Here is a 57,671-nt window from a genome sequence, read left to right as displayed (position 1 = left end):
CCGGAAATTTGGAAGAGCCGTCATAGCGTCCGTTGAATTCCAGCAGGTATTTATCATTAAAGGAATAGGTTACCCGGTAAAACAAACCCAGGTATTTCCATTCGTTACCGCCCCCGGTAATGCCGTAATTCAGGCCATCCAGCAAATTAAAGTCGGGTTTATCGGGTACCAGAAGACCATCCCTCCTGGCATCCAGATTATCCAGTCGGTTCGACTCAATATTATAACCCAGCAGTACCCCCAGATTATGCTTCTCATTAAAAGTCTTCTTCAGATCCGCAGTGATATTGGAGCCCCAATAGGTCGTATTGTCCGTCAGGGCCCGGTACTGACTGTTTCCGAATCTTGATAGCTCGCCGGGTTTATTGGAATAATAGACGTAGTTATTAAATCTCTTGTCATTATTAAAGGTCTTGGCATAGGTGAAATTGGCTTTGAAAGTCAGTAATTCGCCGAACGGTTTGGCGGTCAAAGCCGGTGTTGTCCGAAAAAAGAACTTATCCTGATCAGACCGGCTGCTGCCTTCGATAAAGGAAGCCCCGGTATTGGCCCCCTGTTGGGTGAAAGTCCCGTCCGGATTAAACATGGTGGCCATCGGAAAGCCGCCGACCGCATAATAACGCCAGATACCGGCATCACCATTGGCTAACAAAGGATAAGCATACTTATAGGTACTCATATCCGTATTATTCTCAAATGTCAGCCATTTATTCAGGTTCACTTCTCCCTTGGCCCGGAGGTTCCATTTCTTGAATTTATCAGAAGAATACCGGAAGATACCATCCTGGTGATAATACAGTCCGGAGACGAAGTATTTGGCTTTATCGTTACCTCCGGAAACAGTTACAGAAGCTTCAGTCGCCGGCATATTGTCCTTATGCAGGAGATCGAACCAGTCTGTGCTGCCAAAATACTCAAACCGGCCCAGGGACTCATTATATACGGCGTCCCCCTGGGAGGGATCGTGATTTTTCAACCGCTCCAGGTACTCAAGCGAAAACGGGAAATTGGCATTTACGGTGATCGGATGGGTCTTGTAATCATACCAGGCGTAAAACGCATCATCAAAATTCTTCGCCCACTGGTAACCATCGGTTACCAGATTCGGTACCACGGTGCGCTTATTCATCGACTGACTGACCCTTACATCCAGGGTAGCTTTACCCTTCGCCGGGTCCTTGGTGGTGATCAGCACCACGCCGAAGGCTGCGCGGGAACCATATATGGCGGCGGAGGAGGCATCTTTCAGTACGGATACACTTTGCACATCAGCCGGGTTGATCAGGTTCGGATCCCCCTCTACGCCATCGATCAGTACCAGGGCACTTCCACCGGCACCAATTGAAGTAAGCCCCCGGACATTATAGGAAGCCCTTCTGGTGGGACTGCCATCGCTCATTTTCAAATTCAGATTGGGCAAGGTCCCCTGCAGCATCCGGGTCAGGTTGGGCGCCGGCCGGTTCTCCAGTACTTCAGAACTAATTTGTGAAACGGCACCTGTAAGATTCAGCTTTTTCTGGGTACCATAGCCTACGACAACAACCTCCTCCATTTCACTCATTTTTTCCAGCCGGATCAGTATCTCCCCGCCTGCATTGGTAACCAGATGGGTCTGGGTTTTATAACCTACATAGGACACGATCAGGACAGGCGCTTCCTGTTCGGTCTCCAGACTGAATTTACCCTGCTGATCGGTTGTCGTGGCCTCAGTGGTACCCTGAATCATCACCGTGGCATTAAAAATGGGATTTCCGGTTTCATCCACGACCGTCCCCCGCAGTTGGGCAGCCTGAATACTACGCATCGCGTATCCTTCAGGACCGAAACCTGAGGTATGCCCGGCAAAAGGTACTGACAAGATCATACCTGCCAATAGAATCATTGGTAGACTCCGCTTCATAAATTCTGAAAGTTTAGTTTATAATTAAAGTTTGCGAAAAAACACTTTGATTTAACGATTAAGCTAACCGTGCAACGGGAAAATGGGCTTGGTTTTTAATGCTGATAACTGTTTCATTGTCCATGCGCCAAAGTTGGGCCTCTAATATGACGTCTGTATGAACCCTATGTTATCAAATTATCAACCATTGGTCTTCCCAGGCAACGCCTGCTTACAACTTCGGTTTCGAGAACTATCGTCTAATGGTCCGGCTGTCAACGGTTTCAGGGCATCACATTACTGGCAAGACCGCTGCTATTTATCCGGCGCTTCAGCTCACAGGTTTCCTTTTGAACTGAATTCTATTGTAAATATAGAGATTTGGGTTTAAACGTTCAAATCGATTCGCCGTTTTTGATTTTTTTCCCGGGAAAGTCCGAATCGTAAAGTTTCTCGACGGTGGCTGGATGCGACCCGCACCGTCAGATTTTTCAGGTAAGGGTGCGAAGCACAAAGCCGCCCCCTGACTGGGGACGGCTTTTATTTACATTGCGGCAGTCTTATCGCCAGGCCTTATCGTAGGCTTCGCCGGTAATACCGATCGGGTCACCGATATCAGTCTTAATCGAATTCGTATGCCAGGCAATCTGGACATCATTCGGAAAATGTACGACCAGGGTAAAAATGCCGCGATCTACCGGGTCGAACCAGTACCCGTTCTTCCAGTAGTAGGAACCATGCGCACCGGCAATAATACCATCATAGCCCAGTAATTTCGTTTTCATGGTCGCCAGCATATCCGAAGAAACATATTTACCGGATTCCGCTGTCAGCAGCACCTGTGCCATTTCGGGTGCACTGAGGTACCATCCGCCGGCACCCGCATCCTTATAGGTGGTATATACCATAATCCCGGGAACCGCAGGTAGTGAATGGTTATAATACATGGTCATTTGCCGGTCGGGTGCTTCCGGGGTGATGGAGCCGTTTTCATTCCAGGGGCCAATATTTATTTTATTCCAGTCCGGAAGGCCGGCCACCTTGAAAATTTCTGTTCTCAGGTAGTCGCGAAAAAACTGGGACACCGCTTCATCGGCAGCTTCATCCGACAGGTCCGCATAAGTTTGCGGACCATTGATAATACAGGGCAGTAATACCCGGCATATCAGGAAATTTACATTATCATAGTTCCGATCCAGGTCATGGCCGTAGCCGGTCGTCGGTGTTTCCATGGTCTTACGTAATGCAGTATAATCGTTACCAAAATATTTGAGACCCGCTTTATGCGCCAGCATATGCGAAACCCTGATCTTACGATTCTCGGGCGCAATCGTCCAGGAGGAAGGCAGGATATCCGCTAAATATTGGTCCCAATCCCCCCCTTTTTTCTCCAGGGCGCCCAACACGGCCAGTGCAGATAAGGTTTTACTGCAACTGCCGGTCGCCTGACGGGTCATTACTGTATATGGAACTTCGTTGCCATTGGTAATCAGTCGGGCGTTACCATCGGCATCGTACTGGACGATCTTGCCCTGCGCCGCTATGGCGAAGGACCAGCCGACCGTGTTGCCCTCGAGGGCCGCCCGCATATTTTTGGCAAACAGGGCCGGGTCAAACCCCTTGTTAACGATGGGCAGCGATTTTTTACAGGCGTTCAGCAGTAACATCGCCGTAAGCAGGAGTAGCCATTTTTGTGTTTGTAACAGATGTTTCATTTGTTATGTGATTTAAAGGTTTTAAAAGACGAAGATGAACCCTCAGGAGGCTTTTCGAAATACCGGATTAACGAATCCCACAGCTGATTTAACAAAATGCCGGGCCTGTTGTACCGTGCACACAGGCAGCATCTGTTTTGAGTGCTACCGTCCTAAGCACCAGGGCGACTGTACACCCTTGTATGAGGATCATTGTCCCGGCGCCGCCTGGACAATGATCAATGATCTGATACCGGCCTGGCTCTTGTTTCTCTGTCAGGAGTAGGCCTGCCATGGCTGGCAGCAAAAAAGCCCCCGATGGGGGCTTAACTACTGAGAAGACCAATGCTTCAGGGAGACTATTTTTTGGATAAATTGATCGCGGAGTGCGTAACCTTTCCATTATTTTCTTCAGTCCAGAGTCCTTCCATTGAACCCTCATTTTCATCGATAATGGTGGTTAGGGTACCAGTCACCCCTTCCACAACAAACTTGGCTTTAAAATTATTCTCAGCCAGGGTCCAGGTACCATCCAGGGTAGTGGATTGTGAGGTGATTTTAATGGATTTATCCGCACTTACTTCCAATGCTATTTTGTATTCGGAATTGCTGATATTTACTATTCCGTCCCAGGATCCGACCACTTTCGCAGCGGGATCTTTTTTCTCCACTTTATCCTTTTTACAAGAGACAGTAAGTAGCGGCAGGGCCATCATTAATAACATGATTACATTCAATTTTAAGCTTTTCATAATTTTATTTTTTTGTTAGATAAATTTGATAACACAAAATTGCCCCCGCACAGCCTTGTTGAAAATAGCGGATTAACAAAACCGCCCTGTCGGTTAACCAATGACAAAAAAAACCGGATCGACGACCGGATTCAGCTTAGAAGACAGAAAAAAGTATTAGGAATTTAAATTAAAAGACAGGAACTTTGGACGGACGCGATCCTTTTCATAATCCTAAATCAAAGCTCGTTTACCTTTATGAATCGCACAAAGAAGCGTGCCCCTGACCTCCTGGATATCATCCGGCATCTGAAAAAAGAGAACAGCACGCTGAAAAAACGGTTGGCTAAACATCAAAATGCTGAAATCCCTGTCCGTGCGCCTGCGGCCGTTATGCCCGTATTTGAGGAAGCCCAGAAAGTAGTGCAACAATATTTCAACCAGATGGACATGGATCCGGGCCGTGGCACTATAGAAATTAACGGACAACGTTATATATTGGTCCGGGCTTCTGCATTCTCCAAGGATTTCCTGGAAACCATATTGAAACTCTATGAAGATAAAGGCCGGCTGAAAGCATTGGATATCGGCAAAAACTTTCTCTTCGATATCGCCCATGTAATCGGCATGAATGATGCCCGGGCTTTCCACCAGCAAATGCAACTGAAGGATCCGGTGGCCAAACTATCTGCCGGTCCGATTCATTTCGCCTATACCGGCTGGGCCTATGTAGACATTTCTGCCGAGAGCCGCCTGAGCCCCGACGAAAACTTTTTTCTCAAATACAGCCATCCCTATTCCTTTGAGGCAGATTCCTGGATCAGGGCCGACATCAAAACCGAAACGGCCATTTGCATTATGAATGCGGGATACTCCTCCGGCTGGTGTGAGGAAAGTTTCGGATTGCCGCTAACGGCAGTAGAAATCAGCTGTGTGGCGCGTGGCGACGAAGCCTGCTGCTTTATTATGTCTCCCCCGGAGAAGATCCAGGAACATCTGGATCGTCATAATAAAAGCAGCAGACAAAAGGCGGTAAAACATACCATACCGACTTTCTTTGAAAGAAAAAAAATAGAAGAGGAACTGGAGCGATCCCGGCAGCTGGCCCTGGAATCGGCAAGAGCGAAAACAGATTTCGTCGCCAATGTCAGCCATGAGCTCCGCACCCCCTTAAACGCCATCCTGGGATTCTCCGGCCTGCTGGAACAGACCCGGCTAACGCCAGCTCAAAAAGACTATGTGGCTGCGGTACGGCATTCCGGCGAAAACCTCCTATCCATTATCAATGACCTGCTGGATTTGTCCAAAATGGACAGTGGCGGATTTGTCATTGAAAGCCGGCCTTTTGAGCCTGGCAAGCTCATCCAATCGGCCATCCGGATGTTTGGGCCTGCGGCGGAAGAGAAGAAACTGGCTTTTATAAAGAACATCGCTATTGAGCCAGGATTACGTTTACAGGGCGATGGACTACGCCTTTCTCAGATTCTTGTCAACCTGATCGGCAATGCGCTCAAGTTTACTGAAAAAGGGAGCATTGCTTTTTGTGCGACTATCGCATCAACAGACCGCCATTCGGTCTGGTTGCATTTTGAAATAACGGATACCGGGATAGGCATTTCCGCTTCGCACCTGGAAACGATATTTGAGCGGTTTACCCAGATCGACGGCAAATTGACCCGTAAGCAAAAAGGAACCGGTCTGGGTCTGGCAATTACCCGGCGTCTGGTAGAACTACAGGGTGGCGAGATCACGGTAACCAGCAGGCGGGGAAAAGGCACGACATTCCGATGCCGGATCCCCTATAAAATCCCGACCACCACCGTCCGAAGACCGGCCCTGAAGCCTTCGGGCGGTATTCGCCAGCTAAAGGGTATCCGGGTATTGGTCGCCGAGGACAACCCGCTCAATCAGAAACTGCTCCGTATCATCCTTAAAAATCAAGAATGCCGGTTAAAAATCGCGCGCGACGGAAATGAAGCGATTCGGTTACTGTCACAACAACCCTTCGACATCGTCCTGATGGATCTGCAAATGCCGGGGATGGACGGGATCCAGGCGATTCGTCATATCCGTGAAATCCTCGGGCTGGAGATCCCGGTGATTGCCATGACGGCGAGCGCCCTTGCAGGTGAAGCAAGGAAATGTAAAAAAGCCGGCATGAATGACTATATCTCCAAACCATTTGAAGAAGCCCTGCTCCTGGAAAAAATGCAACAGCTGTTGCCCCTGTCGACGCCTTCACCGGCAAAGCCTACAGGCCGCCCGCAATCGCTGGACCTGTCACTGGTCATTCGCCAGACAAAAAACAACCCGCGGCTGATCCGGGATATGGTCAGCACCCTGAACCGCCAGCTGCCCGGCTACATGCGGCGTGTCGCTGCCGCCATGGAAGAAAAAAATACAGTTGAAATCTACAAAAGCATTCATCAACTCCGGGGCACCCTGGCCTTGTTTGGCGCTTCCGGGAAACTGAATCAGGCGCTGCTCCAGCTGGAAAAAAAGGCTTTAGGTTCGGCTAAACTGACGACCCTGACCGCCCTGTATGAAAAGATCCTTCCCGAACTGGAAGCTTTTCAGGAAGACAGCCGCCAATTGCTTGCCAGCCAATAAGCCCATCTTAAATTCCTTATCCTGGTCCGTTAATTCAAATACCCCATTGATTAATAGCAGCTGCCATCAGCAGCTCCCCTCCTATAAATTGCAGGCATATACTAACGGGAAACGGTGGAACGCCGCTTCCAAAAAAATCAATTGCAATGAAAAAAATAGGAATCATCGGAGCTGGCATCAGTGGGCTGGCGACCGCAAAAGCCTTCCTGGAAAGGGGCTTCCAGATAATGGTATTTGAAAAAAGCGCTGCCATCGGCGGCGTATGGGATAAAAGCAGGTTCTATATAGATCTGACTACCCAAACCACTAAAAATGAGTATGCGTATTCTGATTTCCCCATGCCCGACCATTTCGATGAATGGCCCACAGGTTACCAGATGAACGAATACCTGAATAATTACGCATCCCATTTTGGCCTGTCTCCTTTTATCCGTTGCGAGAGCACCGTTATGACCCTGGAGCGAACCGGCCCACAATGGACGGCCCGGGTGGCGGACCCGCAACATCCGGATGGCCGGGACTATGAATTTGACTTTGTAGCGGTTTGTTCCGGAACCTTTAACCAGCCTTATATGCCCGAATTCCCCGGTATGCAGGAATTCCGGGAGGCCGGAGGCAGCCTGCTGCATTCATCCGAAATAACCGATCGAAGCATGCTCGAAAACAAGAACACACTGGTACTGGGCTTTGCCAAATCTGCTACCGATATCGCTACCCGTGCGGCTGAGCTTTCCAAATCCAGTACCTTATTATATCGTCGCGCACAATGGAAAGTACCCCGGTTCTTTGCCAATTCCATCAATCTGAAATACCTCTTGTTTTCAAGGTTCTCCGAAGCCTTTTTTCTGCCTTATCGCAAGACGGTCTTTCAGAAATGGCTGCACAGCCTGGGCCGTCCGATGGTCTGGATGCAGTGGCGGATGATTGAAGGGCTGCTCAAAACACAGTTTGGACTGAAAAAATGCGGCTTGCTACCCCAACACCGAATTGAAGACCAGATCAGTTGCAGTCTGGGCATTGCGCCGGAGGGTTTCTACAAAAAAATACATCGGGGAGAAATCCGGGCCATTCAGGGAGAAATCGATCGGTTCTGTGGCCGAAGCGTCCTGTTGAAAGATGGTCAGCAATTAGCACCCGATATGGTCATTATGGGCACCGGGTTCCGGCAGACACTTCCCTTTTTATCTGAAGCCGATCAGCAAAAGATCCGCAATAACCGGGGGCAGTTCCAGCTTTACCGAAACATCCTCAATCCCGCGTTGCCGGGTATCGGTTTTGTCGGCTTCAATTCCAGCCTGTTCTCTACTTTGACCTCCGAGATCGCTGCCAACTGGCTGGCCACCTATGTGGAAGGCCGCATTCAATTACCATCAGCAAGCGAGATCAGGACGGAGCTGGATGTCATTGACAAATGGAAATCCGAAAAACGTCCGATTGCCACCGAATTCTCGGGACTCTGTATCGCCCCTTTTAATTTTCAGCACCTGGATCAGTTGATGCGGGACATGGGCCTGCCGGTAAGCAGTGGTCGCAATCCGTTGTACAATTTCTTCAAACCCATCAATCCTTCAGATTATAACAAACTACTGGCCGCCAACCGCTCCGGTCGGCAAAACGTTCCTTCGATAAAAACAGCGGGGAATACCCTTAGGGAAAAGGCAGCGGCATTGCCACTCTAGGATGGCTGCATCTTTAGATTTTACGAAAAGGGCTGGTAATTATACCAGCCTTTTTGACATCAGTTTCACAAAGGCCTCTTTTTTCTTTGGCGAAATAGCGACCATGGAATCGTCGCTCATCACCACATAACCGCCGTCTGTCTTTACCATCTTGCGGATCTCATTCAGGTGGATGATATGGGAATTATGTACCCGGAAAAACGGATGGTCGTTCAGCAGTAATTCATATTCCTTAAGATTCCGGCTCACCATGATTTTCTTCCTGTCCCTGATAAAAAAAGTGGTGTAAGGACCATTGGCTTCCAGACGGATGATCTGAGAAAGTTTGATGTATTCAATGCCTTCCGAAGTCGACAGGCCTATGGAAGTTTCCTCCTTATCTGTTTTCTGCATATTCTTCAGGAACATTTCCAATACCGCTTCCTGTTGTTTATTCTTTAATGCGAAGACGGCTTTATCAACGGCTTCACGTAGTTCGTCCAGGTCGACCGGTTTTAATAAATAATCAATGGCACTGAATTTTATCGCTTTGATGGCATAGTGATCGAAGGCGGTTGTAAAAATTACATGAAAATCCCGCCTGCGAACCTGTTGCAGCACATCGAAGCCTGTTCCGGTCTGCATTTCGATGTCCATAAATACGATATCCGGGGTTTCCTTATCGATCAACTGAACCGCTTCGGCTACATTGGAAGCAGTGCCGGTCAACTCCAGTTCCGTACAATATTCATTGACCAGCGTCATTAAAAACTGCCGGCTCATCATTTCATCTTCGACAATCAGCGTTTTGTATTTCATAATTTTGATTTAAGGGCAATAAGGTATTGTTTTTAGGGGTCCAGGAAAGGTTGTAAAGGCTGAGGTATCAGGAGATCAATCGTATGGTGCGCATCACCTGTTTGCTGGTGCACCGTGATTTGCTCCGTATGCTGTTCGTTATACAAGTCAATTCTTTGATAAAAGGTTTTTTCCGGATCGATCTCATTGACGGGCTTTCGCTGGGTTCGATGAGCGCTCGCGCTGTCGGGATATTGGCAGTTCATGGTGACCCGCAGCCAGCCGTCCTGTTGCCGCAACCGAATATCAAGTGTAGCCGCCGGGCCCGTTTGCTGATGCAGCAGGTCTTCGTAGAGCAGCTTTTCGATCAGGCAATGGGTCAGCAGCGGCAGGATCTTCAGGCCGGCTGCATCTTCCTCCATTTCGACCGTATAGTGAAACCGTCCCGGGAACCGGGTCTGCTCCAGCCAAAGGTATTCTTCCAGCAGTTCCGCTTCATGGGCCGCGGTTATCGCCAGTTCGTCGCCATAACGGATCAGTTTCCTCAGAAACTTAGAAAACCGGGAAATATATTTCAAAGACACCTGCTTGTCCTCCTGCAGGATAAAATATTGAATCGAACTCAGGGAATTAAACAGAAAATGCGGGTTCATGCGGGCCTGCAGTATTTTCAGCTGCAGGAGCCGGTTCATTTTCCCGATCTGCAGGTTCTGATCACTGATCAGCCTGTTCTGAAGGGTGAGTTGGCGGTTCAGTTTATGCTTCATCCGAAACCTTCCCCAGATCAGCAATACAAATATCGAAAGGCAGACCAGGGCCAGCAATACCATTTGTTGCAGTGACTGCTGTTGCTCCAACTCCGCAGCCTGTTTCATGAACCGCTGCGTCACAATTTCCCGTTCCTTGGTCAGCAGATCGATATCCTTACTCCGGTCGCTGGTGGCTGGCGCATCGGAAACTTCCAGGATAATGTCGGAGACTTCCTCGCCCAGGTATTTGCGGATCAGCCCCGCAATCAGTGTTTTACATTCAGGTGCATTAAAATACTGCTGGATGGGTTCATCCCAGTCACTGATCTTCGGGTAAATGGCAGCAAACCCTTCCCGTCGCACATCAAAAAGGCGCTGCCGTTTTACTTTAATGCCCCGCTGCAGGGCTACCACATAAATACTCAGCGGCACATAGGCAATAGAGAACTTATTTCGGGCAACCTGGTTCAATACCGAATAATCGTCCTGCTTATCATGGGTAATGGGTAAATCCGGATAATACTGCCGGCGAAGCGCTTCAAGGTCCTGTTGCATGGTCGTGCCCGGCTGGGTAAAACCCTGCATCGAAGCAGCCAGTTCTTTAAATTTCCCGGGGTTGGTAAACAGGGGCACATCATTATGGCTCACCAGTACATTCAGATCCGGCATATAGGGCGGAGAAAACTTGACTTCATTTTTTCGCGCTTCGGTAATCGAATAGTAGGAGACCGCAAAAATACCGGGTTGAAGGGCATCTCTTACCTCTGGATAAATCTGATCAAAGCGTTCAAATTCCTTCCAGTTTAGCTGCAGGTCTACGCCATACCTGGATTGTACAAAGTCCCTGAAGCCTTCCATTAACTCATATTCCACGCCAATGAGCTGCCCCTTTTCATTTCGATATATAAAAGGCTCTATTTCATTCCAATAGACGGTGATGGATCCGGATTTACGCGCCGACACCGATTTCCAGTCGTCGGCATATGGTTGTGACCGAACCGCCTGAAAATAGCAGTAAAAAAAGCACATGACCAACAGAAACAAACGGCGCAGTAAAGACATCTGGTCCATATTTCCGTAAAGATCAATCAAAATTGACAAAAACCAGCTATCAATTAACAAAACCGGTCTTTGGGTTAACGAATGCCCCCTGCCCAATTTCAGGGCGGCAGGTTTGGTGGCGAGGCCGGTGTTACGGAAACCTGTGGACGGCCTGTAAAATAGGCACAACCAGTCCGGTATTTACAATCCTGCGGTTTATAGGCCCTGACCCAACCGGCACTAGTCCGATACCAGTCGGCCTTTGATCATCCAGATTTCGGAAGCTCCCGCACTATAGGCATTGGTACTGGTGACCGCAATAATGGTATCGTCAGATAGAACCGCGAGGCTGTTCCAGAGCCCGGATTTACCGAAGGGAACCTGAAACGGGAGGGTGCGGCCGGCAAATCCCCTGGCCAGACTGTCTCCTATCATGACATTCATGACGGCATTTTTCAACTTGTTGCCGGGACGGCCTTCTGTCGACTGAAAGGACAAAATAGTTTCACCGGTAGAAAGCTGTCTCAGATAGGGCGCACCGGCATATACTGAATCTCCCAGCGGTTCAGACAAAGCATAATAACGGTTGGGGCTGTCTGCCCTTACTGTTTTCGCCCAGTTTTCATCCAGGGTATTGGTGATAATAAAGGGTTTGAAGTTCCCCAGCCCATTATCCTCAATGGCTACGGCGATCCGCCGATTGCCCCGTAGCAACAAAGGAACCGGCATCCCGTCCCTTTTACCAGACCGAAAGCTGATCATCCGGGGTGCAGCCGACCAGCTAGATCCATTGTCTGTTGAGCGAATCATGGAAATATCCTGCTCATCTGACGCCGTGTATATGCCTTCATTGGCAAAATACAGCTGGATGGAGCCGTCCGGCAATTGAATGGCTGCCGGTTCCCAGCAACCGTTTTCAAACTGATAACCGGCAGTATATACTTCCCTGAAGGATCCCCAGGTTTTTCCGCGGTCGTGGCTGATAGCGATTCGGATGCCAAATCTGCGGGCGCTGTCCATCTCATGGGGACGGGGATTGTACATGAGCAGCAGGTCCTGATTCGCCAGTTGGAGGATTTCGGGGACAGCCATATGGATCCCCTTTTCTTGTCCCGCAATGATTCTGGCATCAGCCCAGGATTTACCGCTGTCAGTACTTTTAACCTGCCAGATGCTCCCGGCAGCTTCATACACGCAGATCAATTCCCTGTTATCGAGCTCGATCAGACGGGCATACCCGGCGAAAGCATGTCTGGCCGGTGGCCCTGCAATTTTTACAAGGCTGCCTGTATCCCATCGTATAGTTTTACTTTTTGCAAGCGTCAAATCCCGGGAAGACGTCCGGACAGCATCTGCGTAATCAAGAGCCTGGCCGGCAGCCGATGTTAAAAAAACAAAAAATAGTCCTGCGCTTACTATTGTCTTTGCTAAATAATGGTCGATCAAGACCTTTGATATATGCATAGCCTGAAATGACATTTTCCCTGCAAGGCTACTAAAATTAAACGAACCCGAATATAACCGGAGAAATATCACCGATAATATGTTTGGAATGCAGCATGAGATTTGGTATTCCAATTGCAGGATCCACCGCTATGCAACAAAATAGCCTCTCTTTTTAAAATAAACTACAAATCCCTCTCTGCATAACATGCGGTAGGCCCGATTTAACGTATATGAACTAACATCTGCTCCTAACCGGGCGGTCGATGTGGGCAACTTTTCCCCGCTTTTGTACTCACCCTTCAAAATAGCCTGCAACATACCCTCTTTAATCTGTAGGTAAAGAAAGGAGCCGGCATTTTTTCTATTTTCAAATTTCAATTGCAATAATACAGTATTATTAAATTAGTACTTGACATATCTGGATGCATCAGGTCTACAATCCGATCCTTAGTCGGGCGACTGATTGGTTAATCCGGCCTTATCCTTTACGGTGCGCTCTAAGATGATATACATGGGATCAAAACCTGATAAATATCCTACTGAAATAGCAGGTAATCCCAGTGACTGCTCCCATGCCCTATCGATAAGGGGATGATGTAGCGGGATTAAGTGGATTCGGGCTTGTGACCAACAAAATCAGAATTAGCTCCAACAACGGCAACGATTCGGCTATGGTGTAATCAAACGCATATAATAGACAGGACTGCTGGCAGCACCTGCTTTTGCCTGAATCTTTATCCGAATCTGCTGCTTACCTTGCAGCATTGGACCCGGAATCTCGTATAGCTCCTCAAAAAACCGTGATTGATTCCACCTGTTCGTATTGTCAACCGAAACCAGTTTCTGATCATCAATATAAATATCAAAGACTCTTTTGTTCCATTCTGCGCCCCAATATCTCACCATAAGTCCCAGTTGGCTGCGATTTCCGGTTGAAACTAAGTAACTGAAAAACCCTCCATCAGATGCTTCCCGAAATGCCTGATTCTGCAAATTGCCTATCCTGGATTTCCCAGAAAGAATCAGATGATCCGCTTCCGGTTGTTGTTCTCCAGGAATAACAAAGTCAACTGTCCTATGCTCCAGATCGATTCGTTCTTTTTCTGCAGCTGCTATTGAATCTTTATAACTACCGTATTGGTCAGGAGTCAAGGCCATCCAGTACATCATATAACGGGCATCATGGATTCTGAAAAATGGTTCCAGAACCAGGTTCGAATCATTCATTATTTTCTGATCAGCAAACCTAAATTGCAATGGTTTGCCTTTTATCGGAACAAGATGACCGGCAATACTTTCAACTGAGTCGTCAATCAAAACAGGGGCTTGATCAATTGGCAGTTTATCACCTCCCGGGATATGACTCCATCTGCCATCATCAGCAATTAACCCTTTAAGATCCTGAATGCCGGTCTTCGCTCCCAACAGCACGGGGCCGTGCATAAAAGCAATATACGCTTCCACATGAGGCAGGTGCTCAATGGTCGTCCGCATGGGTAAATGAATTTCAATTTTATCTCCCTTGCTCCAGTTTCGTTCAATACCGATATAAGAAGATGGCTTTTGCTTATATACAACCGGCTTCCCATTCACTAAAATTTTAAGGGCGTCTTTCTTTACCCAACCGGGATATCGAACCATCAGGGTAAACCTGGCCCGTCCACCAGTAATAACAAGGGTTGTTCTGTCCTCGTTGGGAAAAGAAGTCCGCTGTTCCAGGCTAATACCTAACGCATTCCAGCGAAGTTGAGATGCAATAAATAGGTTTAGAAATAAGGAATCATTCCGATGAGAATAGATTTGCTCGGCATATTTGCCATGATTCTCCATACCACTGCCTACGCAACACCACATCGCCTTATTCACTGAAGAATATACCCGGTAATGTCGCGGACGGGCAGGCGTAAAATATACAAAGCCACCGTGTACGGGATGCTGCGTGGAAAGTATATGATTATAGAGCGCTCTTTCATAAAAATCCATATAGCGGGCATCGGGCTGCATTCGAAACAAATCCTGAGATAGTTTCAGCATATTGTACGTATTGCAGCTTTCGGGTCCTTCGACATCATTTATAAAGTCTGTATTGGCTGCCGCCGCCGGAAAAAATTCTCTCCTGCTATTACCTCCATGAGCCAGCGACCGATTACCCGTTACGGTTTCCCAAAAAAACACGCTGGCCGTTTTATATTTCGGATCACCAGCCATTTCCCCTATTCGGGCAAAGCCAATGACTTTCGGCACCTGCGTATTTGCATGCAGGTTGTCAAGTTTATCGATTCCCCCGGATAAGGGGTCCAATAATTCATGATGAGAAAAGCGTTTGGCAACATTAAGGTATTCCGTGTTACCGGTCATTTGAAAGGCATCGACAAATATCTCATTCATTCCACCATGTTCACTGGCCAACATTAACTGCATCTGTTGATTCGACAAGCCTCGGGTCAAATTAACTGCCCATTCACAGAACTTTAAAAACAGCTGCCTGGCCTGTTCTTCACCAGCATACAACCATGCATCCCTCAAACCAGCATACATTTTGTGTACATTGTACCAGGGTACCCAAAATTTCCAGATCACATCTATGTCTCCGGCTTTTACTTTTGGCCACAGCTGATACCCGGCCGGCACGGCTCCCAGATATCCATTTGCCCAATCGGGATACCTGCTGGCATTGGCATCCTGGCAATCCTTCAATTCAGCAAGCATGTATTGCATCCGTTGCTTACATGCCAGATTTCCGGTAGCTGTATAGTTTATCGCTAATGCAGATAAATAATGACCGGCTATATGACCATCCAAACCCGCCCAATTAGGATAGCTGCTGGCCTTGGGTGGCAATCCTGCCTGTTTCCGGTATCCGGCCAGTAAACGATCCACATCATATTGTAAAAGCACCTTGATATTCAAATCACGCGCCTGTTGAAAAGGACCATTCAGCAAGCTGACATCACCTAATGCAAACGCATTGACATAAAAATCCTCCTGCCCCCTGCTGTCTTTGACAAAAAAACTGATACAGATACCCAACACGACCATCTTTCGCATAAAGCGTCTATTCAATGATAATGACCCGGCAGCGCAATTGAATGATATACGAAGTTTATTTCTCACTAACGGTGAATTTAAAAAAATCTACGTCCACAAAACCGCCTAAAGATCGGGTGGCATAATTAAAAATGGCAAATCTTGTGCCCATAAAAAATTTACGATAATCAAAAATCATTTTATACTCCGGCCCGATTTTCGTCCACTGCTTTCCGTCTGTACTATAGTAGAAGTTCGCATAATCCTTACCCAGTGTAAAGTCACCGTCTATTCTCAGATACACCAGGTCCTGTTGCAAGGCAATACGCGCAAGCTGTTCAGACTGCACATGGGTCACATCCTTGTCCTTATCGGAAAGTTCCACAATATTGGATGACATGGTCAGGTATTTACGCCCGGCTTCCATAGAAACAGCTAATATACCTGAATGCCCATTGAAAGCACTAAAGCCGGACACATCCCCCTCTTTCATCCCTGAGACATCCAACAATATTGAGCCGCTACATTGGGGTCCCATCATACGTTGGGTTATAGTATTCGGCGCTAAATACAAGTTAGGAACGACCCGTGAGGTGCTTAATCTTAAAAAACCGGGACGTTCTGTCAGCGACCAGGAACGGTTGACAGGATTATGGTTCCATTGCCAGTTTATTGCTAATTTGCTTCCTGAAAAGTCATCACTTTTCACAACCCGACTTCCGATGTCATATGGCTGTAAGGAGGTCGATGCATTCAAAGGCACTTTACCTTCTGCCGTCCCCAGCATGGGCCACCCGTCTACCCAGCGTACCCGCATTAATAATGGCACCCTGCCGACGCCATTCCGGTCCTGGAAAATCAACCCATACCAGTTGCCATAGATGTCGTCAATAATACAACCCTGAGCTGCAAAAGAAAATCCGGCAAATTCATCTTCCAGGATTACTTTCTTTTCATAGGGGCCGGTAATATTATCAGCCCTATAGCAAAGTTGCCGGCGGGGTTTTCCTCTGGGCCAGGATATCATCAGCAGATAGTACCTGCCCTTATACTTGATTACCTGATTGCCTTCCAGCAGACCGGTTTCTTCCGCGTCCTTTTTAAATATATCCTGGTTGATACCTCCTGGCTGAATGCCGGTAAGATCTTTTTTAAGCTCAATTACCCTGGTACCGGTAAATACGAAAGGGCGGTCATCGTCATCAAAAAACAATGAGGCATCATGAAAATGTGGTGTACGGGAGACGAGTTGCCATTTCTCCGTTTCCGGATCCGCAGTGGTATAAATATAGGCGCGGAATGGTTGATCATTTGGAGAAAACAAAACATAGTACTTTCCCTTATGATAACGGATAGAAGAAGCCCATTGCCCCCGGCCATATACCGTACCATTCAACAGGTTATACTTGGAATTATCTGAAAGGCTGTCAAAAACATAACTCACCGTTTCCCAATGCACCAGGTCCTTTGACTTCATAACAGGGGCGCCGGGCATCAGGTGCATCGTCGTACTAATTAAATAATAATCATTCTCATTTCGCACAACCGATAAATCCGGCATATCCGCCCAGATAACCGGATTTTTAAAGGATGTTGTGTCCCCCGGCGGTGATGGGACAGCCGAAACGGTACGGGAGGGCCCATTACATGCCGTGACCAGGGTCATACCCAACAAAATATACAACAGTTTACACATTATAACTTGTATTAGAATTTAATCACCACTAAGGATGAATGTCATTGCCTGAAGTGGCATATAGGCCGATTAAGGCACCCGTAAAACCTCCGGCAACATTCGTCGATAAGATATCGCCCGAGACGGTGCCCCCGAGGTTCTTAAAATCCGAGCCGTTGAAGGAATAATTAAAACTGTACCCATCCTCCTGATCAGCGACTACCTGCAGCCGTATGGGTTGCTTCACATCAATTTTCACATATCCGATAATTGAGGTTTTGGGCGGTACGCCGGGACTCGGGGGACCCTGCCGCCGTTGCTTTTCAGTTCTGGCAAGGACCAGTATTGCATCATTGCCTTTCCTGGTAACACCAAACACGTAGTTAAAGGATTCGCTCTGGTAGCAGGTAATCCCGGCGAGATCATCGGCTGATCGGGGTTGGTAAGACATCGTAACACTGCTCTCGAAACCAGCATGTTGCTGTCTGTGGAACAAAGCCGCTATTGGAGCCAGCGCTTTGATATTCTCTGTGTAAGGTTTAATGGCAACGCCCCCCTTGACCGATTGCACAATAAAAGACTCACGCGGCCCCCGCATGGCAATCCATCTGTAATCTAAAGCAGGCGCAGTAAAATTATCGGCAAACTTAAAATTACCATTGGGGAAATAATCATCCTGTCCGGTAAGATTCTTAGTTCCTTCAGGTAATTTTAATTTAGGTTGCATCGGAACCAATCCATTTTCAAACACGGGATAGGTACCGCTCCAGTCCACTGGAAGTATAAAAGTTTCCCGGCCGGTATTAACGCGGTCTTTGGCATTTGGCCGAATGCCCAGAAAAACTGCATAGTATTTGCCATCTTTACCTTCTACAAGATCAGCATGCCCCGCCCAGTCGATTCGATTTTTTCTATCTTTCGGAAAATACCTTTGGGTCAGGATTGGGTTATTAGGTGCCGGTTGGAACGGACCTTTGGGGCTATCGCTCATAAAAATAACCTCGCTGTGCCAATCACCGGTACCCCCCTCTGCGCACATCAAATAGTATTTTCCATTCTTCTTATACATATGTGGCCCTTCAATCCATATTGGCTGCTGCCGGATATCCACACCCCCGTTTACCAGTATAACATCCGTTCCGGGAATAATTTCATCCTTCCGGGTATCGTATTCCCAGAGTTTGATCACCCGGTGCCCATTATAAAGTTCTTTGCCGGGATCAGGGGCATCATTATGAACCAGATAGGCTTTACCATCATCATCAAAAAACAGGCATGGATCGATTCCATTGAATTTCAATTTTTTAACTTCACCCCAACCAATAAATGGATCCTTGGTTTTTACTACCATATTTCCAATACCACTGGCTATCTGGGTCGTAATCATATAAAATGTCTGGTTCTGCTTATTGTATTTAATGGAAGGCGCATAAATTCCCGCGGAAACACCGGCATTTTGAACTTTTAACTGAGATGGTCTGTCAAGAACATGGCCTATCTGCTTCCAGTTCACCAAATCGGTAGAGTGGAAAATGGGGACACCCGGAAACATGGAAAAAGAAGAATTCACCAGGAAATAATCGTCACCCCGGCGTACAATACTTGGATCCGGATAGCAGCCCTGTAGAATCGGGTTATAGAATTCGTCTGCATCCAACGGATTGTTGTTATATACCGCATCATTCCCCTTATATTCATAGTTGGTGAACAGGGGTGCCCCTCCAATCGCGGTTGAACGCTTCCTATTCTGGGCTGATAAATTGCTTAATGAACCAATTACCACAGCGAGCAATAACAAGACCGATCGGTTTCGATTTACCTTCATAATTAACATTTTTCTATTTTGTAACTTTCTATACGCATTTCTAAATTATACAACTACAGTTTCCACCAGGCTTACTAAGGTTTGACCTCCGCCCGGAACAGAAGAACTCAGTGCTTTGATGCATTTGTCCTGAACAACATAGGTGCCAGTTGCGCCAGGCTTCTCCGCCAGGTTAAAAATTCATGCCCCGTACCTTCTGAAATATAGGAAACAACATTAAATCCGTCGGCTTTCAGGTTTCTGACCGCATTATTTAAACCTTCTACATTCTCTTTACTACCGCAGCTTAAAAACACCAGTTCCGGAGTTAATTTCGCTGATTTTAATTCCGCAGGTGTATATACACCGCCGCTCAATAACCCGTAATATGAAAAAATACCCGGGCTGGTCAGCGAAATCATTTTTGTTTCCATTCCGCCCATTGAGAGTCCCGCCAGCGCTCGGTTGGATGGATCTGCCAAAGTACGAAACCGGCCATCTACATAGGGAATTAATTCTTTTGTCAATACTGTTCTGAATGAATCTATCTTGAACTCACGAATGAAACCCCATTTGATCTCATTGGTCATGCCGTAAGTCATCACAACAATGAATGGCTTCACCTTTCCGGCAGCGATCAGGTTGTCCATAATTAAATTGACAAAGCCCTGATTGATCCAGGCGGTTTCATCTTCGCCCCAACCATGCTGCAAATATAATACTGGAAAACGCCGATTATTATCGTCTTCATATCCCGGGGGAGTATAGACATAGGCCCTGCGTGAAGTATATGTACTCGGTGAGGGAAACAGCACCTGCGTTACATGACCATGCGGAACGTCTTTCAAGCTGTAGAAATCCCGGTCAGAAGCGGGGATCTCAATTCCACTCTCCAATCGTGCGGAGCTAAAAAAGCTTCGCGCTCCGGGATCATTGAACCGACCACCATCTACTATTACATGATAATAATGGAATCCTTCGTCCAGCGGACCTGAGGTTGTGCCGGTAAAAAAACCTTCGGCGTCTTTTCTAAGAACAGTTCCACCGTGGCCGCCCAATCCCAAACTAACTTTGACACTATCCGCATTAGGGGCGAATATCCTAAATCTCGCATAACCCTGAGAATTAACCTGTGGAAATTGCGCGTGAGGCTGATTCAGTATGGAAGGTTCAAAGTCCTGTTTTATCCCCTGAGCCAGGGTCGCATAGGTAAACAAGATAGCGACCATCATAAAAGACTGATATCTGATATTCATAATTTGGCGTTGTATTAAAATAAACATTTACTTAAATAATTGTGTGGCGTATTCCCGCAGGCATCTGCGCCATGTAAGCCATTCATGTGAAGTGCCCTGAGATTCGAAGTAGGTATAACGGATATCCGCATTGTCCAGCATGGTCCTAAAAGCACCTATGGAAGCTGGAAAAGGATCTGGTTCTTTGGTGCCCGCCCCCAACCAGAAAAGCCGGATCTTACTATTGACCGCCTTCGCATCGGCAAAAGCGCCCTGCATAAATATATCCCGATCAATCGGAGTTGTATTCGGATAATTTGATGTTCCGCTAAAGGCGCCGATCCAGGAAAATGTATCAAGATGCTTCATGGCAATCTGTATGGTCTGGTTGGCCCCCATAGAAAGACCTGCAATCGCACGGCTATGACGGTTGTTAATCGTTCGAAACGAAGCATCCACCATTGGAATAACCTCGTTGATCAGCACTTTTTCAAAAGGAAACGGGCCTGTAGGTGCAGATGTCGCTCCAGAACCTGCCAGTTGCGCGTATCCATTCTCCATTACAATTATCATTGGGACCGCTTTGTCCATGGCAATAAGGTTGTCCAAGATAAGATTTACCTTTCCCTGAACTGACCATCCGGTCTCGTTCTCGCCACTGCCATGCAATAAATATAAAACCGGATACCGGGTGGCACTATTTTGGTCATAACCCGGCGGTGTATATACCATACGGCGGCGCCAGCTATCGGTAAGTCTGGAAAAGTATACCTGTTGCCGGATCTGACCATGGGCAATATTTTTGAGCGCATAAAAATCCCGATCTTTCGCAGGCACTTCAACACCGCTACCCCAGCGCCCGGCGCCGTAAAATATCAAACTACCCGGATCCGGCATTGGAACACCGTTCACCAGCAATTGATAATAATGAAATCCCTGGTCCTGTGGGTCGGATTCTCCTAACCAGAAACCTTTCTCATCTTTTACCATATCATATCTCTTTCCGCCGATATCCAGTTGCACCCGATCAGCCGCTGGTGCCTGTATTCCGGTGCGCACGCTGCCCTCGGCGCTGACCTGGGGAAACCGGCTGCCAGGCTGCGCGGTTGGAGATATATCAAAACCATCATCATTCCCGATTTGTGGATAACAGAGACCGCCGGTAAGTAAACAAAAAAACAGTATAAACGGCATCTTCAAACTGCTTCGCATCTTCCTATTCATAAAAAATATTTTACATGTTTAATTTTCATCACTCAGGCTGCTGACCTCCCGGCTTATTAATATTTACACGCGGCTTGACTGACATTTTCCGGTACGCAGCAAAACTGGAAGGGTCTACCTTCTTAAAAAGCAGTTGGGAATACATATACAGTCCATTCTTCCACACCTTAAAATCATGCCCTCCGGGTTCAATAAAATAAATATGAGGCACAGTTTTTTCCTTCAGATAGTCATGCGTACGCCGACTGAATGAAATCAGTCCATCACTGGCACCACAGGAAATAAACAGCAGTTTCAGATTTTCTCGTGCCTGGTCAGGATCGGGCAAAAGCTGCTGCGGAGGCCTGGTATTCGGCGCCGAGGAAAACCCGGCCACCCAGGCAAACAGATTTAAATTACCCAAACCAAAATTCAGGGACTGTCCTCCTCCCATGGAAAGTCCGGCTATCGCCCGAAAACGGCGATCCGATTTTACCGGATAAGTTTTCTCAATAAAAGGTATCAGGTCATCGATCAGGTCCCTTTCAAATTTCGAAAAAGCCTGCACCTTTTCCGGAGCCATGATATTGCCGACCGCTCTGTCATCTTTCATTGCGCGCCCATTTGGCATAACGATGATCATGGGCTCCGCTTTGGCGTCAGCATACAAATTATCCATTATGATTTGAGGGGTCCCTCCGTTGAGCCATTCCTTCTCATCACCACCTATACCATGCAGCAGATAAAGTACCGGATAAGTTTTGGTTTTCGAGAACCCGGGGGGTGTATAAACCGTGGCCTGTCTATCGTTACCTACGGTTTCGGACCAATACCGGATCGTCTCAATTTTTCCGTGTTTTATACCGCTGCGTAACTGATCAAAGCCTTCAGCTGCGGGCTGTATTACCTTTTGAGCTGCCAAGGGGAAAAAGGCCAGGGTTGCACAAACTAAAGTCAAGACATGTTTCATATTAACTTGATTTCTGAGTTTTACTTATATATAGCCGAAGGCTATCTTTTCGCCAACCTGCAGACTTATAGCAAGCCGGTATTCAACTTTTCAAAACAGAACGGGTTCCTGGCATCATGAGAACTGCTCATAAGCAGCCATCCAGTAATCAAAATGCAAAATATCTGCTGCAGCTTTGCCGCGGAAAACAAAACAAATATCCCTGATACCGGTAAGTGCCCGCACCGGCATACTACAGATAGCCCAATGGTCGGAGCCGCCGGTATTAGGTACTGACACAGTGCCGATCAGGGGACCGTCCACACTGTTTAAACGCATTTCGATTTCGACATGGCTATTATGGCTGGTTGCCGCACGTAACTTAATTACAGATGCGCCCGTCTTGCCAAAATCGACAGATCGTACTTTGGTATAAGCCCCGTCCCCGACCGCAGTTATAAAAACCCCTGCTTCCTGACTAAATGCGGTTATCACATGCTCGGAAAATGAAATGGTCTCCGCCTCAGTTTTCTGATACGGGTTCAACGGGACCAAAGCCGCGGCTATCCCCGGCTTCATTTTCATCGGTATAATCGCACCGTCCTTATTAAATTTCATTTCCTGTACACAAATAGACCTGGTAAAACCGCTGCCACCGGGTAGCGCTCCATTATGATAGAATAAATACGATTTTCCGTTAAAGTCAATCAATCCGGGATGATTAGTAAAACTTCGGCCCTCCGGTGGCATGATCATTCCGCCATACTTCCAGGGTCCTGCCGGGCTGCTGCTTGTCGAATAACCCAAATGCTCCGGGATGGGCCCTCCAGCCCAGAGCAAATAGTATAAATCCTTTCTCTTGTACAGCCAGGGCCCTTCTTCATATAGGGTGGGACGTTCGTTAATGTTGCCCGCTCTGCTGCCAAATGCGGTAGCTTGCATGGGTAAACGAACGACTTCGCCTGAATAACTGATCATATCCTCATTCAGTTTTACAAATTTACAATCCGGGTTACCCCAATAGAGATAGGCCGCTCCGTTGGCATCCACGAATGCCGTCGGATCTATATCGCCCCGTTCTGTTTGTACCAGCGGCTTTCCCAGGGGATCATAAAACGGACCAAAGGGAGAGGTAGCGACAGCAACGCCAATAGCGGGCCGATTATTAAACCTTGAAGTCAAAGTCACATAAAAGTAAAACTTACCATTGCGTTCTATGCATTGAGCAGCCCATGCATCACCCTTTGCCCAACCAAACATTTTGTAATCCAAAACAGCACCATGGTCTGTCCAGTTAACCATATCCGCGGTACTGTACAAACGCCATTTATTCATCGTAAACCAGGTTGAGTTATCCTCATCCTGCCCGGTATAGAGATAAACCCGCTGCCCGTAAACCAGGGGCGCAGGATCAGCAGTATATGAAGTCTGTATGATAGGATTCTGTCCCACAGCGGTGTGAAATAAGAACAACAACCCAAAAATCAATGTACTAACGGGGTTCTTCATAACCAAATCATTTTTTTGTTACCCAATGGAAGCTTATTAATGATTAAATTGCCACCAGTCGAAGTTAGACAGCCTTCGAATTGCCGTAAGATTATTGGCATTAAAATAGAATACCAGATCCTGCACACCTTGTACAGGCTGCAATAAATCCAATGTGAAAGTTTTCCATTGATCCCATCCGCCGGTAGCCTTTAATTCAATGGTCGCCAGTTTCCTGCCTCCAATACTATCTATATAGACCTCAAGGAAACCACCATTGATCGCTGAAGCGAGGCTGGCAGAAAAAGTCCGGGGAGGAGTATCCCCAAAATCCACCCGACGGACTTTGATGGAGGATTTAACATGTGTATCTGTTACATAAACATTCCCCAATCGGTCCTGTTCAGTTTTACATTTGGTGGCCCAGGCAATAGTTTCTGCCTGTGTCCGGTTATAGGGATCCAGGGTTCCAATAGGCGCAACACCCTCCTTGGTCATACTTATGCGGGGAATTGTCCCATCTTCATTGTAAGAAAAACGCTCAATGGCTGTAGCTCTTCCATAACTGCCACCTCCTGGTAACAAACCGGTATGGTAAAACAAGTAGGATTGTCCGTGGAAGTCCACAACGCCGGCGTGATGCGTAAAGCTATTGGTGGCCTGGTCGACCATGATCCGGCCTTTGTACTTCCAGGGCCCTACCGGCGATTTACTCATCGAATAGGAAAGGCATTCGCCCCCCTTTTCAAAACCAGCAAATAAGAGATAATAATTGTCCTTTCGCTTATACAGCCAGGGGCCTTCAACATATACATCTTTGGGAGCGATGGTGCTGTCTGGCTCGCCCGCCGGTGCATTCCTGGGCCGTCTAACGCCTCCAAAAGCTTCGGCAGTTTGCGGTATTTCCACGATATCACCGGAATAGGAAATCATATCCTGATTGAGCTTTACATAAAATAGCGATCCATTTCCCCAGTACAAATAGGCCTGGCCGTCATCATCAATATACGGGCTGGGATCTATGTTGGACCAACTGCCATTGGCAATCAATGGCTTACCCAACGCATCTTTAAAAGGCCCGGTAGGCATGTCCGCTACTGCTACTCCGATAGCCATCCCGTTATGAAGCGTCTGAAGACAGACGTACCAATAAAACTTTCCGCCCCTTTCTATACATTGCGAAGCCCATGCACGGTCTACAGCCCAGGAAAAAGTTTCAATTGAAATGGGCACGCCATGATCGGTCCAGTTGATCATATCCTGTGACGAAAAAGTCCGCCACCGAGTCATGCTGTAAAAACCGAGGCCTGGCACATCATCACCCGTATAGACATAAATCCGATCTTTATACACCATTGGAGCAGGATCCGGCGTATAACTGGTCTGAATGATGGGATTTTGTGCATGGCCGGCAAATAGAAAATATCCGAGCACAGAAAATAATACCAAAAACTTCTTCATAATTATAATCTTAAAAAATACTTGTTGATACCCGACTTTTACAGACGCATACCATTTATTCGCTAACCGAAGCGCAATTGTATGGTACGATCCCACCCTACTGACGCTGATTCACTCAACCGACATTTATGGCAGCCGGCGATAAGGCCCCTGCTTACCGTCATTTGCCCGCCTTATTTAAAAGGGCCCCGGCCGCCGCTTTATACGCTGACTTTCTGACAAAATTCTCAGTCCAAAGTCCCACAGGTTCACCTGCACGCCAACCAGATTCAGCGGGACTATCGGTGGGGCTCCATATAGTTATGCCATAACGTTGTTCGGACGGTATCAAATCAAAGTACTGTTCAATTACGTACTTATACATCTCCGCCTGGGCTTCATACTGAGCTGGCGTTGCGTCCGCTGTCTTTGTACCGTTACCCAGTCCAATATCCAGTTCAGAAACTTTGATAAGTTTGCCCGTAGCGGCTAGCAATTTAAAATGAGCTGCAATATTCTCTTTGTTTGTATTTATATCAATATGCATTTGCGTACCGATACCATCCACCTGAACGCCCTTAGTTTCTATATAGTCGACATAGGCTATAATACCTTTGCACTTCTCTAAATTGTACTCAAGATTATAATCATTAATAAACAAAGTATCCTTGGGATTACCATATTTTCTGGCAAACCGGATTGCCTTCACTGCATAATCTTTACCCAGATAATCCTGCCAGTAAAATTCATCCGAATTCATAGCTGCTTTCCCAATACCGGTTTTCAGTTCAAATGGTCTGCCATCATCCATGGGCTCATTTACTATATCCCAGGCAGTGACATGCCCTTTAGCTACTTCCATCATGCCCTTGATCCAATCCTCCATAGCAGCGGTGATTATAGAATCCTTTTGTTGGGGAGTTTTCTCAATGATCTGATCTTTTGCACCACCGTAACCTTCTCCCTCAGCTGACAAAAACCGCGTCGAATTATTCCCCCATCCGGTCCAGCTGTTCATTCCGGTTTCGAAATCTCCACCTGGAATTACACTGGCATTACTTCCTGCAGGCGTCAGGGTGACATTATCTATATACACCGTACCTTCAAAATCTCCAAAACTAATAACCAATCTGTTTCGGTCCGCCTTATTGGTTGTGGCCTTCAATTCATATTCCTGCCAGGCAGGACTAACTGCAAAAGTCCCAAAACTGTTAGAAGAATAATCCGACGAGGACTGCATTTCTGCTCTTATGGTTCCGGCAATATTTGCTTTGGCTGCAAACTTCAACACATACTCCTGGTTATTCTGTAACGCCGGTACATCATAGGCAACCTGTGCTTCCCAAAAATTAACAGCCGAAGGATTTGAAAAACCATAGGCATAGCCAGCATTCCCGCTTCCCTTTTCGTTATACTTCTTCAGTGATATATTGTCAAAATAATAGCTGGTGGCAGTTTTTCCAAGATTAAAAGCTATGGCACCAGCGGAGGCCATATCCGAAGTAATGGTAATCTGTTTTTTGTAGGTTGACCAGGTCACTGAGGATGCAATAGATCCGAAAAAGTCCCAATATTTATAAGAATAGGGCACGACATGCGCCTGCGTGCTAAATGTCGCCGGTGCATCTGACCGGACATCAACACTGAATTCGTATTGTTCTCCGATTTGTACCGCCGGTGAAAACTTTATAAAAAACTGAGCATCCCAATCATTTTCACGGACTTCCGCATTGGTTATTTTCAAAGCCCGTCCGGAGCCTCCGGCACCCTGTCCCGATGGCGTAAATGAAATTACGGCATTGGCATTTGATTCAAAATTGGCGGCAGCATCCGTTTCAAAATCAGCCTGAGTCACGATATCCCAGGTAGGCAAACTGGTCCCGGGTATTATTATGGGATCAATTAGTTTGTTGAGATAGGATGCATTCTGATTGGCATGCCAGCAGAGCGTATGACCATAAACACGCATCCCTGCCGTCTGCGCCAAATCCAACAAACTTTTAACACCCTCAAGGTTCAGACGCCCATCTCCCTGCACCACAGCCCCGTGTTTCATTTCATAGCCTAATACAATTTCATCAAAATTCCTGTTCGCCAATCTGAAAATAACATCCTTATTCACATAGGGTGTCAGGGAAAGCGCCACCCCTAATTTGAAATAAGGATTAGTGGAACGGTTGATGAAACTTTTCAAAGGGGCATAGGAATCAATATCTTCTTGAACCAGGAGGCTTTCCGGCTTATTTACAGCAAACTGGCTTGCTTCAAATTTGGCACAAGATCCGATTCCTACCAAAAGACAGAGTGCGCCAACAAATATTTTACAGTTTCTCATAATTCTCAATTCTAAGCGTTAATAATTATTTGTCCACAGGCGTAAAAGTCTCCATTGTGACCGTACGGTCACGCATTACCAGTGTATCACTGGTTATGACATGAAACGAAGCAGCGTCGATTTCATAGGACAGATACAAGGCATCCCTGTCTTTACTCCCCCAGCTATTCTTTTCACCTCGTTTTATAAAACTGCCTGTCCCTTGCGCTGTAACATCGCTCGTACCGGAGCTAACGGTGCAATTTCCATTCGCGTCAAATTTCAAAATCAACCTGATATAAACATTATTCCCGTCTTTGTCCCTGACAACTACGGGAAAGGCCAATTCCGACATGGATACCGTAGTAAGTAAATTCACTTCATCCTTTTCCACGTATTGTGCGTGACGGGTAACGGTGGTCTGGTAAGGTGTGGCAACATTCTTTATCGTAAGCATATCTTTCCCCCGGCGCAGGTAATTACCATGCCAGGGATTAATATACTTTAAGCCATATAATATATAGTCCTTTCCGGCAAGTATACTGTCTGCATGCAATACCCCAGTCATCCGCAACGGAATGACATAGGTATTCTTGATAGAATTAGGATCTGCGAAGAACGCGTCAGTAAGTTGGACTTCAACGCCCCCTGAAACAGTACCTGCGGGAATCTTAATTATATTGGTCTGGAGCGAATAGTAGTTGGCAGGCATCGGAATGATATCCCCCTTTCCCGCACCGAAAAGCTTGCCTGTCGTCAGGGAATTATCCACTTCAACTGAAATCATCACATCTTCGGGGCTGGAATAGACCCCACCCGTCGCTGCATAAATCTCACATTTATGCGCATTGTCAAGATCCGTATTTACATTCTGATCTTCACCTAATGTAATGGTGCGCACCGGACCCTGATAAGCAAAATACACAGTTTGGTATTTGAAGTTGGGAAACGACCTGTCTTTATTGGTACAAGCCAGCCCCAGGCAAGCCAGCAATACATAACAAATGGATATTCTCATTTTAAATAATTTCATGTAAACTTTATTTTTCAGACACCATATACATTTACCAGCCCTTATTCTGTTGCAGTGCCGGAAACTTTAGTATTTCGGAATACGGTATAGGTCCATAGATCATATAGCTTTGATACAGCCGATCCTCTACAGTGATTTTGGAATAGCTATTGTTCTGTATGCTTATACCATGAACAGGATCATTTAATTTTGCGTCCCAGCGCCGTAAATCCCAGAACCGATGTCCTTCAAAACATAATTCCAGCCGGCGTTCATTTCTAATCAGCGACCGCATTGCCTGCTGATCACCTTTGATGGATTCCAGATAAGCATCTCCGTTATCCACTCCAATACCTGCCCTTTTCCGGATGAGCCTGATCACATCATAGGCGGAATAAGCGTTTCCGCCATTACCCAGGGGGCCCCATGCCTCGTTGGCTGCTTCAGCATATGCCAGGAAAATCTCTGTGTACCGGATATGAGGTTTGTAGTGACGCTGTCCACTGGGGGACGTGGGATTCAGGTTCACATCCTGGCGCAGCAGTTTGCGCAGATAATATCCGGTTCTGGTCGAAGTTTCCACTTTATTCAATCCGTCATTGGTTGAAGCATCAGCAGCCGAGTTAATAACCGTATTATTTACACCCGCCGTGCTTCCGTTTATCAACACAAATAGTTTCAGACGGGGATCCCGGTTCGCATACGGATCATTTTCACTATATCCGCTGGAAGCTTCCCCGATAGGAAATCCGTTGTTCATCGGAAAAGCATCTACCAGATCCTGTGTGGGATTTATTCGTCCGTCTCCAAAAAGTGTAGGAGGAAAATTCGAAGCCTCCAGGCTATTGCTGTTATCCGAATAATTATTCCTCCATAAAATTTCCGGAGGATTGGTTCCATCTTTTAAATTAGCAATTTCAGCACTATTAGAATACCAGGTAAGTCCGTTGGCCGCCAGACTACCGATCCCTCCTTTCAAATCAATTACATCCGCAGCATAGTTGGCAGCATCCGCCCAGGTAACGCCACTTTCGGAACTAAATGCAGGGCTCGCGGCCATCAGTGCGGCCCTGGCCTTTATGCCCCTGACAATGCGCTCCGTCATGAGCCCTCCAAATGCCGCCCCGAATACCCTGTTGTATTGAACCGTCGAAATATTTCCAAACTTCGGCGGCACCGAACTCCCATCGGCCAGGTCGACATAATCCAAAGGAAGCAGCAACATGGCCGAATCAAGGTCCTTATACATTTGGTCGATACATTGTTTGAAAGTGGCCCGAGGCTGATTAAAGTCGGACTGTGGTGTTTGTGAGGATAAAAAAATGGGGACGCCCAAAAACGAACCCTGCTCCGATATGCCGCCATGTGCCTGCAGCAGATGATACATAAAAAGCCCTCTCAGTGCATAAGCTTCTCCGCGTATGCGCTGCGCAAACAAATGACTGGCTGTCTCATCATTTACCCATTTCACTTTATTGACCTCTTCCAGCATAATATTGATATACTGTATGGCAGCAAAACTGTTCTGCCATTGATTAATCATATTATTATTAGCAGCCGTCCATTGGCCCGTAGCCAATTTTAAATAGCCATTATTCCTGTCATTGGTTACAGCGTCATCGGTAGCTACATCATTAAAAGACCAACCGTTGGTCGGAATACGATTGTAGCCGTTCAGCAGGATCCCGAAGGGGAATCGGGCATCACCCGGGATATAGGCATTGGGATCCAACTGGCGGTTATTTTCTATCTCTGGTTCCAGAAGATCTTTCCCACAGGAGCTAAGTGCTACAATTATAAATGCCAGAATGATCAGTATATTCTTATTCATAATCTCTTGATTTACTAAAACTTAAGACGTCTGTTTAAAAAGAAGCTTTAATGCCAATACTATAGAATCTGGTTTGTGGAGCACTGCCAATACTCAATTCCAAAATATCCCTGTTGGGTCCCAGTGTCACAAGATTTGATCCGTTAATATATACCCCAAGCCCACGCAGGAAGCTTCCGGATTGTAGTAATTGATTGAAATCATAAGACAGCTGTATTCTTGCCAAATCGAATCTTTTGGTACTGTACATCCAGAAATCCGAAGCACGAAAATTATTATCCGCACTGGTTGTAGTGAGTCTTGGATAAGTGGCTGTTGCTTTTGTAGTTTCAGTCCAACGGTTTCTAACGATTTCTGAATATTTGTCCTCACCATCCACCCAGAAAAAGCTGTTGTTTTTCATACCATATGCACCGGACCTGAGAACACCCATCATAAAAAAGCTGAAACGCTTCCAGGTAGCCGTTAGATGCGCTCCTGTGGTAAATGGGGCGCCGAACCAGCCGCCCTTTCCCAGATAGATTTCATCGCGCTGATCAATGATCCCGTCTGCGTTCTGATCCTTATACCTGATATCGCCGGGCTTGACCTGACCAAAGGTCTGCCTGGGAGCGTTCTCAATTTCAGCCAGGTCTTTAAAAAATCCCAGATTCTCCAGTCCCCAGATACCATCCAAAACCTTGTCTTTCCGATACTGATAGTCGTCTTCGTATACTTCAGCACGCCTGGTAGCTTTTGTCGTATAGTAAGTTCCGTTTATCCCCAACTGCCAATCTACCTGCCCGGTACGTTTCTTAAGTACTATTCCAAACTCTCCGCCGGTTCTTTTGTCATTATTATAGTTGACAAAGGGTATAAAGGAGGATTCGGGCCAGCCTGTGCTGAAGTAGGATGGGTATAATACGGAGGATTGCACAATATTACCAGTAATCTTATCGGTAAAGAAACCAGCATTGAGGGTTAACAGATGATTGAAGAAAGATCCCTCGAAACCAAAGCTTATTTCTTCCCGTTTCGGAAACTTCATATTTGGATTATTGCCTCTTCTGGATTCCGTCGCCTGAATACCCGTACCATCCTTCCACCCGTACCAGGCGCCGGTAGTCGTATAATATCCCTGGTACATATAGTATTCCGGAATATCAAGATCCGTATGTAGAATTCCGGCCGATGCAAACAGTTTTAAGTCATCAATGAAGGAGCTATTTTCCAGAAACCTTTCTTTGCTAATCCGCCAGCCAATGGAAACAGTAGGTGAAAGGGCATTGCGGTTTCCTTCCGGCAATCTGGCAGAATGCACCATCGCCCCCGTAAAATCGATGTAATATTTCTGTAAGTAGTCATAACCCAGCTGTAACCCCAAATTGGCGTTACCCACTTTATGATACAGCTGTGCTTCTGAGCGTAAAAAACCATTCGCCAGTAATAAACCGCTCACATGGTGTTTACTGTTAAACGTATTATCATAGCTGAAAAACCCCGAAAGTGCAATCGTTTGCCGGTACCAGTTGCCACTTATACTTTGCGTCCCGGATGTGGCATCCTGACCATATTTTGTTAAACTGCTGATCAGGTCTTTACCAGAATAACTATTCCAAACAGGCGCGTAGGTAGCAAAAGTATTATTATAAGATAAACTGTAGGCAGTAGCATAATCTACCGCAAAGTTTGTTTGGAATTTCAGCCCCTTCAACACATTACGTAAATCTGCCCCCATACCGGTATTAAACTGAAACTGCCGGCTTACGTACTGATTATAGCCACCGGCATAAACGGCTGCAATCGCATTAGTAGGGTCCAACTGACTGCCCCCAAGAAGATACTTACCCTCAATGATATGATTACTATTGCTAAGCAATAGTTGCGATGCATCATCATCGGGCTCTATCATAGAAAGCGGTAACAGCGGAGTAAACCGATGCGGTCTCATAGTGGCCGCTGCACCCCAATAATCTGTATTTACGCCTTTTCCCGTGTAAAAGGTTGCAGATGCGTCAACAGAACTTGTGATATAGCGCCCCAGGTTTATATCAATATTACCCCTGACACTAAATCTGCCGTTCCGGTCATTATTCTTTGCCTGTCCGAAATCAAGGAAGGAGCCTCCGGTATAATAATTAATATTTGTATAGTAGCGGGCTTTGTCATTCCCGCCTGAAATTTCGGCTGTGGCATCAAATCGGGTAAATGCCTTTTTTAAATAGGTTTCTGAATAGTAATCCACATTCGGATAACGATACGGATTGGTACCCGCGGCATGCAGATAGATTGTTTCTTCAGAATACAAATCCGTAAGGCCATCGTTCCGACGCGCTTCATTGTAAAGGGTCATATACTCTGCCGAACCCAAATACCGGGGAAACGATTTTGCGGCATGGATCCCGGAGTTTACCTGAATATCGACCTGGTGCTTACCTGCCCTGCCCCTTTTTGTAATAATATTGATCACACCTTTTGCTGCACGGCTACCATAAAGTGCAATGGCGGACGCACTTTTCAAAAAGGAAATTTCCTCAATTTCGGTCGGCATTACATTATTAGCGTCCCGGGGTACGCCGTCAACCATAGTAAGTGCCTCGCCCATGGCCCAGTTGGTGCCATTATATCCGGGAACAAAAATTTCCATATTATCGAGACTGTACTGTGAATAATTTTTATGTATAATATCCGACACCCTGACTGATGACACCCCACCCAGTAGATCTTCCATAGCAACAGATCGGAATGCCACCTGGACTGCTTCGTTTCCATTAGGCTGCAAAATAATTTCAGTAATGGACGAGGATACATTCAGGTAGGTCGTTTTATAGTTATCCGCACTAATGATCAGCTCCGAATCTGTATCGGCTTCCAGTTCAAACCAACCTTCTTTATCGGATACTGTACTGCTGCCTTGCTCGCCCAAATGCTGTACCAGGACACCTGCAATCGGCAACCCCTTATCATCTTTTATCTGCGCCCGGATATTTACAACAGTATGTTGCGCCATCAGCCAGGCCGGGGAAAAAATAAATACGACACATAGTATCCATACTATATTTTTATACTTCATTAGTTTCAAGTTTTTTGTTACTCGATCTTTATAGATTGGTGGATTTTTTACCATCCCGGGTTTTGTTTAAATTCTGGATACATGTTGGTTTCTTTGGTTTTAAGCGGAAGCCAGTAATGTTTCTCAGTAAAATTCCTTTTTAACAGTACCTTTTCGCGTAAATTCAGTACACGGTTTTCCTTAGGATCGGCAGCAAAATTTAAAGATGCCGCCCGGTCGAAAAACAGTCCGGTTTTTAATGTATAAGGGGACTCAGTCAGCAAAAGCCAGCGACGTAAATCATTGAAACGGTGGCCCTCGAAGGCAAGCTCTACGGCTCTTTCCCTTCTCAATTCACTTCTAAATCCGACAGCGGTAAGAAAGGCTGCATCCACATGACCTACGCCGGCGCGGTCTCTTACAAAATTTACGGCATCTACTGCGGTTTTGTCGTAAGAAGCTGCCTTTCCGGATGGGGCACCATATCCTTCTGAGGCGGCTTCGGCGTACATCAGATATATGTCGGCCAAACGCATATAGGGAAGATGTATATTAAGCGCACGGTCATAACTATAGCCCTGATCATATTTATTGGCGGTTCTGGGAATAAATTTATACAGCAGATAGCCGGTTCGGCTCCCTGTGGCAATGTTGCGGTAACTGCCTATGCCTGGTGAGGCCGGACCCGGACTGCCATTACTGCCATCATGGTATAAATTGGCATAACGATTAACTTCTTCATTCGCAGGCATGGTACCTGCAATACATTTAACACCATCGAAAACGATATCATTATAAAAACGCGGATCGCGACCTTTCCAGGGATACTGAGGGTCATAACCTGAATGCGGATCAGCTATAGCTGCATCCCCGGCCGCATTGATTGGCAAGCCATTTGCCATCCCATATAAATCAACGTAATTGGCAGTTGGCACAAACTTAACATCGCCGCCTTCAATGATCGCCGGCTGATACTGTTTACTGGTCCCCCAGTTGGAACCATTCGCACCGTAATAAGGGCCGCGAAATATCGCCTCCGTACTTCCCGGAATCGCCCAATTCTGTCCCATGGTATAAAAATTCGTATAATACTGCTCAAAGGGGACCAGTGTATAGGGTGCTTCACCGGATTCGCAGTACCTGAGCAGTTCCGCAAATGCATCTGCAGCCTTCTTGCAATACTCCGTATTATAGGTCTTGGTTCCCCCAGACTCATAATTCATTAGCGGGCTGCCGGCCCATAAATAATTCTTCCCCAGGTAGCCCAGGGCCATAATTTTATTTATTCTTAATTGATTTTTCCCCAGGGTTCTTTTTCCGGCAGTCGTATTGTCCCAATTTATTGGCAACAGATCAGCAGCTTGTCTGAAATCACTGGCCGCTTTATCAGCGCACTCCTGATATTTTAATCTGGGTAATGTTAGTTTTTCATCGCTGGGTAACACATAATCAATATAAGGCAACCCTCCAAAATACTGAATGAACATAAAATGAAACCATCCCCTGAAAAACAACAGTTGTCCCTTAATAAGGTCTTTTTCTTCCTGGGTAGCATCCTGCATCTTATCCAGGTTTTCCAACCCCATATTGCATTTGCGTATACCATACCAGCCCAGCCCCCACAAAGATTTTGAAAACCGATCATCGTTGGTACTGTTATTGTTTCTATCCATCCAGCCCGCCTGCCAGCCATCAAACTCCCGTTGCCAGCCCCAAAAATTTCCGTTATCGATTTTTACTACAAAATGAAAGTCAAGGGCTGCTGATTGGATTTCGTCCTCGCCCCAATTCCAGGAATTGGTCCAGTATCCGTTTGAAAAATCCGGAATACAATGGTATAGTTCCTCGGTATATCCCTGAAAATTTATAAAATTCTTAAACGCTTCTTCCTGCGATACAATTGAATCCGGCTCCCGATCCAGGTATTTGGAACATCCTGACGAAATTATTAATCCTGTAAATGTCAGAACTGCAAGCATCCTATTTATATTCCTCATCATGATAATATTATTTAGAAAGTAATGTTAGCACCCAAATTAAATCTGCGAAATGTGGGGTAGGCCCCCTGCGTAGGAACGCCGGATCCACCAAAATTCGATTCTCGGTCATCCGGCATCTTAGTCCAGACCAACAGGTTATTCCCATTGAGATAGATTCTTAAACTCTGCAGCCCTAATCTTTTAATTAATCCGAAACCGTTGTCAAACCGATAAGACAGTTCCGCATTTTTCAATCTTGCAAATGAACCATCGTTCTGGTACAGATTACCCTTGTACTCTCCGTAAGGAGTGGAAAGCCAGCGGGGAGCAGGAATTGCATTTTCACCCTGGTTCTCCTTATTCCAGTAAGCGCCTTCTTCATAGACTACATGGTTTTGCTTTCCAAGGCTGCCAAAGGGCGTCCAGCGGGTCACATTGTTGGCACCATAAAACTGCAGGAAAGCACTAAACCCTTTCCAGTCTATACCAATGGTAGCGTTATAGGTATTTTGGGGCCAGGTAGAATAGCCATAAGGAATATTATCCAGATTATCGATCACACCATCGCCGTTAAAATCAACCAGATAATAATTTCCAGGAAGCTTATACTCGTCTTGTTGCTGGTGTGTGGCACTCCCATATAGCTGATCCCAGGTATTGTAATAACCAGCGCTTACCCAGGTATAGGTCTGACCTATTTCCTTGCCTACCATTTTTTGATAATCCGGTAGTAATGCAGCATCATCCCGTTCTTTGATAATGTTAACGGCATGGGTCATGTTCAGGTCGGCCCAGATATTTACATCCCCCAGCATCTTTTTAATATGCAACTCAATCTCGTATCCTTTTGCATCTACTTTACCCAGATTGGCAGTAGGCGGCGTCATCCCGAAATATGAGGGTACCGCCCTTCCATCGCCTGAGAGTAAAATCTTGGATCGTTTATCACGAAAGAAATCAAACTTGCCCGAAACCAATCCGTCAAATATTTCAAAATCCGCACCTATATTCACTTTAACAGCTTCCTCCCACTGAATATTCGGGTTACCTACAAAGGATTCCCGATACCAGTTATAGGGGCTTTGTTCCGCACCTTCCCCGGTCGTTCCCAGTCTGGCCTTGCCTCCATAAGCCCACTGAGTAAGGTACAGGAACCTGGAGCCCCCGTCAAAACCCGTTTCTCCATAGGAGGCCCGTAGCTTAAATACATTCAGAAATTTTAAAGGCCGCATAAACTTCTCCCTGGACAGTACCCAGTTAACGCCACCAGAAGAGAAAAAAGCAAAGCGGTTTTCCTTACTGAATTGCTCTGAACCGTTATAAGCACCGTTATACTCTATATTATATCTGCCGTCATAACCATAGGTTGTACGAAACACCCAGTCCTCACGATAGGAAGGAATCATGCTTCCCAGTGCAGACTGATTTCTGTTGACCAGGCCCATAACGGACACATTGTGCTTTTGTGCAATGGTGGTGGTGTAGTTCAGCTGAAGATTATAAAATAATCTGCGAAAAGCCCCCTCAACATTACCCCCGGCAGGTGACCAGTTGATGCCTTGCTGAAAATCGAATCCGGTAATACCATCATTCCCCTCTTTATAATAAACGGCGCCGGTTTCAGGACTAATCCATTTACGTTGTACCCCGTTTCTATACAGGTTGTTTACCCCTCTTTGGACTTCATCAAAAGTATTATCAAAGGAGACAGTTCCCAGGAATTTAAGGCCTTTGAGGACCAGGCTCAAATCCTGATCAAGTGTAAAATCAGTCGTCATACGTGCTGTCGTTCTATACTGTATTCCACTGGTGGAAAGGCTTCTTGGAGAGTTTTCGGCCCGGCCTTCATTGGGTGCATAATAGCCCCATGCCCCATCCGAGTAAACCGGCAGGAAAACATCCGGAGCAGCTGAATAAGCATCCACCCAATAGGGGTAATCGCCTCCCGAAAACACCCATGGGCTCTTTCTGACGCCATAGGAGCCGGAAAGATTCACTTTAAAAAGCGTGTATTTGGTTAACTGAAAATCAAGGTTGCTACGTACATTCAGCCTGTTAAAGCCAAAGCCAGGTACATAGCCGCTATTATTCTCATATACTTTAAAAATATCTCCTTCCCGTAGAAAATCCGCTCCGGCAAAATATTTAACGAACCGGGTGCCACCGCTAATATTCAGGTTCGCATTCTGTGAGCTGGTGTAGTCCTTAAACATGGCTTCTGTCCAATCCACATTCGGATAACGCTCGGCTTCCTCTAAACTGGCAGGGAACCTGTATTTTCTTAGGATTTCCTCTGGTAAATAATCGTTCCAGCTGGAGGGACTTTTGGAAAGCTCATACTCAATTACCTCATTCCTGGTGCGCAACGCATCATAAGAATCATATTTTCCTGGTAATTTCGAAGGTACCTTCACAACCGAATTGATCATTCCTCTTATTGTCGCTTTGCCGGAACTACCCCGCTTGGTGGTAATAAGTATGACCCCATTTGCGCCCCGGGAGCCAAAAACAGCCGTCGCGGAAGCATCTTTTAACACAGAAATCGTTTCTACCGATCCGATTTCAACACTTTTCATCGGACGTTCGACCCCATCTACCAGGATCAATGGATCTGAATTATTCCAGGAACTCCTGGTACGAATAATGATCTGTGGATCTTCATCTCCAGGTAATCCTGAGCCCTGCGAGGTAATGAGGCCGGGTACATTCCCTGTAAGCGCCATTCCTACACTGGACACGCCTCCTGCCCTTTCCAATACCTTTCCGGTTGTCTGCGTGATGGCTGCCACAACACTTTCACGTTTTTGTTTACCATACCCGACCACGATCACATTATCCATTGACTGCTGGTTTTGGTCCATTTGAATAGTAAGGTCCATATGCCCATCAGCCAGTGATACTATTTTGGTATTGTATCCTATTGAGGTTATAATAATATTGGCCCTGGCCTCAGTTACCTGAATTGAAAAACGGCCCTGTTCATTTGAAGTCGTATAAATACTAGTCCCTTCCTGATTAATACTGGCACCAGGAACTGGTTCATTTCTGTCGTTAATTACCTTTCCGGTAGCCGTAGTGGTTGTTTGAGATTGCGCAGGAAGGCCCCATAGTACCAGAAAAGCGGTTATAAAAATCTGTGCTGTCAGTTTAAGTTTGTCTAAAACCCAACTGGTTTTAAAATATCTGAAATTGCGTCTTTTCATATCTTTTTTTGTAGTTGAAAACGTGTCATGGTTTAAATTCTATAAATAGCCCCAAGTCACATGGGAGCGAGCAATACCCATTCAGACATCCGCGGTCACCGTCTGATGTTATTATCCCGGCGTTCTTTAGTTCTTCGTCTGGAAAAAATGTGTAAGTTTTTTGCAATCGATTGCGATAAACTTCAAAAAAATCGACATAATGACAGCTTCTACACTTTTTCAAAAAGAAGGAAATTCAGGGATATCGTTCCATCAAAAATAGAACTGGGCAGGGGCTAGCTCCTGAAAAATTGGATATTTCTCTTTCAATTTTAGATATTCTTGCCTAAAAATTCAGTTATTTCGATAAAATCTGGCTGCCCTGTAGTGCGCGAAGTCTTTCCGCCCAAAGATGATTTCAATCGATTGCAGACAAAATGGCAATAATTAGACCGGAGGGCAGCAAAAAGGCTTATCTGAGACTCTCTATACAACCTGGATCAAACTTCACTGGGCGATTTTCCAAAGTTCTTCTTAAAGGATGTACTAAAATAAGCTACGGTTGAAAACCCGCATTTCTCACTAATTTCCTGCACAGAGCAGGCGCCTTCCTGCAGTAACCCGAGTGCGTGATTGAGCCTGATGGATTTGATGAACTCGGTAGGTGATTGATCCGTTAGCGCTTTTACTTTTTTATACAGTAAAGATGGACTGACCAGCATGGCTTTGGCAAAGTCATCTTTACCAAAATCCGGATTATCCAGATTCTGGTGGATTATTTCCAATGCCTGTTTAACAAACTGGTCATTATGATCGTTTTCAAGTATTCTGTTATCCGTAGTTCGGTCTATAATGCGAAGCGCTTTCTCCCTTATGATTTTTCTGTTCTGGAGGATGGTTTTAATTTTTTGAATAAGCAGGCTGATATCAAATGGCTTACTCAGATAATCATCTGCTCCCAATCCAAGGCCAAATAGCTGATCCTTTTTTTCTGATAAAGCGGTGAGTAAAATAATAGGTATATGTGAAGTCTCGAAGTTTGACTTTATGCTCTTGCATAATTCGAAACCGTCCATATTTTGCATCATAATATCAGAGACTACCAGGTCAGGAAGCTGTTTTTTGATAATTTCCCATGCCTGCGCACCGGTGCCGGCCTCCAAAATTATAAACTCGTGCTCCAGTGACATTTGTATAAACCGACGTAACTGCTCGTTGTCTTCGACAATCAATATACGCAGGGATCTCTCGGCATCAGACTTAGACGGTGTCGGCGGCATATCCGTCAAAACTTCCTCAAAGGCTGCCTGCAGTATACGCTCGCCGTTCCTGGAATGGTGCTGATCCGCTTTTTTACTCGGAATGCTGATGGTAAATGAAGCCCCTGCCCCTTCCTGACTCATAAAAGAAATATCTCCATCATGCATATGTACATAACTTTGGGTCAACAAAAGACCAATTCCGGAACCAACAATCTTCGAATTGATTGCGTTTTCGCCCCGGTAAAACTCTTTAAACAACTTCTTCTGATCTGTTGTGTTTATGCCAATGCCTTTGTCACGGACCGTCAATATCCATTGCTGAGGAGTTGCAGCAAAATCTACTTCGATCCTGGTATGGTTTTTTGAGTATTTTATGGCATTTGACAGGAGATTATCGATTACTTTTTCGATCATATTTACGTCGACTGCTGTAAAATACGCATCCGGCGCTGACGTAAAAATTATTTCAATCTGGTTCGTTTTAGCAAGAGAACGGAACATATGAACTCTTTGCGCAATAAGCTTTACGACATCAGCCAATTGCAGTACCAACACCTCCTTTTCAACATCAACTTTTTGAAAATCAAGCAATTGAGAAGCAACCATGGATAATTTTGCGACCTGCTCCCTGGCCATACTTAAATATTCGGTTCCATGAAATGATAGTGACTTTTCCCGGCTCAACTCCTCGATGGGACCTTTTACCAGGGTCAATGAGTTTCTAATATCGTGAGCGGTATTTGTAAAAAAACGAATTTTATCTTCTGCATGCAGGTGCTTCAATTTGTTGATATAGGTGCGCAAGGCAAGATATACGCCCGCTGCAAAACATAAGACCGAGGCTAGTAAAAACCACCAGGTACGCCAGAAAGGGGGTGTGATCTTAAACGAAATGCTATGTGTAGCAAGGATTTCTGAAAGGGAGCTATTATACAAACGTAGTTTCAGCTCAAATACACCTGATGGAAGATTCGTATAGGTTAAAATACGATTACTGGTTGGCTGGCTCCAGTCCTTGTCCAATCCTTCCAGTTTCCAGGAGAATTTGGCGCCAGCAACTGCAGAACCCAGCGGGATTACATCAATCGTAAAATTATTCTGGTCGAAATTCAACTTTAAATTCCGGATATTCTGGATGGGCAATTTCAAAGATCCTTCGCCAGAGTTTCTGATGGAACTGCCGGACACCTGAATATCATTTACAAATATTTTAGCGTCAGATTTTACCGGAAACGCATTCTCGGGATTAAATATAAACCCGCCCTTATTAGATCCGAAAGCCATTCTTCCGTCACGCAGCATGGTTACGGCATTTCGATTCACGGCAATATTATTTAAAACCGGGATATTGGTGAGTGTAACGACGGATTTTGCCTCAGGGTTATACATACAAATTCCGTTTTCAGTACCTACCCAAATGGCGCCCTTCCTCAAAAATGCGCTGTTTATATAATCCGATGGCAATCCATTGGCCGTAGTGATTTGTTCCGTTTTTCTACTCTTTGTATCAAAACACAGGATGCCATCCCCTGTTGTCATAAGAAAAATTTTATGGCCTGTTACCACAAGGCTCTGAAACAAATGTCCTTCCAGGTATTTTTTAGTGCTTCCGGTTTGTTTGTTGAGAACGACCAGCGCGTTAGAGGTTGCCAGCAGGATTTCATCAGCATTCACCTGGGCAAATGCATACATTGCCTGATAATCATAGGACCGGAATTTCCCTTCAGTTACACGATAACAAAATATTTCACCCAATCCACCCACCCAAATATCCCCATCCTTATCCTTAAAAATATCAAAGACAAAATTGTTGGCCGGAGTTCCTGCATTGCCTTTCCCGAAATAATGATTCAGGACCTTACCGGTAGCGGACGCAATCACGTAGACCCCGGAAGAATATGTCCCTGCCCAGATGTTCCCATTATTGTCTTCGCACAATGCTAAAAATGGAATCGCCGGGCAATCTCCATTTCGTTGAAGGTAGTTGCGCCAGATATTGAGTTTAGGATTCCAGGAGCTAAGACCATTATTTGTCGCAAACCAGAGTTTACCCTGACTATCTTCCAGTATCCGGTTGATACTGTTATTAACTAACGAATTTTCATTTCCAATCTGATGGCGCACCTGTTGTACAACCTGATTTTTGTCCTCATAATAGGAAAGACCTCCGGTAAAAGTACATATCCATACCTTCCCTTCCCTATCCTTATAGATATCATAAACACCGTTACCGTGAAGTGAGTTAGGATCATCAACATTCTCTCTCAAAACGCCTAGAACTCTATCACCTGCCCTGGACAATTCCCAAACCCCTGACCCGTCCACACCGACCAGTACGGATGAATCTGTATTTGGCGTTATCGCCAGTATCGGCTGTCTTGGAAAAGTTAAAATGGACGAACTATAGAAGCAGTGGCTGGTGAAATTATAAAAATAAAGCCCGCTTGAAAAAGTTCCGATCCACAACTTATTTGAACCCGGGTCAAACCAAATTTTGGAAGCTTCAGCATCAAATGAAGCAGGAAAACGGTAGCAAATAGTTACTTTATTGGTTTGGATATTGAAAATGCCCAGCACCTTAGGTGTAACAAAAATAAGTTCATTATTATTCTTATAAGTCAGGTTCAAAATTCTGGCTGCTTCAGGATATACTTCACTTAGTTTTCCATCATATTTATATAAGCCTGTTAATGTTCCAATCCATAAAGTATTGTCGTTACCCACCAATACGTTAGTTATTCCATAAAAACTGCCGTTTATCGCCTTTGGAATATTAACCAAAATGTCAAAGCGATTCAAAATCGTGTTGTACCGGAAAATCTGGCCATTATTGGTGTAAGCATACAATCGACCTTTTTCATTAACCAGTTTGCTCCATATAATATTGGGACTTTCGAGCGGGAGCCGGTAGAGATCGTAACCAGCATTATTAATCCGTACGATGCCGGTTTTGGACGAGGCCCAAATAAAACCCTCATCATCAGAACAGACCGATGCCGCTTCCCTTAAATTGAGTCCGTGTGTTTCAGAAACATTATAGACTTTAATCTCCTTGGAAAATAATACGCCAATAGCGCATAAAATGCTGGATATCAAAAGACAGCTTCGCAATAAACAACGTTTTAAGCGCTGTGCTGAAAGTCGACAGCCAAATGGCAAAAGCAATATTTGATTAGGCATGTTGCAGCTTTTGAATGGGATATTTCAATCAACAATGTAACCGATTGCACAAATATAATTAATAATTGTTTTTATGACAATATATTAATTGCTATAAAAAATATGGGAATAAAACCCATGTATTCAGTATGGCATTTTCCGTTTTCATATATTCTGGATCCACCCCTGCCCTATTTCGAATTGCCTTCCAGTAACCGTCTGCCCGGGCATCAATCGATCCATTCTTTCTGATAGGACGCTTCCATATAATGAACTCATAAAAACAGAGTTTTATGGTAGATTTAATTCATCACTGATATTGTTTCAAATAAATGATGTTATAATTGAAAAAGGGTTATATAAAAAAGTAAGTACAAGAACTGCAGGGATGGATAAATCTAATTTCGGCTTTTATGATTTGGAATCATTAAATAATGACATAAAGATGAGAAATAAAAAGCTATCTGCCTCATTAGAAAAAGATGACATGTTTGGGTTTTTAGATATAGAAATAAATAAACCAGTCCCTTATCTATATCCTAATTCTTATGACAATATAGAATTTAACTATTTCACAAAAAAGGAAGAAGAGTTTTTGAATGGCAAACTAATTAGCTTAACTGAACATATTTTTGGATTTCCTGAAAACATTAGAAGATATATTTTTTTCTATATAGATAATGTGATGGAAAAATCTCAATTGAAGCAAAATTCCAAATTTTAGAAGACTACACCGTACAGGAAGAAAGCAGTAAAGAAATATATTACTATTAATTTTGGAGATTATAAAATAGATCGAGAAAACCTTTAATCTGGAAGGATAGAAAGACATTCTGTACCGATTTAAAGGAGGTCTACGGTGCTATAAACAGAGAATCAGCTGAGCAGGCACTGGAAAAATTATCGCAAAAATGGGGCGGGAAATATCGTCATGCTATTGAGTCCTGGCGTAGCTATTGGGATTGCCTGACCAATTATTTCGACTTCCCATTGGAGATCCGAAAACTCATTTATACCACCAATATCATAGAAAATCTGAACCGGGGAATCAGAAAGTACACAAAAACTAAGGTTCAATTTCCTGATGATCAAGCAGCCCTCAAAGCAGTCTATATGGCTATTAATAATATCGAGAAAAAATGGACGATGCCCATACAAAATTGGGGCTATATCGTTCATCAATTCTTGACTATATTTGAAAACAGATGCCGAATTTAAATGCAGGGGCAAATCAGTTTACACAAAATATTTTACTGTCTCGTTTTTTAAATAACCCTGATGTAAGTTAACGAACATCATTAATAGCTGGGTGTAGTTATATTGCAGAGTTTCAGCTCCTTAAGGGATGCTTCTATTATTTGCCTTGGCGTAACTTTACGGAGTATTGTCATTGCGATTCTGTATGCGCACAGGCATTCAGAAAAAGTATCTAGTATGTTAGGCGCTTACAAATTGTACAATCTCCCTTTTAAAACTTCGTATTGCTCTTTATGTTTTTCAGGTTTTTTGTTTTGGAGATTTTTCAAGTTCTGTAATTTCCACTTGATTGAAGGAAAACGTTGAAAATTGTAGATGCTCCAATCGGGAGTGAGATTTTTGACACTAAGTAGAAATTTCTTGTCCCTATCGGTCAAATGTTGTCGGATAGTCGCAATTAGTGTTTCCCGGGTACTTTCGTAATCATCGTACTTGAATGGCTCATCTGTCATGCCGGAAAATTGGTTATTAAGTGCCAGTCGCTGATCCTGAAAATTCGGTGCAATAATCTCATTGATCGGCCTGTCGCTGCAAAGCAGGAATAGTAAAAATCCTTCTTTTATTTCTTGTGTAAATCCTTCGTTTCGCAGCAAGTATTGAACATCAAATAAATCACGCGGATGTTGTCGGTCAAGGGCCGCTATTATCTTTCCTCCAAAAAGCTGGCCCATTGGCACAACCGGAATTGTAAGGAAAGCTTCGAACTCATTTTGCGCCCTTTTGCACAACGGCATTTCTATCGGGTCTGCTAAGGCACCCCGATTAACCAGGTTGACTTCAAGTTTTACGTCAACCTTGTTTGCTGAAATCAGTAATTTTCCTGAGTCAAATCGAGACACAATACGATTACCAGGGATAATTTTCTCCAAACTTATCTTTATTCTTCCCAATGCTTCGGCAATATGTTTCAGCGATGTTGCTCTATCTTCAATTGGAAGATAGGTAAGATCAATATCAACCGACAAGCGAGGCATATTGCGAACAAAAAGATTGATCGCAGTTCCTCCGTGAAGGGCAAGGCATTTTTCTTTGGCCACTTCAGGCAGAACAGACAATAATAACCCTACTTGCTGCCTATATGCTTTTTCCATATTCTTCTAATTCTTTTGGGACTGTTATTCCATATTTGTCTATCAATACGCCGTTTTTAACAATGCTACGCTTCCCTTTTCCTAAATCCACGGCCTTGAGATTGATACACTTAAACCAATTGTGATCCGCCTTTTCCGCCATATATAGAAACAATCGCTTCACTTTCACAGACCGGCAGTTTTCGAGCAATGCCTGAACCTGCTTCGGAACAAGATTATTCAGCCCTTCCATCAACTCATAACATTCCATGAGTTCCTGTTTCAACGGAGCCAGGTACAAACATTCCATAAGCGCGCGGGCGGCACCGGAAACTTTTATTGAAAAATTTTTAGTTTCAACTTCTGTAAGTCCTAAATCTGGTGAAAGGAAGGAGGTTTCGTAATACTCCAGCTTCAAACCCCAATCATGTTTTTTAAACCAGATCGGGAGTTTTTCTCCGCTGTTACCAAATAAAATAACTTTGTTAGCGGATAATTCCAGATAATGAGCTTTGCCTAAAATCGACAGGGCTGTTCGGCCACCGGGATGTACCTTAAGTCCGGCTTGTTTTTGCAAGGCGTATACGGCTCCTTCGTATCCGACTTTATCGTTTGCCCGTATATGTGCACCCTTACCGATAGATTGAAGCCAGTTACTTTTGCGGTAGTGTTTTTGCAAATCAATGCTATACCCCTGCCTGACAAGCCAGGAGGATATAAGCACAATGCCAGGCGGTTGTTCCTGAAAAAGTCGGTTTATTTTAGTCCTGTTTACAGTAGTCATACTCCCGTTATAATTTATATTTTAAACCATACAAGCAAACTGGTTTATTATTTTGTGTATAAAGGTAGTAAAACTACCTAATTTATATAATTTTTAAACTAAATCAGGGTTTAACGAAATTTGTTAGTAGTCCAAGACTATAAAATTAATCGAAGCTCAATTAAGCTGTCAGCACATATTGCAAAGTCTTCACTAAATTAATTTTCAAATAATATCTATCAGAACTTGAATTTACTTTTAAGTTTGAAGCTAAATAAAATTTTGATGAGTGGCGATCTGGGAAAATCGCTGATAACATTCCTACGAGCGGAAAACAACAGGTTTAAAAATAAAAATGGCATGGAGATCGGAATCACAGCCGGGGATGAGCTATGGACCTATTTTCGCCTGGCCAATTATAATCACGGCCCGTTGGCCATGAATATAAGTACCGATGGAGATGACATTCATGACTTCATTAAACTATTTCGAATTACTTCTTTAGATGACATCCATCAGCTGGGATATAATCATGCATTGATCAGATACCTGAAGGGCTATGCCGAAATTGGCGCAATACCATTTGAACTAGAGGCGACAATTACATTCCGGATTTCCGGAAGAAAGACACTTATTTACAGCCTTGAACTCCATTATTACGACGAAGCATATGAGCATTTAACGCTTCCGGAAGATTTTGAGAACTATGTTGACACACATGAAAACCGCCTTGCATTTGCGGGTGAAAACCGGTATAAGATGAATAAAAAATAAAATTGACTAACCCCCTACTCTTCTAAGAGGAAGAGGTGCGAGAATGGAATCTTAATCTCCGGCGTAAAATCCAAAATAAGCAACTTATGTCAAAACTGCGTTTCCTCCTATTTACCACTTCACTAGAGTTGTTTCCTGTAAATACAAACAAAGATTTTGGGTAAACGCACTGAAAAAAATACAACAGTTAAGGTCTTGCCAGATATGTTCTTAATCATTATTTAGATCCATTGGACTGGTGCCTTACAGCCGGCTGAGTAAATCCCATCGACTCCGGCTATTTCCGGATCAAATAGTAGATTTGGCAACCAATAAAATTTATAACGCGCCAAAAGTGGCAAAATAATGGCAGATTTGGCAACCAATAATGGGCAATGTCTGTTCCTTACAAAACAAAAAAGGTTGCAAGTCAATTACTTACAACCTTATTTATGGTGCCCGGAACTGGATTCGAACCAGCACGTCCTTGCGAACGCTGCCACCTGAAGACAGTGCGTCTACCAATTTCGCCATCCGGGCAATCTGATCTTTAAACCTAAGAACTTCCGTTAATGGAATCCTATTTACTGGCTGTTTCGCTAACGGGTCGCAAAGCTAACAAAAAAGCTGCAAAAAATAGGCGACTTTTAAAAAAAAATATTCCCCACGCAAGGCAAACAGTTTCTTCAAGCGGGCGGCCTTTACTCCCCTCACCTTTCGCGTTTTAATACAGTTTGCTGATGCCAGCCAGCAGGGGCGTTTTTTTGACGCCACCACAAAATTCTGAATTAAGAATCTACAGCCATTTCACCTATCACCTTGATTATTCTTTACCGGTTGTATTGCATCCTATTTATAGATAGCGATTATTAGGTCGTAAAATAATAATTAAGACCAAAATGTCGTAGGGTACCAATTCGGTAATTGGAGTGCTAAGGATATTGCTCAGAATAGCGCGGTTTGCATAGGTTTTCATAGGAAAAATTCATATAAAATTGATTATCAATCATATATATTTTTACACCCTGCAACCGGGATCCGAAGGATCTCATCTTAATTCTGGCTGCATTTTTGATCATTGATAATTAAAGTCATTGACAGCTTTGCAATCAGCTCCTGCGGGAAGGAGATTTTAAACGAAACTTCAAATTTCTTTTATGGCAACGAAAAAATTAATAGTGCTGGCAATAGTTTTTTCCATTTCAACAATGGTCCACGGCCAGGTCGCTACTGACAGTACGGAACAGGAAGCACCTGTCATTTCCAGGCAAACCGAAAAAGAATTAAACGAAAGCCTCGAAAAGGCAGCAGCAGCTGCGGAAAAAGCAGCCGAAAGGCTAAAAGTGGTAATTGAGGACCGGTCCAAAAAAATCGCCAAATCCAGTAAGCCTTATGTAGAAAGCTTTCTGATCGCGACCGCCAACCTGATTGAAAAACTGGCCACAGAACTGGAAAGTGCGACTGCCGAACCGGTTGCTGCGCCTTCCGGAAAACAGTCAAACGAATAACCTGATTAAATAATCGGCAAGATGAACCCATCAAATGCCTGCTGTAAAAGCGGGCATTTTTTGTATTTCGGATCGGCAAATACCAATTTCAGAAGACTTTCGGTCAAAAAAGATAACGAACGCATCTAACCCGGCTCTGGTACGGCAGCTGCAATCGGGTGTTCGGTGAAGGCCACTGCTTTATCCATATCAAACTCTCCCTCCCATTTAGCAATTACTACCGAGGCCAGACAATTTCCGATAACATTTACCGAAGTGCGGCCCATGTCCATGAGCTCATCTATCCCCAGAATTGACGCTATAATAAATAAGGGCAGGCCAAACTGCTCCGCCGTAGCGATCAGGATGATCAGCGAGGCCCGGGGAATGGCGGCCACCCCCTTACTGGTAATCATCAATGTCAGGGCAATAAAGAACTGCTGGCCAAAACTCAGGTGCATCCCGGCGGCTTGCGCCACAAAAATGGAAGCCAGCGACAGGTACAGGGTGGTACCATCCAGATTAAAGCTATAGCCCGTAGGCACGACAAAGGAAACAATTTTACGGGGCACGCCGAACCGTTCCATATTTTCCATTACGACTGGCAATGCCGCATCCGAACTGGTCGTGGCAAAGGCGATTGATACCGGTTCCTTAATGGCCTGTATAAATTTGCGAATCGGAATTTTCAGGTAAAGTGCGACAGGTAGCAGGACCAGCAAAATAAAAGCCAGCAAAGCACAATACAGGGTGATCAGTAATATGAAAAGGTATTTCAGAATATCGACCCCCATATGTCCCACCGTATAGGCCATGGCTGCACCTACCCCAATAGGCGCAAAATACATGATTATATGGGTGTACTTGAACATCGCTTCGGCCAGACTTTCCATAAAATCGACAATGGGCTTTTTCTTATTTTCGGGTAATTTGGCCAGGCCAATACCGAAAATGACCGCAAAAATCACGATCTGCAATACCTGATTCTCATGAATGGATTTCACGATATTCTCCGGAAAAATATCCCTGAAAAAAGCGGTAAACTTATAAATCCAATGATTTTCTTCCGGAATCAATTCCAATGCCAGTTGGTCATCTCCCTTTACCGTATTTACTTTGGGCAGTTCATGCTGGGGCACCTTGGAAGTATCCACCCCTACGCCGGCCTTTGAGATATTGATGGCAGCCAATCCGATAAATAGGGCAATGGTGGTGGCCGAATAAAAATAAAGCAATGATTTCCAGGCCATTCTACCTACCTGTTTCAGATCCGAATGACCGGCAATCCCATAAACCAGGGTGGCAAAAAGTATGGGACCAACGATGGTTTTGACCAGTTTGATAAAGCCCTGACTGAAAGGCCGCAGTGCCAGCGCCACGCCCGGGTAATCGTGCCCCAGGAACACCCCCAACAGAATACTAACCAGAATCCAGGTTGTCAGGGATTTTTTAAAAAATGCATAAACCAGCAACAGGGCAATTAATATCCAGCGGGAACCAATCAACAGCCCATGTGGAAGTGGTGTCAGATATAAACTAATAATATGCAAAAGGGCCGCAATCGAAAATACTATAAAGGCTAACAGACCAGCTTTTGTTTTCATGTATACATTGTTGGTTTGTCTCAAAACTAAAGTTTTGAAACGAAAACCGCTAAAAATTATGGAATTATTACGGCATCCGATTCATGCCGTTGGTCCAAGTTTTCAATTGCTTTTATAATTATTTCCTTATTTTTCACTTTTGAAATTGTTTTGCATCGACGAAAAAACTGTAGATTAAAGTAAATTCTTATGGGATTATTTGTACGAAAACCGCTCAACCTGTTACTGGCTGAGGCCGAAGAATCAGAAAAAGGTCTCAAAAAAACGCTTACCTCTCTTTCATTGGTAGCATTAGGTATCGGCGCCATAATCGGCGCCGGATTATTTTCAATTACCGGGATGGCTGCCGCCAATTATTCCGGTCCCGGCATCATGGTGTCTTTTATAATTGCTGCCGTAGGCTGTGCTTTTGCCGGGCTCTGTTATGCCGAATTCGCCAGTATGATACCTGTTGCGGGCAGTGCCTATACTTATAGTTATGCCACAATGGGTGAATTTATTGCCTGGATTATCGGCTGGGATCTGGTGCTGGAGTACGCCGTAGGCGCTGCCACGGTAGCCTCGAGCTGGTCGGGCTATCTGGGTAAACTGATGGCATCATTTGGTGTCGCCCTGCCGCCGGAGCTCATGATGACCCCTTTTGATGTCGCCGCAGATGGTGTGACACATGGTATCCTGAACCTGCCGGCTGTATTTATAGTAGTGCTAATGTCTCTGATACTGATCAGGGGCACCAGCGAATCTGCCTTTGTGAATGGGATCATTGTGATACTCAAAGTGGGTATCGTGCTGGCCTTTATAATCGTTGGTATTAAATATGTCAAGCCTGAAAACCTGCAACCCCTGATTCCTGAAAATGAAGGCAGCTTCGGTAAATTTGGCTGGAGCGGGGTGATCCGTGCGGCCGCAGTCGTATTCTTCGCTTATATTGGATTTGATGCGGTCTCGACGGCCGCCCAGGAGACCAAAAACCCCAAAAAAGCGATGCCGATTGGCATTATGGGCTCCCTGTTGATCTGTACCATATTATATATCATATTCGCCTATGTCATGGTTGGTGTGGTGCACTATACCCAGTTTGCCGCCGGAGGCACTGCAGACCATCTGGCACCGGTGGCCATTGCCATTGAACATATGGGAACCATGGGCGCAGACGGCGTTATCACACCGGCTTATCCCTGGCTCAATAATACCATTATTATCGCGATCCTGCTGGGTTATTCCTCTGTAATCCTGGTGATGCTGTTGGGCCAAAGCCGCGTCTTCTATTCGATGAGTGCGGATGGACTCCTGCCCAGGTTTTTCTCTTCTATTCATCCCAAGTTCAGGACGCCTTCCCGGTCGAATCTCTTTTTTATGATATTCGTGAGCCTCTTCGCGGCCTTTATTCCGGGTCGGATCGTAGGGGAAATGACCAGTATCGGCACCTTATTTGCCTTTATTCTGGTCTGTATTGGGGTAATGATCCTCAGAAAGTCCAACCCGGACGCTCCCAGGGCCTTTAGGACGCCGCTGGTGCCGCTGGTGCCGATTCTCGGAGTTGTCGTATGTTTTGGTATGATGGCCTTCCTGCCCTTCGATACCTGGATCCGTTTGATTGTCTGGATGTTGATTGGTATGGATGTATACCTTTTCTTCGGCATCAAACACAGCCGCCTCAATAAGGACAAGCACGATGCCAAGAGTTTCCGGACGGTGGCGCTCACAGGCATCGCACTGGCTGTGGTATTGGCGGGCGTAGCTTTTGCGCATCATTTCTCTTCCGATGTACAGGATAGCGCACTTTTCAAGTTCTCGTTGGGCTTTGCAGTATTGCATCTGCTGATCTACATCATCAAAATCGGGAAAAAACAAGTAGCATAATGCTTTTTTAATTTCATTTCAGGCTGTCCGGTTCGGGCAGCCTTTTTCTTTTCCCTGCGGGCCAGGCCAGAAATCAGGCGATGACAGGCCTTCGGTTGAAAATATTTTGGTAAGTTTGCTGCTCTAAAAATTCATATAATTACCGACATTATTTATGGGAAGAATATTTGAAGTTCGTAAAGCCTCCATGTTTGCCAGATACGACCGAATGGCCAAACAATTTACCAGAATAGGTAAAGAGATTGCGATTGCTGTAAAAGCCGGCGGTCCCGATCCTACCACCAATGCCGCCTTGCGCCGGGTCATGCAGAACGCCAAAAGTGTGAACATGCCCAAGGATCGTGTAGAAGCAGCCATCAAAAGAGCCCAGGGTAAGGAAATGGACAATTTTGATGAAATTCTTTACGAGGGATACGGCCCGCATGGCGTGGCGCTTCTGGTAGAAACGGCGACCGATAACCATGTTCGTACCGTGGCCAATGTAAAATCTCATTTCAATAAAGGCGGCGGCGCCATGGGTAATAGTGGCAGCGTGGCTTTTCAGTTTAATAAAATGGGTGTTTTCAGGCTCAATCCCGAAGGACTGGATATCGAGGAGATAGAATTGGAACTGATTGACCACGGATTGGAGGAAGTAGGTGAAAGCACCGATGACCAGGGTAGTGAAATCATTGTACTGCGCACTGCCTTTACGGATTTCGGTAATATGCAAAAAGCACTCGAAGAGCAATCCATCACTCCTATCAGTGCAGAAGTTGAATGGATCCCGGGCACCACGGTACCGGTAACTGACGAACAGGCCGAGGAAGTCAGTAAATTAATTGACCGGCTGGAACAGGACGAAGACGTACAAAAAGTGTTTCATAATATGGCCTGATCCTTTGGACAGGCTGCATCAATATGTATTCCTATGGAATGGAAAGAACTGGTCGATATGCCATCGCTGGACCAGATTAACGCAAAATCTAATGACCGGCCACAGCTGATATACAAACACAGCACTCGCTGTAATATCAGCACGGTGGTCAAAAACCGGTTAAATAAAACTCCCTTATCGGAGCATATCGATTTTTATTATCTCGACCTGATCGCCCACCGTGAAATCTCCAATGCCATTGCCGAGCGGTATCAGGTGCGACACGAATCTCCCCAGGTCCTGCTGATTAGCAAAGGCGTCTGTATCTATAACGAAAGCCATAACGGAATTTATATGGACGATATTCTGGAACAGGTTCCCTAGCGTAACGCTCAAAGGACGTCGTTAATGCCCGAAGTCACATCAGTTAGGGCTGCTAGTTTTGAAATTCTTACCTTTGGGTCTCAAGAGCGGAAGAAAGTTTATCAGATTGCATATCTGAGAGTGCTTTCACCGCTTTTTGAATTTATCTTTGTCCCGCGCTGGCGAACGCCCCAGGTTAATGTCCTGGATCAGTGTTCGCCGGCGCTTTTTTTTCCTGAAATCGCATTTGAATTTTATTTTTGTACTGCGCCGGAGGGATACACCAGGTGCCGTTAAATTGTCGATAATTGACAGACAAGTAAAAGCAGTCTTGTTTGCAAAAAGAAAAAGGATCGATCACAAACAGCGATTACCAAACACTGAATGAGATATCGAAACATACAGTAACTACTGAACTGACCGAATTAACTGAAAGTTTAAAGTCTTGACAAAAAAAAGCACATCAGGTTTCAGGTATTATTCACAAAATAATTCGGCAAGTGGGGCAATAGTGGGGCAAGTGGGGCTACAATCGACTCGTATTAAAAATATCATGAGACTGTAAAATATTCCTTTATGAACGACGTTATTACAATTCCTCTACTTTTCAAGACTTTCATAATTGATATATTTTTTCTTGGACAAAAGGTCCCGATTCAAAAATGGTAATTTGCAATGGATTTTCTAACTTAGACCAAACGAACTGTTATGATTAAATTTTCGCTGGCAGCATTACTACTCCCTTTAGTGTCTTTTGCTCAAAACGACCCGATTAGTGATTCATTAGAAGATGTAGTATCCGTACTTGCAAAGCCTGTGTATGTTGAAACCTATAAGGTCGTAAATACCGCAAAGTATAAGGTAGACAATGCAATATCTGGGCAATATCCGATCAAGGATGCATTAAGATACTATAATGACAATCTTTCGCATTATATGGGAAATTACAAAACTATCCAAGCAATAAAAAAGCGTCTAGATGAAACAGGTGATGATTTTATTGAGTTTGTCTTTCTTAAAGAAAAAGCTAGGATTGCCAAAGAACTTGCCGATCAGTCGAACGAACGTGTTTTAGAAATTCAAGCCGAGGAAAGTTTCGATAATAAACTAAATAATAAAAATAGGGCGGCAGATATCAGTCAGGATATAAAAGCACTTGAAGTATTTACAAAAGTGGAAGTAGAGGCCCAGTACCCCGGCAACTGGGAAAGCTTCCTTGAAAGAAATCTAGACCTTGATGTAGCCGTAGATAACGGTGCTCCTCCAGGCGACCATACTGTCATCATCCAGTTTATTGTAGATGTGACCGGGAATTTGAGTGATGTAAAAGCAGTTACTAAAGTAGGTTACGGAATGGAGCAGGAAGCGATGCGGATTATTAAAAAATCCGGTCGATGGAAACCTGCAATCCAAAATGGCCAAGAAGTAAAAGCTTTCAGGAAGCAATCTATTTCTTTTAAAGTATCCAGTTAGATTTCTTAAGAAGAAATTTAGGCGCTTAGAAAGAGAGGCGCATTTTGGTGAATAAAATCATTTTCACACTCAAAAACGTCAAAAAACTCATGAATTATAAAAATGTTTTAGTAGTAACAACTTCCGTAATTACAGGAAATAAAATTAAAGCATATTTACGACCAGTTTCCGCTCATATTGTAGTAGGTGCAAATATAATTAGAGATGCGTTTGCTTCATTCTCAGATGTGTTCGGTGGTCGTTCTCAGTCGTATCAGAAAATATTATCCTCAATGTATAAAGACGCTATAGATAAAATAAAATACGAAGCCTGGCAACAAGGAGCAAATTGCATATTAGGCATGAAGGTAGATATTAACGAAATATCAGGTGGCGGCAAGTCAATGTTTATGATTACAGCAATTGGAACAGCCGTAATTCTAGAAGAGCAATCGAATGCCGTAGCAGACGAGCCGGCAGAAATTAACCCATCTTTTATAAGTCTTGAAAATTACGAAACGCAGAAACAAAAAAATATAAATATTGAACTGGTTAAAGATCGAAAAAATAACATGACCAAGGAACTATGGGAGTATTTTACTGAAAAAAAGATAAGTGAGGTCTACCCATTTCTTTTGGATAGATATGTCGAGCATCTATCAGCTGATACAATTGACAATGAAGTTGCGGAAAGATTAACAAATCGGTTGACAAACTATATTGATGCACTTCCTGATACAAACAAAGACTTTCTTTTGTATGACAGACTTAAAAGTTCTTCGAACGTAAATGTAACGAGAAGACTGGCAAAACTTATAAAAACACTGCACCTTTTAAATTTGAACATCATAAAGGAAATGTTACTAGATCCAGATTTTCAAGTTAACAAAAAAGGTGTTGGATTACTTGGCTCCCATAATACCTCCTATGCAGCGGGTGATTTGCAAAAACTTAATGAAATAAAAGAAATTATAGGTAACGTCTTTCCCGAAAGAGGAACTAGAAAAATGAAAAAACAGTTATTGTCATCAAAAGACAAAGAGGTTTGGTCCTGTGAATGCGGAAAGGGTAACAAAATCAATATTGGGGAACGATGCGTCAATTGCAATAATGATATTTATGGATTTGATACGTATGATGTTAACCCTCAGAAGGCCATTCAATTCGTTGATGAGAAGATTAACGTCTTAACTGGATTCTTTCGATAACTACGATTAGTCCATTCAATATTTCTCAAACATTACTCACTACTCAAAACATTAAACAAATGGAACTCCTGTATCCCTTAATTCTATTAGCCGCTTTGATAATATCGATCGCTATATTGTCCGCTGTATTAAAAATTCCCGCTTTGCTTTCTGAACAGCGTCGTACAAACTCTTTACTGGCTAAAATAGCAAGGGCAAATGGAGTTCCTGAAGATGAAATAAGTAAATCGTATAAGAAATAGAATCCCTTATTATGTAATGTGTTGCACACATGGGATACTTTGAGAGTGACTAATAATGCCAAATGTTAATTCCTGCGATGGCAGGTTATTGGCATTTGTAGAGCTTAACATAATTCAAAAATTTAATGGGTTCGCGGCCCCGTGATCTGCTAAGATAAAATGGACTGTCCTTTTAGTGGTCGCGCTTTTCCGAACGAACAGACCCAAGCATAAGCGAGGGATTTCCACTTCTTTACTGGTTGACCCGGCATTACCTGCCAGACTTGATGCTGGTAATAGTACCAAAATGCTTCAGCATGCCTGACTTGTAGTCCTATACGAAAGAAGTAATGGATTACATTTGTTCGATCCGGGATTTTCACTTTTGTATCAGAATTCATTTGTCCAGATTTTATTTATTGACTGAATTAAACTGACACAAATTTGAACTTCGCGGGAAATGAAAACGGTGAGATATTGGTAGGTGGGGAAATGTTTTTTTGCAATGGGAACCCAATGGTGAAGCATTAAGATGATTCGCAAGATTGTATACAACCACATTCTTCTTTATCAAAAAGCCCGCTTGAAAAAAGCAAGTCGCTTATAGTTATCTATTCCCCTATTATCAACAATCGTTGCATCAAAGTCATAAGCAGACCCGTCCGGTATTTCATCAATGTTAATATTGTTGCAGCAAAATCGTAAAGGGCAGTTGTCTCTTAATGTTGTGCTTACCTGACGGAAATGTGTAGTTTTCATACGGCTGTTCCATAGTTCTCCACTACGCCACTAATTGTGAATTTTCTGAAACAATCAGTTTCGATATTGTTCAACTCAATACCTAAGTAGCCTCTATGACGCTGTCTACAGGGAGTCAACAATTCAAAGTTCGAACACGAAGGCAGTTACCGGTTTGTTCGTAAAAAGTATTTATAAATCGAAGAATTTGTATATTTGAAGTAATCAAAACTTAGTTTTAAACGACTGCTTATGAACTTATCATTTACCTCTTTACACCAGATTGACCATGAAACAGGCATTATTGGAATCGATATATCAAGTCAAAGTGCCGATTTAAGCATCTATGTGCAAAGGCTATTTCAGGAAATTACCACAAGCGATTCAAGTCGGCAATTTGAATTTAAGAGTGTTACCACCGAGGTCAGAACCGCATTAACAAAATTTCTCGCCAAAGAATATGCAGAAGCTGCACAAATAAACTCAACGAGGCTGCTAGATGTAGAAATTTCCGCACAGGAAGGAATCAGCCATTTGAATAAAGAAATTCAGAAAGGCAGTCTCTTTCAGGCTGTAATAGAAAATGGTGATGGGTTAAAATCGGTAATTATCAGTAAGGCAGATCATAACGAGTACCTGGACGAGTTAGACTTTACCTTAAGAAAAGGATTGCCCTGGAAAAAGCGCATCTTCAAAGCTTTCCTCGTGAACTTTGATGATGCAGGTAATCCGATCGCTCTTTATGTCTACGACACCAATCAAAAAATATCAAGATACTGGTGGGATGACTACTTGGAACTACGGGAAAAGTATACTGATTCTCATAATACAAAAACAAG

Annotated in this window: 38 protein-coding genes, 1 tRNA gene and 1 pseudogene (2 of these 40 running past the window's edge); 14 read left to right on the top strand and 26 right to left on the bottom strand. The window is 44.6% G+C overall.

All coding sequences use genetic code 11. The features are described from left to right. A protein-coding gene (locus tag ACYVI9_RS18600) for a SusC/RagA family TonB-linked outer membrane protein (protein WP_460767835.1) crosses the window boundary here: on the bottom strand, positions 1–1,900 show its 5' portion. Its footprint begins 1,343 nt before the window's first position; 1,900 of the gene's 3,243 nt are visible here — the first part of the coding sequence; its start codon is at positions 1,898–1,900; its stop codon lies beyond the left edge, outside the window. 539 nt (positions 1,901–2,439) lie between these two features. After that, the gene (locus tag ACYVI9_RS18595) at positions 2,440–3,594 is read right to left on the bottom strand and encodes a serine hydrolase domain-containing protein (protein ID WP_460767832.1); all 1,155 of its coding nucleotides are present in this window, start codon (positions 3,592–3,594) and stop codon (positions 2,440–2,442) included. Between the two features lie 34 nt (positions 3,595–3,628). On the opposite strand from ACYVI9_RS18595, the gene ACYVI9_RS18590 reads away from it, so the two are divergent. Next, a complete protein-coding gene (locus ACYVI9_RS18590; RefSeq protein ID WP_460767829.1) occupies positions 3,629–3,859 on the top strand; it encodes a hypothetical protein in 231 nt (76 codons plus the stop codon). 73 nt (positions 3,860–3,932) lie between these two features. On the opposite strand, the gene ACYVI9_RS18585 is transcribed toward ACYVI9_RS18590, so the two are convergent. After that, on the bottom strand, positions 3,933–4,325 hold the full coding sequence (locus ACYVI9_RS18585) for a hypothetical protein (protein ID WP_460767826.1): 393 nt from the start codon (positions 4,323–4,325) through the stop codon (positions 3,933–3,935). 237 nt (positions 4,326–4,562) lie between these two features. On the opposite strand from ACYVI9_RS18585, the gene ACYVI9_RS18580 reads away from it, so the two are divergent. Next, positions 4,563–6,914: a response regulator gene (locus ACYVI9_RS18580; protein WP_460767823.1), complete on the top strand. Its 2,352-nt coding sequence runs from the start codon at positions 4,563–4,565 to the stop codon at positions 6,912–6,914. A gap of 146 nt (positions 6,915–7,060) precedes the next feature. Further along, positions 7,061–8,593, top strand: coding sequence for a flavin-containing monooxygenase (locus ACYVI9_RS18575; protein ID WP_460767820.1), 1,533 nt, complete (start codon positions 7,061–7,063; stop codon positions 8,591–8,593). Between the two features lie 39 nt (positions 8,594–8,632). On the opposite strand, the gene ACYVI9_RS18570 is transcribed toward ACYVI9_RS18575, so the two are convergent. The 19 genes from ACYVI9_RS18570 to ACYVI9_RS18480 form a co-directional block, all read right to left on the bottom strand. Beyond that, positions 8,633–9,391, bottom strand: coding sequence for a LytR/AlgR family response regulator transcription factor (locus ACYVI9_RS18570; protein WP_460767817.1), 759 nt, complete (start codon positions 9,389–9,391; stop codon positions 8,633–8,635). 32 nt (positions 9,392–9,423) lie between these two features. Further along, on the bottom strand, positions 9,424–11,181 hold the full coding sequence (locus ACYVI9_RS18565; protein WP_460767814.1) for a histidine kinase: 1,758 nt from the start codon (positions 11,179–11,181) through the stop codon (positions 9,424–9,426). Between the two features lie 219 nt (positions 11,182–11,400). Beyond that, positions 11,401–12,486: a sialidase family protein gene (locus ACYVI9_RS18560; RefSeq protein ID WP_460767811.1), complete on the bottom strand. Its 1,086-nt coding sequence runs from the start codon at positions 12,484–12,486 to the stop codon at positions 11,401–11,403. Positions 12,487–12,753: 267 nt separating this feature from the next. Continuing rightward, positions 12,754–12,984: a winged helix-turn-helix domain-containing protein gene (locus ACYVI9_RS18555; RefSeq protein WP_460768016.1), complete on the bottom strand. Its 231-nt coding sequence runs from the start codon at positions 12,982–12,984 to the stop codon at positions 12,754–12,756. A gap of 291 nt (positions 12,985–13,275) precedes the next feature. Beyond that, positions 13,276–15,654 carry a glycoside hydrolase family 127 protein gene (locus ACYVI9_RS18550; RefSeq protein WP_460767808.1) on the bottom strand — a complete coding sequence of 793 codons (2,379 nt, stop codon included), beginning with the start codon at positions 15,652–15,654 and terminating at the stop codon, positions 13,276–13,278. A 55-nt stretch (positions 15,655–15,709) separates the two neighbouring features. Further along, positions 15,710–17,329, bottom strand: coding sequence for a glycoside hydrolase family 43 protein (locus tag ACYVI9_RS18545; protein ID WP_460767805.1), 1,620 nt, complete (start codon positions 17,327–17,329; stop codon positions 15,710–15,712). A 28-nt stretch (positions 17,330–17,357) separates the two neighbouring features. Continuing rightward, the gene (locus ACYVI9_RS18540) at positions 17,358–19,133 is read right to left on the bottom strand and encodes a glycoside hydrolase family 43 protein (protein ID WP_460767802.1); all 1,776 of its coding nucleotides are present in this window, start codon (positions 19,131–19,133) and stop codon (positions 17,358–17,360) included. A 107-nt stretch (positions 19,134–19,240) separates the two neighbouring features. Further along, the gene (locus tag ACYVI9_RS18535) at positions 19,241–20,368 is read right to left on the bottom strand and encodes an alpha/beta hydrolase-fold protein (protein ID WP_460767799.1); all 1,128 of its coding nucleotides are present in this window, start codon (positions 20,366–20,368) and stop codon (positions 19,241–19,243) included. A gap of 27 nt (positions 20,369–20,395) precedes the next feature. After that, positions 20,396–21,571: an alpha/beta hydrolase-fold protein gene (locus ACYVI9_RS18530; RefSeq protein WP_460767796.1), complete on the bottom strand. Its 1,176-nt coding sequence runs from the start codon at positions 21,569–21,571 to the stop codon at positions 20,396–20,398. 28 nt (positions 21,572–21,599) lie between these two features. After that, a complete protein-coding gene (locus ACYVI9_RS18525) occupies positions 21,600–22,520 on the bottom strand; it encodes an alpha/beta hydrolase (protein WP_460767793.1) in 921 nt (306 codons plus the stop codon). A 114-nt stretch (positions 22,521–22,634) separates the two neighbouring features. Further along, a complete protein-coding gene (locus ACYVI9_RS18520) occupies positions 22,635–24,008 on the bottom strand; it encodes a glycoside hydrolase family 43 protein (protein WP_460767790.1) in 1,374 nt (457 codons plus the stop codon). Between the two features lie 36 nt (positions 24,009–24,044). Continuing rightward, positions 24,045–25,448, bottom strand: a complete 1,404-nt coding sequence (locus ACYVI9_RS18515) for a glycoside hydrolase family 43 protein (protein WP_460767787.1) — start codon at positions 25,446–25,448, stop codon at positions 24,045–24,047. A gap of 160 nt (positions 25,449–25,608) precedes the next feature. Next, positions 25,609–27,762 carry an endo-1,4-beta-xylanase gene (locus ACYVI9_RS18510; RefSeq protein ID WP_460767784.1) on the bottom strand — a complete coding sequence of 718 codons (2,154 nt, stop codon included), beginning with the start codon at positions 27,760–27,762 and terminating at the stop codon, positions 25,609–25,611. Between the two features lie 25 nt (positions 27,763–27,787). Next, a complete protein-coding gene (locus tag ACYVI9_RS18505; RefSeq protein WP_460767781.1) occupies positions 27,788–28,774 on the bottom strand; it encodes a DUF5627 domain-containing protein in 987 nt (328 codons plus the stop codon). A 31-nt stretch (positions 28,775–28,805) separates the two neighbouring features. Further along, positions 28,806–30,584 (bottom strand): RagB/SusD family nutrient uptake outer membrane protein, encoded by a 1,779-nt coding sequence (locus ACYVI9_RS18500; protein WP_460767778.1) that lies wholly within the window; start codon positions 30,582–30,584, stop codon positions 28,806–28,808. A gap of 34 nt (positions 30,585–30,618) precedes the next feature. Continuing rightward, on the bottom strand, positions 30,619–33,636 hold the full coding sequence (locus ACYVI9_RS18495) for a SusC/RagA family TonB-linked outer membrane protein (protein ID WP_460767775.1): 3,018 nt from the start codon (positions 33,634–33,636) through the stop codon (positions 30,619–30,621). Positions 33,637–33,683: 47 nt separating this feature from the next. Beyond that, positions 33,684–35,615: a RagB/SusD family nutrient uptake outer membrane protein gene (locus ACYVI9_RS18490; protein WP_460767772.1), complete on the bottom strand. Its 1,932-nt coding sequence runs from the start codon at positions 35,613–35,615 to the stop codon at positions 33,684–33,686. A gap of 11 nt (positions 35,616–35,626) precedes the next feature. Then, a complete protein-coding gene (locus ACYVI9_RS18485) occupies positions 35,627–38,797 on the bottom strand; it encodes a SusC/RagA family TonB-linked outer membrane protein (protein ID WP_460767769.1) in 3,171 nt (1,056 codons plus the stop codon). Between the two features lie 479 nt (positions 38,798–39,276). Beyond that, positions 39,277–43,149 carry a hybrid sensor histidine kinase/response regulator transcription factor gene (locus ACYVI9_RS18480; protein WP_460767766.1) on the bottom strand — a complete coding sequence of 1,291 codons (3,873 nt, stop codon included), beginning with the start codon at positions 43,147–43,149 and terminating at the stop codon, positions 39,277–39,279. Positions 43,150–43,516: 367 nt separating this feature from the next. Here ACYVI9_RS18480 and ACYVI9_RS18475 point away from each other — a divergent pair, with 367 nt between their 5' ends. Continuing rightward, positions 43,517–43,921 carry a hypothetical protein gene (locus ACYVI9_RS18475; protein WP_460767763.1) on the top strand — a complete coding sequence of 135 codons (405 nt, stop codon included), beginning with the start codon at positions 43,517–43,519 and terminating at the stop codon, positions 43,919–43,921. A gap of 71 nt (positions 43,922–43,992) precedes the next feature. After that, positions 43,993–44,415: pseudogene (locus tag ACYVI9_RS18470) on the top strand (transposase); the annotation flags it as partial. Positions 44,416–44,642: 227 nt separating this feature from the next. On the opposite strand, the gene ACYVI9_RS18465 reads toward ACYVI9_RS18470, so the two are convergent. Both ACYVI9_RS18465 and ACYVI9_RS18460 read right to left on the bottom strand, forming a co-directional pair. Further along, complete coding sequence (locus ACYVI9_RS18465) at positions 44,643–45,545, bottom strand: nucleotidyl transferase AbiEii/AbiGii toxin family protein (RefSeq protein ID WP_460767760.1); 903 nt, start codon at positions 45,543–45,545, stop codon at positions 44,643–44,645. Then, a complete protein-coding gene (locus ACYVI9_RS18460) occupies positions 45,529–46,308 on the bottom strand; it encodes a type IV toxin-antitoxin system AbiEi family antitoxin (protein WP_460767757.1) in 780 nt (259 codons plus the stop codon). Before ACYVI9_RS18460 ends, ACYVI9_RS18465 begins: the two co-directional genes overlap by 17 nt. A gap of 225 nt (positions 46,309–46,533) precedes the next feature. On the opposite strand from ACYVI9_RS18460, the gene ACYVI9_RS18455 reads away from it, so the two are divergent. Further along, positions 46,534–47,061 (top strand): hypothetical protein, encoded by a 528-nt coding sequence (locus ACYVI9_RS18455; RefSeq protein ID WP_460767753.1) that lies wholly within the window; start codon positions 46,534–46,536, stop codon positions 47,059–47,061. 432 nt (positions 47,062–47,493) lie between these two features. Here ACYVI9_RS18455 and ACYVI9_RS18450 read toward each other — a convergent pair. Continuing rightward, positions 47,494–47,580, bottom strand: a tRNA-Leu gene (locus tag ACYVI9_RS18450). A gap of 617 nt (positions 47,581–48,197) precedes the next feature. Between ACYVI9_RS18450 and ACYVI9_RS18445 the strand changes: the two genes are divergently transcribed. After that, a complete protein-coding gene (locus tag ACYVI9_RS18445) occupies positions 48,198–48,548 on the top strand; it encodes a hypothetical protein (protein WP_460767751.1) in 351 nt (116 codons plus the stop codon). 125 nt (positions 48,549–48,673) lie between these two features. On the opposite strand, the gene ACYVI9_RS18440 is transcribed toward ACYVI9_RS18445, so the two are convergent. Next, positions 48,674–50,131 (bottom strand): dicarboxylate/amino acid:cation symporter, encoded by a 1,458-nt coding sequence (locus ACYVI9_RS18440; RefSeq protein ID WP_460767748.1) that lies wholly within the window; start codon positions 50,129–50,131, stop codon positions 48,674–48,676. Positions 50,132–50,320: 189 nt separating this feature from the next. On the opposite strand from ACYVI9_RS18440, the gene ACYVI9_RS18435 reads away from it, so the two are divergent. The 7 genes from ACYVI9_RS18435 to ACYVI9_RS18405 all read left to right on the top strand — a co-directional run. Then, positions 50,321–51,994, top strand: coding sequence for an amino acid permease (locus ACYVI9_RS18435; RefSeq protein WP_460767745.1), 1,674 nt, complete (start codon positions 50,321–50,323; stop codon positions 51,992–51,994). A 154-nt stretch (positions 51,995–52,148) separates the two neighbouring features. Further along, positions 52,149–52,871, top strand: coding sequence for a YebC/PmpR family DNA-binding transcriptional regulator (locus tag ACYVI9_RS18430; RefSeq protein WP_460767743.1), 723 nt, complete (start codon positions 52,149–52,151; stop codon positions 52,869–52,871). A 33-nt stretch (positions 52,872–52,904) separates the two neighbouring features. After that, positions 52,905–53,234: a bacillithiol system redox-active protein YtxJ gene (gene ytxJ / locus ACYVI9_RS18425; protein WP_460767740.1), complete on the top strand. Its 330-nt coding sequence runs from the start codon at positions 52,905–52,907 to the stop codon at positions 53,232–53,234. Positions 53,235–53,921: 687 nt separating this feature from the next. Beyond that, positions 53,922–54,686: an energy transducer TonB gene (locus ACYVI9_RS18420; protein WP_460767737.1), complete on the top strand. Its 765-nt coding sequence runs from the start codon at positions 53,922–53,924 to the stop codon at positions 54,684–54,686. An 89-nt stretch (positions 54,687–54,775) separates the two neighbouring features. Then, entirely contained in the window at positions 54,776–55,873 is a 1,098-nt protein-coding gene (locus ACYVI9_RS18415; protein ID WP_460767734.1) for a YbjQ family protein, read from the top strand. A gap of 59 nt (positions 55,874–55,932) precedes the next feature. Then, the gene (locus tag ACYVI9_RS18410) at positions 55,933–56,115 is read left to right on the top strand and encodes a hypothetical protein (RefSeq protein ID WP_460767731.1); all 183 of its coding nucleotides are present in this window, start codon (positions 55,933–55,935) and stop codon (positions 56,113–56,115) included. Positions 56,116–57,084: 969 nt separating this feature from the next. Continuing rightward, positions 57,085–57,671: the 5' portion of a hypothetical protein gene (locus ACYVI9_RS18405; RefSeq protein WP_460767728.1), read on the top strand. The gene runs 436 nt beyond the window's last position; 587 of the gene's 1,023 nt are visible here — the first part of the coding sequence; its start codon is at positions 57,085–57,087; its stop codon lies beyond the right edge, outside the window.

It is taken from the genome of Niabella terrae (assembly GCF_054783135.1).
This window is presented reverse-complemented; position numbering and strand designations above follow the sequence as displayed.

Excerpts from the sequence above, each read along its gene's own strand:
- ACYVI9_RS18595 (WP_460767832.1), bottom strand. The coding sequence starts at position 3,594 with ATGAAACATCTGTTACAAACACAAAAATGGCTACTCCTGCTTACGGCG.
- ACYVI9_RS18590 (WP_460767829.1), top strand. The coding sequence starts at position 3,629 with ATGAACCCTCAGGAGGCTTTTCGAAATACCGGATTAACGAATCCCACA.
- ACYVI9_RS18585 (WP_460767826.1), bottom strand. The coding sequence starts at position 4,325 with ATGAAAAGCTTAAAATTGAATGTAATCATGTTATTAATGATGGCCCTG.
- ACYVI9_RS18580 (WP_460767823.1), top strand. The coding sequence starts at position 4,563 with ATGAATCGCACAAAGAAGCGTGCCCCTGACCTCCTGGATATCATCCGG.
- ACYVI9_RS18575 (WP_460767820.1), top strand. The coding sequence starts at position 7,061 with ATGAAAAAAATAGGAATCATCGGAGCTGGCATCAGTGGGCTGGCGACC.
- ACYVI9_RS18570 (WP_460767817.1), bottom strand. The coding sequence starts at position 9,391 with ATGAAATACAAAACGCTGATTGTCGAAGATGAAATGATGAGCCGGCAG.
- ACYVI9_RS18565 (WP_460767814.1), bottom strand. The coding sequence starts at position 11,181 with ATGTCTTTACTGCGCCGTTTGTTTCTGTTGGTCATGTGCTTTTTTTAC.
- ACYVI9_RS18550 (WP_460767808.1), bottom strand. The coding sequence starts at position 15,654 with ATGCGAAAGATGGTCGTGTTGGGTATCTGTATCAGTTTTTTTGTCAAA.
- ACYVI9_RS18545 (WP_460767805.1), bottom strand. The coding sequence starts at position 17,329 with ATGTGTAAACTGTTGTATATTTTGTTGGGTATGACCCTGGTCACGGCA.
- ACYVI9_RS18540 (WP_460767802.1), bottom strand. The coding sequence starts at position 19,133 with ATGAAGGTAAATCGAAACCGATCGGTCTTGTTATTGCTCGCTGTGGTA.
- ACYVI9_RS18535 (WP_460767799.1), bottom strand. The coding sequence starts at position 20,368 with ATGAATATCAGATATCAGTCTTTTATGATGGTCGCTATCTTGTTTACC.
- ACYVI9_RS18530 (WP_460767796.1), bottom strand. The coding sequence starts at position 21,571 with ATGAATAGGAAGATGCGAAGCAGTTTGAAGATGCCGTTTATACTGTTT.
- ACYVI9_RS18525 (WP_460767793.1), bottom strand. The coding sequence starts at position 22,520 with ATGAAACATGTCTTGACTTTAGTTTGTGCAACCCTGGCCTTTTTCCCC.
- ACYVI9_RS18520 (WP_460767790.1), bottom strand. The coding sequence starts at position 24,008 with ATGAAGAACCCCGTTAGTACATTGATTTTTGGGTTGTTGTTCTTATTT.
- ACYVI9_RS18515 (WP_460767787.1), bottom strand. The coding sequence starts at position 25,448 with ATGAAGAAGTTTTTGGTATTATTTTCTGTGCTCGGATATTTTCTATTT.
- ACYVI9_RS18510 (WP_460767784.1), bottom strand. The coding sequence starts at position 27,762 with ATGAGAAACTGTAAAATATTTGTTGGCGCACTCTGTCTTTTGGTAGGA.
- ACYVI9_RS18505 (WP_460767781.1), bottom strand. The coding sequence starts at position 28,774 with ATGAAATTATTTAAAATGAGAATATCCATTTGTTATGTATTGCTGGCT.
- ACYVI9_RS18500 (WP_460767778.1), bottom strand. The coding sequence starts at position 30,584 with ATGAATAAGAATATACTGATCATTCTGGCATTTATAATTGTAGCACTT.
- ACYVI9_RS18495 (WP_460767775.1), bottom strand. The coding sequence starts at position 33,636 with ATGAAGTATAAAAATATAGTATGGATACTATGTGTCGTATTTATTTTT.
- ACYVI9_RS18490 (WP_460767772.1), bottom strand. The coding sequence starts at position 35,615 with ATGATGAGGAATATAAATAGGATGCTTGCAGTTCTGACATTTACAGGA.
- ACYVI9_RS18485 (WP_460767769.1), bottom strand. The coding sequence starts at position 38,797 with ATGAAAAGACGCAATTTCAGATATTTTAAAACCAGTTGGGTTTTAGAC.
- ACYVI9_RS18465 (WP_460767760.1), bottom strand. The coding sequence starts at position 45,545 with ATGGAAAAAGCATATAGGCAGCAAGTAGGGTTATTATTGTCTGTTCTG.
- ACYVI9_RS18460 (WP_460767757.1), bottom strand. The coding sequence starts at position 46,308 with ATGACTACTGTAAACAGGACTAAAATAAACCGACTTTTTCAGGAACAA.
- ACYVI9_RS18445 (WP_460767751.1), top strand. The coding sequence starts at position 48,198 with ATGGCAACGAAAAAATTAATAGTGCTGGCAATAGTTTTTTCCATTTCA.
- ACYVI9_RS18440 (WP_460767748.1), bottom strand. The coding sequence starts at position 50,131 with ATGAAAACAAAAGCTGGTCTGTTAGCCTTTATAGTATTTTCGATTGCG.
- ACYVI9_RS18435 (WP_460767745.1), top strand. The coding sequence starts at position 50,321 with ATGGGATTATTTGTACGAAAACCGCTCAACCTGTTACTGGCTGAGGCC.
- ACYVI9_RS18430 (WP_460767743.1), top strand. The coding sequence starts at position 52,149 with ATGGGAAGAATATTTGAAGTTCGTAAAGCCTCCATGTTTGCCAGATAC.
- ytxJ (WP_460767740.1), top strand. The coding sequence starts at position 52,905 with ATGGAATGGAAAGAACTGGTCGATATGCCATCGCTGGACCAGATTAAC.
- ACYVI9_RS18420 (WP_460767737.1), top strand. The coding sequence starts at position 53,922 with ATGATTAAATTTTCGCTGGCAGCATTACTACTCCCTTTAGTGTCTTTT.
- ACYVI9_RS18415 (WP_460767734.1), top strand. The coding sequence starts at position 54,776 with ATGAATTATAAAAATGTTTTAGTAGTAACAACTTCCGTAATTACAGGA.
- ACYVI9_RS18410 (WP_460767731.1), top strand. The coding sequence starts at position 55,933 with ATGGAACTCCTGTATCCCTTAATTCTATTAGCCGCTTTGATAATATCG.